The sequence below is a fragment of the Nocardiopsis sp. JB363 genome, from assembly GCF_900143625.1.
Classification (GTDB): domain Bacteria; phylum Actinomycetota; class Actinomycetes; order Streptosporangiales; family Streptosporangiaceae; genus Nocardiopsis.
This window is the reverse complement of sequence record NZ_FRFF01000064.1, coordinates 1-55781: the sequence shown is the minus strand read 5'-3', so window position 1 is coordinate 55781 and position 55781 is coordinate 1. Positions and strand designations below refer to the sequence as shown.

Below are 55781 nucleotides of genomic sequence, written 5' to 3'. Positions count from 1 at the left end.
AGGCCGGCCCCTGTCATGGCATCGTCGGCGCCGACCAGCGCGTGGACGGCGGCGGCCACGGGCAGCCAGGCCAGCGCGAGGATCACCAGCGTCCGGTCGCGGAACCGCAGTACCCCGACGAGGAGCAGCGCCACCAGGCCGTAGACGGCCAGGATGTCTCCGGGAAAGAGCAGGGCGGCGTGCGCCAGGCCGAAGACGATCAGCCAGAGGCCACGCCGGCGCAGCAGGCCGCGGGTCCGGCGCCATTCGTGTCCCCGTTCGCCGCGTCGGTGGTGGATCCGGGCGAGTCCGTATCCGAACAGTGCCGCGAACATGGGGTAACCGCGCAGGTCCACGAACATGATGGTGCCCGCGTCGGTGATCCGGTCCGCGATGGTGAGCGGGTTCTCGGGGCCACCGATGAGGAGGGTGAACAGGTGCGCGTGGGCGAGCGCGATGACCAGGAGCATGACGCCACGGGCCAGGTCGGGGGCCAGGGAACGGCGGTCGAGTGGCAGCGGGCGGTCCGTGGTGTCCGGGGCTGGTGGCCTGGACGTGGACGTGTGGGACATGGTGGGCTCCGGAAGGGCCGAGGGCCGTGGCCTGCACGGCTGGGTGGACGTTGTACGCACCCGCGGCCGACGGGTGTGTTCCTCGTGGGTGGTGCACCGTATGCGTACAAGGTAAACACGGATGTGCGCCGCTGTGAACCCTCATTTTTCAGCGTTATCGCAGGTTGATGTACTAGTGCACTAGGGGTGGAAGAGGTTTGTGGGCGTGGTTTGAAGGGGTGCTCCGGGGCATTTCTCGATCGCATGCGCACTAGTACACTCTGCGGTCCGAGCGAAGAGTGGCCGAAAGGGGCCGGCTGTGTCCACGACTTCAGGACGAGGGCTCCCGCCCTACGCGCGGGTCTTCGTCGACATCCGCGCGCGTATCGACTCGGGGGAGCTTCGGCCCGGCGACCGGGTTCCCTCCACGCGGGAGATCACCCGGGAGTGGGGGGTCGCCATGGCCACCGCCACCAAGGCGCTGACGGCGTTGCGCCGGGAAGGGCTGGTGGAGGCGGTACGCGGGGTCGGGACCGTCGTGCGGGGCGGACCCGACCCGGAACCGATGTCGCCCTCCGCGCCCGCTTCGGTTCCCGAACCGGTACCGGATCCGGAGTCGGAGTCGGAGTCGGATCCGGAGTCGGCGAGGCGTGAATCCGAACGGCGACGTGAGCGCCGCTCCCAGACCGAACCCGCCCTCACCCGCGAGGTCATCGTCCGGGCCGCGATCTCCGTCGCCGACGCCGAGGGCATCGAAGGGCTGTCCATGCGCAGGGTCTCCACGGAGCTGCGGGTGAGCACGATGGCCCTCTACCGCCACGTCGCGAGCAAGGGCGCGCTGATGACGGCGATGATCGACCGCGTCTACATCGACGCCGCGTTGCCCGAACCACCGCCCGCCGACTGGCGGGAGGCCCTCGAACTGGCCCTGGTCGGGGAGTGGAGGATCTACCGGCAGCACCCGTGGGCCATGCGGCTGACCATGATGGCCGGGGCGGTCGTCTCCCCGGGGCTGATGATGAACGCCGAGTGGATGCTGAAGGTGATCACCGGACAGGGACGCTCCGCCGACGAGGCACAGGACGTCCTCGCCTTCGTATCGGCCTATACCTCCGGTATGGCCCTCCAAGCCACGAGGGTGGCCTTGGAGGACCACGAGTTCGGGATGGACGCCGATCAGTGGTGGCGCTCCCGGGCCCCGGAGTTCCTGCGTCACGCCGCCGAGGGCCGTTTCCCCCTCATGTTCAGTGTCTCCGGTCCGCCCGACGTCGACGCGATCTTCGAGGTCGGCCTGAAACACCTGCTGGACGGACTCACGCCGTTGATCGAGGGCACCGGGTCGGGGCCGGGGATCAGGCCGGGGATTCGCTGAGCGGGAGTCCGCAGTCGGCGCGCATGTCCACCCACGTTCGGTGGGCCCGTTCGGCCTCCTCGTCCTCGTAGGGAACGGGCACACCTTCCTGGATCCGGGCGGGCGCCCAACCGGCCTCCAGGACATTGCCCTGGTCGAAGGTGAGGGTGAGCACCCCGGTCTCGGCGGTCGGGCCTTCGAAGTTGTAGAACACGAAGTTGCTCAGGCCGTAGTGCACGTAGGCGTCACCCTGGAACCCGCCCGGGGACAACACGTGCGCGTGCCCGCCGACCACGGCGGCGGCGCCGGCGTCGATGATCTCGTCGGCCAGTTCGGGGGCGTGCGGGAGCGGACAGTGCGCACCTTCCAGCCCCCAGTGCAGGAAGACGACGACGTTGTCGTGTTCGGCTGCGGCATCCGTGACCGCATCCAGCAACCGGTCCTTCATCTCGTACTTGGTGGTGGCCAGACCGGGCTCGTCCTCGCCCGCGGTCCACGCGGGGATGAGCTCTTCGTCCAGTACGTCCGTGGCGCCGAACAGGGCGACGCTCTGGCCGTTGACCTCGGCGACGTGCGGGGCGTAGGCCTCGTCGGCGTCGTGGCCGGCGCCCACGAGGGCGACAGGGGAGTCGTCACCGTTGTCCAGGGTGTCGAGGAGCCCGTCCTCGCCGTAGTCCATGCCGTGGTTGTTGGCGACGGTGGCCACGTCCACACCCGCCAGGTCCAGCGCCTCCAGGGCGGTCGCCGGGGCGCGGAAGACATAGTCCTTGTCGGGGACGGGTGTGCCGCCCTCGGTGACGGCGGTCTCCAAGTTGACCATGGCCAGGTCGGCGGCGGAGAGGCGTTCGGAGATCGGGTCGAGGGCGGTCGAGGGGTCGTCGAGCCGGGGCAGGAGCAGGCCCTCGAACATCACGTCGCCACCGAAGGCGATGGTGAAGGGCTCGGACGCCTCCTCGGTGGACGCCTGGGGTTCGTCGGTGCCTTCCCCGGGGGGTACGGCACCCTCGTCGGGCGAGGTGTTCTGGTCTGCCGAGGAACAGGCGGCGGTGAGGGCGAACGCCAGGGTCGCGGTGCCGACCGCGAGGACCCGGAGCTTGTGTGGACGCGGGTGTTCGAGGTTCATCGCATGCTCCAGTACGGGGGGATCTGTGGGCATGTCCGCTGAGATGAAGGACGTGCGCCCGCCGGATCCGGTTGGCCGACATGGCTGGATGGTGCTCGGTTCCCCGCTGTGGTGTTGGACGGGAATGACTTGTGAGAGGCCCATCACGAGTCAGCGTAGGTGCTCTGACCAGCGTTTCCAGTGATTTCCGGGAGGGGTTTTCAAGATTGCGCAGCACGGAGTCGGAAAATATGCGCTATTCGGGCATTAGGCATGTTGCCGACAATTGTTCATATCCGGGTTAAGGCGCCTTCCGGTGAGGGTCGAAGAGTGAATCCACTAAGTTGCTTAGTGTTTTTTCGGGGTATCCGGAAGAAAAGTTTTCGCCTCTGATCGATGGTTCCTGGCCGTGCTGAGTGCCGGTGAGCGGCTCATGATCAAGCCCTGAACAGCTACAATGACGAATTGTGATCGAATGCGCATGGAGGGTGATCGTGGATGGCGTGGGAAATTCTGGGAAAAGTCCTGCACTCCCCTCCGTTCTGATCTAGCGTTTCGGTCCGTTGGCGGTTGTCCACGGAACGAACTCCGAAAGGGCGTCACCGTCACCCCTGTACGAACAGATGGGCCATCCCGTCGTTCCATCGATCTGTGGTGGACGGGCCCGCTCATCGTGTGACCCTTCCGAGCGCCCACGACGCGGGTGTCGGTACCGGGTCGCACGAACCTCGCGCTCCGCTCGGCGCATCCCCTGGCAGTCTTTCGAAAGGTCCAGCCGCACTATGCGCAACACGCTCCGTTACTCCTTCGCCACCGCAATGACCGCCGGATTGGTTCTGGCGCCGATCGGTGCCGCCTTCGCCGACGCCCAGACCGACGGCTCGGGCGGGGTGGGCAGCGGAAACCAGGTGGTCGTCCCCGTCGACGTCGAGGCCGACCTGTGCGGCAACGCGCTCGCCATCCTGGGCATCTCCAAGGGCGAGTGCACCAAGGTGTCCGAGGTCCTCTACGAGAGCAGTGGCCACTCCGCCTCCACCGACGGTTCCGGTGGGATCGCCAGCGGCAACCAGATCGTGGTCCCGGTCGACGCGGCCTTGGACGTGTGCGGCAACTCCGCCGCCGTCGCCGGTGTCTCCGAGGCCGATTGCACCTCCGTCGTCGAGGTCCTGGAAGAGGAGGGCGCCCCGAGCACCAACGCCTCCACCGACGGTTCCGGTGGTGTGGCCAGCGGCAACCAGATCGTCCTGCCGGTCGACGCCGCCATCGACATCTGCGGCAACTCCGTCGCGGTCCTCGGCGCCTCCAGCGCCAGCTGCACCACCGTCATCAACATCATTCACGCCTCCCCGGACAACGAGGGCGCGTCCGAGGTCTCCACCGACGGTTCCGGTGGTGTGGCCAGCGGCAACCAGGTCGTCGTTCCCGTCGACGCCGCGGTCGAGATCTGCGGCAACGCCGTCTCCGTCCTGGGCATGGCCGAGGCCTCCTGCGTCGAGACGATCTCCGAGGACGAGCCGGAGACCCCTGAGGAGGAGCGCGAGGAGACCCCCGAGGAGCCCGAGGAAGAGCCGGAGACCCCGGAAGAGGAGCCCGAGAAGCCCGAGGAGACCCCGGAGGACCCGGAGAAGGAGCACGAGCGCGAGGAGCAGCCCTCCGACGACAAGCCCGCGCCCTCCGACCAGGCCGACGGCCCCGCGCTCGCCGTCACCGGTAGCGCGCTGAGCGGCCTGGTCGCCGCCGCCCTGGCCGCCGTCGGGGCCGGTGGCGCCGGTCTGTACTTCGCCCGCAAGCGCAAGGCTGCCGCCGCCACCGCCGACGAGGAGTAGGACACGTCCCGGGTAGGGATCCACGCTCACGGCCGCGCCGTGCCGCTCCCGACATGGGGGCGGTGCGGCGCGGCCGCCGTCGTCTCATAACCTCGAAGACGTGCTCAAAGTCCTGTTCTCCAGACGCATGCTGGCCTTTCACGCGCTCGTCCTGCTGGTCGTCCCGTCCTTCATCTGGTTGGGGTTCTGGCAGCTCGACCGTGCCGAGCAGCGTGCCGCGTCGGTCGACCTCCAACAGGGCAACGTGGCGGCCGAGCCCGTGCCGGTGGAGGAACTCGCCACCGTGGGCGGTGATGTCCCGCCCGAGGACCGATGGCGCACGGTCCAGGCGGAGGGGACCTGGGACACCGACCACCAGTTGCTGTTGCGCAACCGAGACGGCTCCCAAGGGGTGGGGTTCCACGTCCTCACCCCGCTGGTCACCGACGACGGGACCGCCCTGCTCGTCAACCGGGGGTGGATCGAACGCGGGGAGACCGCGAAGGACACCCCGGAGGTCCCCCCGGTGCCGGAGGGCACCATCGAGGTGACCGGGCGTCTGCAGTTCGGTGAGACGGAGGAGAACACCGGTCTGCGCGAACACGGTGGGCTGCCCGAGGGGCAGATCATGTTCGTCGACATCGAGCGGCTCTCCGACGAGCTGCCGTACCCGATCTACGGCGGCTACGCGGAGCTCATCGAGCAGGACCCGGTGCCCGACCCGGCACCCGAGCGCCTCGCCCTGCGCGAGGAGGACCAGGGCATGAGTGCCTCCTACGCCTTCCAGTGGTGGGTGTTCACCATCGTCGTGGTGGTCGGATGGATCATCCTCATCCGGCGGGAACTGCAGGATCCGCCCCAGGACGAGACCTCGGGCGAGACCTCAGGCGAGAGCCCGGGCCCGGGAGGGGCCGGGGGCGGGGACGAGGCCGCACCCGGTGATACGACCGGCGATGGGGCCGGGGGTGAGGCCGGAGACGAGGCCGGGGGCGCTTCCGCCGACCGGATCCAACAGACACAGAACTAGGAGCGGTGTGGACGACGACCTGAGCGGGGGCCCGGAGTACCCGGTGCCCGGCGGGGTGGACCGACGCGCCGTGGGCGCGAAGGAGAGTGCCCGGGCGGGGCGGTACTGGTGGGACGGGGCGGCCGACGCCTACCAGGCCGAACACGGGGAGTTCCTGCGCGACGCCGGGTTCATCTGGTCTCCGGAGGGGCTCGACGAGGCCGAGGCACGGCTGCTCGGTGACGTGACCGGTGCCCGCGTCCTGGAGATCGGCTGCGGGGCGGGCCAGTGCTCCCGGTGGCTGCGCGCCCAAGGCGTGGCGGAGGTGGTCGCCTTCGACCTGTCCTGGCGTCAGCTCCAGCATTCGCGGCGGATCGACGAGCAGACCGACCTGCGGGTGCCCACCGTGCAGGCCGACGCCCAGCGTCTACCGTTCGCCACCGACTCCTTCGACGTGGTCTTCTCCGCCTTCGGGGCCTTTCCGTTCGTGCCCGCTGCCGAGAGCGCGCTGGCCGAGGCCGCTCGGACGCTGCGCCCGGGCGGGCGGTTCGTGTTCTCGGTGACCCACCCGATCCGGTGGTGCTTTCCCGACGACCCCACCGAACAGGGGCTGACCGTCCAGCAGTCCTACTTCGACCGGCGTGCCTACGTGGAGGAGGACGGGGACGGTCGGGCCATCTACGCCGAACACCACCACACGATCGGCGACTGGGTGCGGGGCATCGCGTCGGCCGGGCTGGTCCTGCGCGACCTGATCGAACCCGAGTGGCCGCAGGACAACGACCAGGTGTGGGGAGGCTGGGGGCCGGTGCGCGGTCGTATCATTCCCGGCACCGCGGTGTTCAGCGCGGTCAAGCCGTAGAAGGAACGCCCCCTGGTGCGGGGGTCCCGGGCTGGTGAAAAACCCCTTGGGTTCGGATGGAGCGCGCTGTAGCTTCGGGCCGGACGAAGGGAGCAGTGGTGTCCGTACGCATGCGCGAGGTGTGGCGACAGACCCGGGAGGCCTACGAGGCCGGCCACTACGCGGTGGAAGGGCGGGTGGTGGACCTGACGGGTCCGCTCGCCGTGATGCGGGAGGGTACGCGGTTGCACCTGCCCGAGGAGAGCGCCGCGCTGCCGGTACCCGAGCCTCGGTTCGACACCCGTTACGAGGTGACCGGGGAGGACACCCTGGCTGCCGCGCGGCGGGTGGCCGGTGAGAGCGGTGGCCGGGTCACGGCGCTCAACTTCGCGTCGGCTCGTAACCCCGGTGGCGGGGTGGTCAACGGGGCGCGCGCCCAGGAGGAGAGCCTGGCGCGATCCAGCGCGCTGTACGACTCGCTGACCCGTTGTCCCGAGTACTACGAGCACCATCGCGGCGAGCGGAGCCTGCTGTACTCCGACCGGGTGATCTGGTCGCCGAGCGTGCCGGTCTACCGCGACGCCAAGGGCGGGTGGTTGTCCGAGGCGGTTCCGGTCGACTTCCTGACCTCGCCCGCGCCCAACCGGCGGATGGTGGACCGCAACCAGCCCGAGCGCGCCGACCTGGTGGTGGGTGCGCTGGAGACGCGGGCCCGTGCGGTCCTGGCCGTGGCGGCACATCATGGGGCCACCCGGTTGGTTCTGGGTGCCTGGGGTTGTGGGGTGTTCGGTAACGCTCCGGCCGTCGTGGCCGGTGCGTTCGGACGTCACCTGAAGGGGGAGTTCGCGGGGGTCTTCGACCAGGTGGTGTTCGCCGTGTTGGACCGTGATCCGGCGGTGCGGGCACCCTTCGAGGAGGTCTTCGGCGGATGAACGCCTGGAGTGGGACATGGGAAGGTGCCGGGCCGGCCGGGACGGTGATCCGCAACGCTCGGTCGGAGGACCACGGGCGGATTCTTCGGGTGTGTGACGCCTGGTGGGGCAAGCCGGTCACGCACATCCTGCCCCGGTTGTTCCTGGACCACTTCCACACCACCAGTCTCGTCGCGGAGGACGGGGGGAGTTTGGTGGGGTTCCTGGTGGGTTTCCCCTCGCAAGCGCGGCCGGAGGAGGCCTACGTGCACTTCGCGGGGGTCGCTCCGGAACAGCGTCGGAGCGGGTTGGCCCGGGAGCTGTACCGGTTGTTCATCGACACGGCCCTCGCGGAGGGCAGGGGAGTGGTGCGCGCGGTGACTTCGCCTTCGAACGAGCGGTCGATCGCCTTCCACCGGTCCGTGGGGTTCACCGTGACGGGCCCGCACGAGGGCTATGAGGGTCCCGGCACGGACCGGATGTGCTTCGAGCTGCGCCTGTGACGGAGTGCGGTGTCGGTTCAGGCCTGGTTCAAGTCCGCGGCGTAGGTTCCCGGGGCCCGGCTATCGCCCTTGTGTGAGGGTCATTCGTAGGGCAGCACGAACACGCCGCGTCCATGGACGGATTGTGCCCTGCCGTTGTCGGTGAGGTACTTCGTTGCTTTGGCCACGGTCCCTCGTGAGACGCCGAACTCTTGGGTGAGCTGCGTGAGTGAAGGGATCGCACGTCCGACCTGGTAGCGCCCTGTCTCGATCCGGGCGACCAGGATGGCCGCGAGTTGTAGCCACACAGGCGGCATGGCCAACACGTCGATTTCCGAATCGGGTCCGAACCCCTGTGGCAAGTCCATGCATCAATCATGGTAGGGCGAAGGTAACGAGGCCCTTCTGAGGGAGTGCGCAGGTACCCATGTACTACCCATGAACAGTCGTGTACAGTGAAGGCCCCGTCAACGACGGAACCCCCGCGAAGCGCGCCAACGCTTCCGGGGGCCATGGTCACCGCTTAGAAGGAGCGGCAACATGTCTTACCTTATCGCTCTGTTCGCTTGCCTGATGAGGCTGATCAGGCCCTCACAGGCCGTCCACGCCGACCCCTACGGACGCTGCGCGGGTGTTCTCGCCGAGCTGCGCCGCAACCGCGCTCGCCGCGTCCGCAGGTACGTGGCCTCGTCCGCGTCGGGGTGCTCTTCCCCGGTGATCCCGGCTCCTCGCGAGCCTGTCGACTCACTCCCCCGTCCCATGCCCTGGGTCGATCCCCTGATGGTGGATCCGCGCTATCCGCTCCCGCCGGCGAGCATGGTGCGCGGGTACTACGTCCACCACGTGCGGACACTGGCGGTCGCCACGGGGGTGGCGGCATGACGAACATCGAACCTTTGGACTGTGCGTCGCCGCGCTGTGGCCTGGGCCAGGGTCACGAGGGCTCGCACACGGAGCACACGGAACCGTTCGTGGTGAACGCCTGCGCCGCGCAGCTCCACCGACTGCTGGCCTCACCTGGGCTGCCGTGCGACGCGGTGGCCACCCTGAACAGCGCCGACAACGTGTTCACGACGCTGGATTCCCTGCTCCGTGCGGGTGCTCCGTTGCCGTCCCGCTGGTTCCTGAGCGGCCACGAGGGAGACATGGAGGCGGTCACCCGGGTGTACGACGCTCTGTCCGAAGCGCTCCGTGAGACCGGGGAGACCGGACCGGTGTTCACCGCGCTCCGTGAAGCCTGCCGTCATTGGAAGGCGCTGGAGGGTCTGCTTCGCGCAGGGTCTCCGCTACCCGAACCGTGGCGCCGTGCCTGACCTCGCCGCCCGCCCCCGCTCTTCGGAGCGGGGGCTTCGGGGGCTGGTCGGAGTGCATGGTGCTTGTGCGCGTATCATCCGTGCCAATCGACCGGGAGGAAGAAGCGTGCGGCTCAAACTCGATCTCCACGACATCTTCAACAAGGGGCGCAGTATCGACCAGGCCCTGAACGACATCATGGACGAGGCCGAGAGCAAGAAGGCCAAGACCGTGGAGATCATCCCGGGCAAGGGCTCGGGCCAGTTGAAGAAGCGCGTGCTGCGCTTCCTGGACCGCAAGGACGTCAAGGCCCGCTACCACCGGGTGGAGAAGGATTCGAAGAACTTCGGTCGCCTTTTCATCCACTTCAAACACTGATCCGAGGCGTGTTCCCTGCTTCGATGGTGCTTGCTGGACAAGGCGTAATACTCGTATGGCGGAGGTTCGAATCAGCACCAGCCTCGATCCGGATGAGGCGGAGTTCGCGAGCGTCGACGCGCTGATTGCTGAGGCCGAAGGGCGCGCCGAGCATCACGGACCTGTCGACGAGGTCGGCGATGACTCTCTGAACGTGGACGAGCGCCATGAAGTCGACGAGGCGATGAGTCTGGTCTACGGCACCGCGGAATCCCAAGTCCAGAGCCGGGGCGAGGTATGAGTGCCCGCGTACCCGTCTACGACACGGGGACGCTCCTCGCCTTGGCAGTGCGCAAGGCCAAGGTGGTTCAGACGGACCGGTAACCGTGTCCGGAGCGATGCCGTCGGCACAGTGGATATGCGAGGTGGGTTGTGTGGGAGTGAAGCAAGCGATCGTCGAGACCGGGCGACTGACATTGGTCCCCCTGAAGCGCCGGTACGCCGACGACGTGGTGGCGTTGTTCGCGGACCCGACGATCAGTGCCCACTTGGGCGCCGACCTCTCCGATCCGGACCTGGCCCGGACGATGGTGGACTACCGGCTCGCCTACGAGGGCCCACCGGAACTCGGTCATTGGGTGATGGTGAGGGAGAACCAGGTGGTCGGTCTGGCCCACCTACGCCCCTCGAAGGAACTGCCCGGCGACCTGCCGGAGATCGGCTGGTACCTGGACACGAGGTTCGGTGGGTCCGGGTTGGCCACCGAGGCGGCCCGGGCGCTGCTCCGGCACGGGCTCGACGAACTGGGGCTCGACTCGGTGTGGGCGCTGGTGCACGTGGACAACACTCCCAGCCTCCGACTGGCCGAACGCCTGGGCTTCCTCATGGTGGGCCGGGGCTTTCACTACGACGGACCCCACAGCGTCCACGTCGCCCTTCCCGGACACGCCTGAGGGGTCATCGATCTCGGTCTGCCAGGAACGCGTCCACTTCCTCGGTGTCGGGAGAAGTGGCGGGGCCCCTGCGGGTGACGGCCAAGGCCGCAGCGGCGTTGGCCCGGCGGGCGGCCGGGACCGCTTCCTCCCCCGTGGCCAGGGCCGCGACGAACACGCCCACGTGCGCGTCGCCCGCGCCGTTGGTGTCCACGGCCTCGACCTCGAACCCGGGAACGTGCACCGGAGTACTACCGGGCTCCGCGACCAGACAGCCCTCGGCGCCGGCGCGCAGCACCACCACGCCGTCGATGCGTTCGGACAACACTGTGGCCGCCTCCGTCCGGTCAGAGGTGCCGGTGAGCGTGGCGGCCTCGGCGGCACTGAGGCTGAGCACGTCCACCCGGGGCAGCACTCGATCCAAGGTCGCGTGGGGGATCATCCCCACCACCGGCGCGGGGTCCAGGACCAGACGCACGTCGGGGGCCAACCCACCGATCCAGGTCACCAGGTCCTCCGCTCGCTCGCCCGGCAACAGCGAGTACCCCACCGTGTAGACGAACTCGCCCGACCTCGGCCGCAGACCGTTCAGGTCGGACAGGGGCAGGTCCATCTCCGCGCCCAGGTGGGTGACGAAGGTGCGTTCGGCGCTCGGATCCACCATGACCACGCAGAAACCGGTGTCGGCCGCCGGCCGGGGTGGGTGCGCGACCTGCACACCCTCGTCGCGCAGGGCCGCCCGCACCAGGTCACCGTTGGGTCCGGTCCCGTGCGCGCCCGCGTACTCCACCTCGCATCCGGCGCGCGCGGCCGCGGAGACCACGTTGAACCCGCCCCCGGGCAGGGCCCGCGAGGAGCTCGCGAAGGAACCACCGCCGGGCTCGGGCACACCATCGACCTCCATCACGACGTCGATGATCACCGGTCCCACATGGAGGAGTCGTACGGGCACTGCCAGGTCCTCTCGTCGGCTCGTCCCCGGATCATCTCGCACGCGGTTGTCGAGTTTTTGCCGGGGCGGTCCCGCTCGGGCGGGCTCCTCCGTCCCAGACTCGATAGGGACGGCGCGACAGGAGGAGAACCCATGCTGACCACCGACTTCGTCAACGGATCGCCCCGATGGGTCGAACTGGGGTCCGATTCCCCAGAGGGCTCGGCCGACTTCTATTCGAGGGTGTTCGGTTGGGAGATCGTCTCGGGTGGGGCCAGACTCGGCGACTACCTCACCCTGAAGCTGGATGGGGCGTACACCGCAGGGATCGGGTCGCGCATCCTCGATGACGAGCCGCCGGCGTGGACGATCTACTTCCAGGTCGATGACATCGAGGAGAGTTCACGGCGAGTGCGGGAACTCGGCGGAACCCTCCAGGTGGAGCCCACCGAGGTGTTCGAGTTGGGTTCGGTGGCGCACGCGACCGACCCACAGGGCGGCTGGTTCGCGCTCTGGCAACCCGGCACCTTCGTCGGTATGGAGGTGGTCGACCGCCCGGGGGCGCTGTGCTGGGTGGAACTGTGGACGACCTCGGCACGGGACGCCAAGGACTTCTACCGTGGGTTGTTCGGGTGGGAGAGCTCCGAGGTCTCCTTCCCCGACGGGGGGACGTACACGGCGGTGCGGCCGAGCGGGACGGGCGAGGACCGTCACTTCGGCGGGCTGATGGAGATGCTCCCCGAACAACTGCCCCAGACCGAGGGCTCCGCCGACTGGCACCCAGTGTTCCAGGTCGCGGATTGCGACGCGCTGGCGTCGAGGGTGCGCGACGCGGGCGGTCGGGTGCACATGGGGCCGGACGACGTCCCGGGGGTGGGGAAGCTGGCGGTCTGCTCGGACCGGTTCTCCGCGGGGTTCGTGATCCTGGAGCCGCTGAACGAACATCTCTGATCCCGGGCCACCGACCTCGCGCCGCGGCGAGCCACGAAATGTCGGTATCCGAGAGCACACTGGGAAGTCGACACAGGAGGAGCCCTGATGATCACCACCGACTACGTACCCGGTTCTCCCTGTTGGGCCGAGGTGAGCAGCCCGGACGTCGAGGCGTCCGCCGAGTTCTACGGCGCGTTGTTCGGCTGGGAGGCGGAGTCGGCCGGGCCGGAGACCGGAGGCTACGTGAACTTCCGGTTGGACGGTGCGCTCGTGGGTGCGCTCAGTCCCCGGATGGCGGAGGAACAGCCGATCGCCTGGACTATCTACCTGTCCACCCCGGACCTGGACGCGACCGTGAACGCCGCCGAGATCCTGGGCGCGACGGTCCCCATCGCCCCCATCGACGTGATGGACCTGGGGCGGATGGCCTTGCTGAGGGACCCGCAGGGCGGTGCCGTCCCGCTCTGGCAGCCGAGGGGCTTCGCCGGCGCGGAGGCGGTCGACGTGCCGGGTTCGCTCATGTGGACCGAATTGTGGACACCCTCGGCGGTGGACGCCAAGGACTTCTACGGAGCCTTGCTCGGCTGGGAGTTCAACGACGTCCCGATAGGAGACGAGGTGTACTCCACCATCCGCCCGGCGGAGCAGGGCGAGGACCGTTACTTCGGCGGGCTCATGGGTGTGCGGGCCGAGGACCTGCCACAGACGAAGGGCGCCGCCGACTGGCACCCCGTCTTCCACGTCGCCGACTGCGACGCGGCGGCCACCCGAGTGCGCGAGGCCGGCGGCCTGGTCCAGATGGGGCCGGCCGACACCCCCGGTGTGGGGCGGCTCGCCATCTGCGCCGATCCCTTCTCCGCGGGGTTCGTCCTGCTCACCCCGTCGCCGGAGTGACCCCGAGGACCCGAACCGGAAAGCCCCTGTGAACGGGGAAACCGGGTGTTCGCAGAGCACCCGGTGTGAGCGGCGCGATCCGAGCGAGCGCGGAAGGCGGGTCGACCCATGAGCCGACCCGCCTCGCCGGCGCTACTGGCGGGAGACGGCCGAGGAGCCGTCGCGCAGCACGAACTTCTGGATCTTGCCGGTGGCGGTCTTGGGCAACTGCTCCACGAACTCCACCTGGGTGGGTGCCTTGAAGTGGGCGAGGTTCTCGCGGGCGAACGCGATGACCTCCTCCTCGGTGGTCGTGGACCCCTCCTGTAGCACCACGAAGGCGCGTGGAGTCTCGCCCCAGCGCTCGTGCGACACACCCACGATCGCGGCCTCCAGGACGTCCGGGTGGCGCAGCAGCACGCCTTCCACCTCCACCGAGGAGATGTTCTCTCCACCGGAGATGATCACGTCCTTGATCCGGTCTTGGATCTCCGTGTAGCCGTCGGGGTGGACGACGGAGGCGTCCCCGCTGCGGAACCAACCGTCGCCCATGGCCTTCTCGGTGGCCTCGGGGTCGTCGTAGTACCCCTTCATGACGACGTTGCCGCGCACGGTGATCTGGCCGACGGTCTTGCCGTCCCAGGGCACCTCGTCACCGTTCTCGTCCACCACGCGCAGTTCACCGGAGGTGATGAGCTCGACGCCCTGACGGGCCTTGAGGGTGCCGCGGTCGCGCACCGACAGTTCCTTGTGCTCCGGGCGCGGCTCGCAGACGGTGATGAACGGTGCGGTCTCGGTCAGCCCGTACACGTGGGTGATGGTCCAGCCGAAGTCCTCCTCCAACCGTTCGATGGTCTCCGAGGCGGGAGAGGCCCCGGCGGTGACCACGTGGACACCGGACGGGACGTCGCCACGGACCTTCTCGGGGGTGTTGGCGAGCATGATGAGGACGGTCGGCGCCGCGCACAGCCAACTCACCTCCTCGGTCCGGATCAGTTCGAACACATGTGCCGGGTCCATCACCGGCAGGCACACGTGCGTGCCGCCCGCGGCGGTCACCGTCCAGGTGTAGGTCCACCCGTTGGCGTGGAACATCGGGAGGGTCCACAGGTACTTCTGTCCCAGCTCGACGCGCAGGTGCAGCAGGGTGCCCACCGAGTTCATGTACGCGTTGCGGTGGGTGATCATCACGCCCTTGGGGCGTGCGGTGGTCCCCGACGTGTAGTTGATGGTGAGCAGGTCGGTCTCGGAGATCTCCGGGTGGTCGAAGTCCGGAGAGGCGGACGCGATGAGCGCCTCGTAGTCCTCCCAACCCTCGCGAGCGCCTTCGAGGGCGACGAAGCGCTCCACCCCGGGCATCCGATCGCGCACCGAGTCCACGGCGCCGAGCTGGTCGGAGTGCACGCACAGCACCTTGGCGCCGGAGTGGTTGACGATGTAGACGAAGTCCTCGGCGGTCAGCCGGAAGTTGACCGGAACGAGCACCGCGCCCAACTGTGGAACCGCGTAGAACGATTCGAGCTGGGCGTGGGTGTTGGGCGCGATGTAGGCGACGCGGTCGCCCTGGGTCACCCCCATGGCCTGGAGGGCCGAGGACCAGCGGTCACAGCGGTCGAAGAACTGTTCATAGGTCAGGCGCAGGTCCCGGTCGACCACCGCCTCGCGCTGTGGGTACAGCCTGCGGGCGCGACGGGCGAACTCCAGCGGCGTCAGTGTGAGTTCCAAGGTGCCCTCTCCTTCGGCTTCTACATGGTGCGGGTGTGGCTGGTGATGCCATTAGGGCAAGTGGTTCATATGGGGACGGTCAGAGATCGAACAGCCCGATGGCGTTGTCGTGCAGGACCCCGCGCAACCAGTCGGATCCCAGGTCGAGGTCGACCAAGGCCCGGAGCTGCTCGCGGTAGGCGTAGGGAATGTTCGGAAAGTCCGTACCCAGTAGGACGCGGTTCCCGACGTCGCGCAGTCGTGGAAGTTCCGCGCGGGGGAAGGGCGACAACCGTTCGATGTAGGGCGTGAACGCCATGGTGGTGTCCAGGTGCACCCGTTCGTACCGTTCGACCAGGTCCAGGAAGCCCGTGTACTCGGGTGCGCCGGCGTGGGCGACCACCGCGGTGAGCCGGGGATGGGCACGCAGGACCTCCGCGAAGGGGCCGGGGCCGGTGAAGTCGCCCGGCATCGGACCGGAACCGCAGTGGACGACCACCGGGATCCCGGCCTCGGCGAGGGTCCCCCACACGTCCGTGAGCAACGGGTCGCGCGGGTCGTAGGCGCCCACCTGTAGGTGCGCCTTGAACACCCGTGCCCCCGAGCCGATCGCCTCGGCCACGTAGTCCTTGGCGTCGGGTTCGGGATAGAAGGTGGCGCTGCGCAGACAGTCGGGGTTCTGTTCGGCGAAGGAGGCGGCCCAGGAGTTGAGCCAGCGGGCCATGTCCGGGCGGTGCGGGTAGGACAGCGCGGTGAAGTACCGGACCCCGAAGCCGCGCAGGAGGTCCAGGCGTTCGTCCTGGTCGAAGCGGTAGGTGATGGGCCAGACGCCGTCACCGAGGGCGTCGAAGTAGGACCACACCTTGGTCAGGACGTTGTCGGGCATGAAATGGGTGTGCACGTCCACGAGGCCGGGGAGCCCGAGATCCTGCCAGACCCGGCGGACCTCGGCGCTCTCGTCGGCCCCGGGGGCTGATGAGACTCCAGTCACATCACCCAGCTTATGGCCCGTCCGAACCGCACTCGGAGTCGGGGGCGGCGACCGGCTACCCGGCGGAGTACCCGGGGCGGCCCGGCCCCAGGGAGCCGGGCCGCCCCGGGCGCCGGGCCCGAACAGATCGTCCAGGGGAGGCCACTCGGCACCGGAGCCGGTTCGCTCGGACCTCGGCCCAGTGGATCCCGGGAGGCCCGTGTCCTCACAGGACCTTCATGCTCTCCTCGTGCGTCGATCCGCAGTACTGGATGAAACCCTCGCCACAGTGGTAGTCGTCGAAGTCCATGTTGGCGAGGGACAGGTTGATCTGGATCGTCGGGATCGCCTCCGGTGCGGCTCGGAAGGATCGGCCGGGGTCCTCGAACAGGTCCACCACCAATAGCGGATGCCGGGGGTCCAGCATGGTCGGCTCGTCCGCGACGATCAGGAACGAGTGGGAGTCGTGCGGCGACAGGCCCATGAGCTGCTCGAAGGACAGTCCGGTGTAGCCGGTGTCGTCCACGACGTGGACGTAGGCGTGGGCGGCGCCAGGGTCTTCCTTGGGCAGCTCGAATCCCTCGTCGTCGAAGACGGGAGCGCCCACGGCTCTCAGGACCGCGTTCCATGCCTCGTCGTCACCGTGATGGGTGCGTACGAGCAGCGGGTCCTCGCTGACGGGGAGGCGCGGCGGACGTCCCGTGAGGGGGCGGTAGCGAGGAGGGGAGGCCAGCAGGTCCAGGTCGGCGCCGAACACCTCGTCGGGTTCCTCGGGCAGGGCGGCCTTCCAATCGCCCAGGTAATGGAATTCGGCCTCGAACACCAGGTAGAGCATGGACGTCTGGCGGGCTCCGATCCGCAGCACGTGCTCGTGGGGGACGAAAGGGTGCTCCTGCGGTGTGTCCTGGTCCTCGGGAGAGGTGGTGAAGGCCAGGAGGGAGCGGTGGACGGGGTCGGCCATGGTGCGCTCGTCCGCCAGCAGCACCAGGTGCGGGAGCCAGGATCCGGCCTGCTCCAGGGCCGAATGGATTTCGGCGGTGGTGGCGTTCCGCCAGGCGGGGTCGTCCACCAGGAGCAGGTGCTTGTCATTCGGAGGGGGAACGGCCCCTTGGCCACCGTGTTCCGGCCGGGGGAGCGGTGGGTGCGGAAGCACACCGGGCAGGTCGGACAGGTACGAGAGCGTGTCCTGCCACGCGCCCTGGTCGTCGTAGGCGGTACGAACCACGAGGAAGACCGTGATCTCCTCCTCCCCCGTGGGGAAGGACGGAAGCAAGAGCTGGGAAGGGGGTCGCACGGGAGGCACCTTGCACGTAGTAAAAGGGGTGGAAAGGCCTGGATAGCACGGTGCGGTGACAAAGCTCGCTACGTGCGTTCGGGAGAACACGGTGGACCGGCCCGGTCTCCTGAAGACCACGTACCAGAGACATGCGATTCGAGAGCGGTACGAGGGTTCCCCACCCACCGGCCCCGGCACGGATGAGACCGTGTGGAGCGCTCGGGGCCGGGTGGGATCGCGTCGCGGAGCGGGTTCACAGGGCGAGCAACAGGACCCCGCCGACCACGACCACCGACGCGACGACGCGCAGCGGCCCGAATCGTTCGCGGAAGAAGATCAGACCGATGACGGCCGCGAAGACGATGCTGGTTTCCCGCAGCGCCGCGATGCCGGCGACCGCCCCCGACAGTTGCGCCCACAGCACCAGCCCGTACGCGCCCGCGCTCACCGCCCCGCCCAGCAGACCGATCTTCCACATGGGCCGCAGCTGTGACATCAGCCTTCCCCGCCGGGTGACCAGGGCGACCAGGAAGAACACCGGTCCCTGGAGGAGCATGATCCAGGCGATGTACCCGGTCGGGTTCTCGGTGAGGCGTACGCCGTAGGCGTCCACCACCGTGTAGGCGGCGATGGCCAACCCCGTGGCGAAGGCCGCCAGGAGTGCCGGCGCGTGCTCTCGGCGAGGCATACCGTTCGCGAACACCAGCACCATCAGTCCCGCGGAGACCACCAAGACTCCGGCGAACTCGTTCGGCGGCAGGGCCTCGCCGAACACCACCACGCCGATGAGGGCCACCACCCACGGGGCGGTGCCGCGCGCCAACGGGTACACCTGTCCGAAGTCCCCGGTCCGGTAGGACAGCATCAGCAGGCTCAGGTAGAGCACGTGCGCGACGAGTGACCCGAGCAGGACCGGCCAGGCCTCGACCGGTGGGAGCCCGGCCACGAACAGCAGCGGCAGGGTGGCGAGCATCCCGCCGAGCCCGATGAGGGCGAACCCGAGGAGTCGGTCGGTGAGGGCGTGCGCGATCGCGTTCCACGTGGCGTGGAGGAGCGCTGCCACCAGGACGGCGGCGAAAATGGGTGTGGTCATTGGACGTCTCGCGCAGGGTTCGAAGGACCCGGCAAGGCTAGCCCGGACCCCGAGGGTCGGGTTCGTCCACGGGTAGGGGTCACAGCGGCATCGGACTCGGGTCAGGAACCGTCGCGGGCGCCCGCGGGGGAAACGCTGTGGTTGCGCAGGTGCTCGTAGACGATCGACGCTCGCACGTCGGCGACCTCGGGGCGCTCGGTGAGCTTGTCCACCACGAAGGCGTACAGGCTGTTGTTGTCCGGAAGGGCGACGTGCACCAGGAAGTCCTCCTCGCCTGACGTCACGAAGACCGACAGCGTGTCCGGCAGGGCGCGGACCCAGTCGCGGAACGCCTCGATGTTGTGCCGCGACGGCTTGACCACGCTGACGGTGATGAGCGCCTGGACCGGACGACCGATCAGTTCCAGGTCCACGTCCAGTAGTGAGCCGCGAATCACACCCCTTTCTCGCAGTGCGCGGGTGCGATCGAGGGTCGTTGTGGGCGATGCGCCCACCGCCGCGGCCACGTCGCGGTTGGTTTTCCGTGCGTCCGACTGGAGTTCGGCCAGAATCGCCGTATCAAGTTCGTCAATATCAGCCATGCGCGGAGCTTACCCGTACTTAATACGGAATGTTGAGTCCAGGCCCGGCGTATGCGTAACATTTGAGCGAAAAGGTCGTATTTGGCTCGCCAGGGAGTGATCCTCCTCTGGACGGCAACGTCGCCCGCCGGTCGGCCACGCTCTGGTGCGATGACGCACCACCGCACAACAAAGGGATGTCCCGCCACCATGAGACCTTCCTCTGCCCTGGCCGTCACCGACCGATCGTCGGTACGCCCTGGAACACGGGGCCGCATCCTGGCCCTGGTCGCGATCGTCTGCGCGGCGCTCAACCTGCGCCTCGTCGTCACCTCACTGTCCCCGCTGTTGACCACGGTGGGCGAGGAACTCGGGTTCACCGCCACCGTCGTCGGTGTCTTCGGCACCCTGCCGTTGGTCGCCTTCGCGATCTTCGGCCTGATCACCCCCGCGATCATGCGTCGTCTGGGAGCCGAGGCCACGGCGACCCTGAGCATGCTGCTCACCGGAATCGGGCAGGTCCTGCGGGCCTTCGCCCCCGACACCGGCGCGCTGCTGGCGCTCACCGGCATCGCCCTCACCGGAGCGGCCCTCGGCAACGTCGTGCTGCCGCCCCTGATCAAGCAGTACTTCCCCGACCGTATCGCCGCGCTGAGCACCGTCCAGATGGTCGCCATCCACCTCGGCGCGCTCTTCCCACCGTTGGTGGCGGTCCCCTTGGCCGAGGTCGCCGGGTGGCGGGTCGCCCTGGGCGCCTGGTCCGGCATCGCCCTCGTCGCCGCCGTCCTGTGGGCCGTGCAGTGGCGCCGGGGCGGCCCCGTCGCCTCCTCCGCCGCCACGGTGGGAAGCGAGCTTCCCCTGGCCCGCCCCATCCGGCAGGTCGGCATGGCCTGGCGGATGGCCCTGCTCTTCGGCATGGTCACCTGGAACGTCTTCACGCTCTTCACCTGGCTGCCCGCTCTGCTGAGCGACGCCGGGCACGGCCCCGCCGCGGCCGGGAGCATGGTCTCCCTGATGGTCGGCACCAGCCTGCTGTTCGGGCTGGTCGCGCCCGCGGCCACCCTGCGCACCGCCAACACCTTCCCGGTGGTCGCCTTGGGGCTGTCCGGCTACGGGATCGGCTACCTGGGCGTGGCGTTGGCGCCGGAGTTCGCCGTGGTGTGGGTCCTCTTCCTCGGACTCGGCACCAGCCTGTTCGTGGTCACCATGACGATGATCAACGCCCGAAGCTCGACCGCGCGGGGCGCCGCCGCCCTGTCCGGGTTCGTGCAGGGCGCCGGAAGCGGTATCGCCCTGGGCGGCCCGCTGCTGTTCGGTCTGCTGGGCGAGCTCACCGGAGGCTGGACCGCCTCCTACGTCCTCGTCGCCGGAGGTTCGCTCGTGGTGGCGGCGGTCGTCGCCTACGTCGAACGCACCCCGTGGACCATCGAAGCGGCGGCGCGAGGGGGTCACCCCCGCCCGCACCGGTCGGAGTCCGTCCACGCCTGATCGGTCGGCGCGCCCGCCCGGACACTACGCTGTGGATCGGAAACGGCCATGGTGTGTGAGGGGGAGCGATGACCGCACCTGTGCGGCGGGCGCGGCTGCGGGCGGCCACCATGGCGGAGGCTCGGGAGGTGGCCCGCCGTCTGCTCGTGGAGCGTGGCACCGCCGCGGTCACGGTGAACGCCGTCGCCCGGGAGATGGGCATGAGCGGCCCCGCGCTCTATCGGTACTTCACCGGGCACGAGGAATTGGTCGAGGCGATCACCATCGACTTCTTCCGGGAGCTGACCGGGGTGATCATCGCGGCCCGCGACACCCGACCCGGCGAGGACACGAGCGTTCGTCTCCTGGCGATGTGCCGGGCGATGCGCGGGTGGGCGGTCGCGCATCCGGCCGAGTTCGAGTGGACCTTCGCCCGGCCGTCGCGGATCTCGCGCGACCCGCGTCGGGAGGAATCGCCCCGGTTCCAGGCCGGTGACGGGTTCGAGAAGGTCTTCCTCGGGGAGTTCGTCGACCTGTGGGAGGGGTCCGGGTTCCCGACACCAGGGCCCGGCCGGCTGGATCCCGCCCTTGGGAAGCAGTTGAGTGCCTACTCGGCGAGGATCGACGGGGTCCTTCCACCGGAGGCCGCACACGTGTTCCTGTCGACCTGGACCCGGCTCTACGGACTGTTGTGCATGGAGGTCCTGCACCAGTTGGACTTCGCCTACTCGGACGTGGGGCCGCTCTTCGAGGAGTGCCTGCGCGAGGTCTGTGATTCCTTGGGACTGGAGTACACACCTCCTTCCGGTTGATCGTTCGCGGCCCTCCGCAACCCTTGACAACCCGAGGTTCGCACCTATTGAGTTAGAGGCTCTAACTAAAGCAAGAGCCACTATCCAAGGAGTGAGTCATGGCGAACGAAGGAGTTCGGCGGAAGTCGGCCAACCCCCTGGTGAACCGCTTCGGGCAGTACCGATCCGAAGGGATCGTCACCGAGGTGGACATGGTCACGGCATCGCTGCGGCGGATCCGGATTCACTCGAAGGAGTTCACCGAACGCGCCTACGTCCCCGGACAGCACGTACGCGTCGAGATCATGGATCCCCTCTCCCTCCACGGAATCCTGCGGCCCGGAGAGACCCTGCGCACGTACACGGTCCGCGACCACGCGCCGGAACGGGCGGAGTTCGAACTGTGGGCCCACCTCTACGACGGGGACGGCATCGGCCTGACCTGGGCGCGTACCGTCGAGGTCGGATCCCCGGTGCGCCTGTGGGGGCCTCAGGGGCGGTCCGAGCCGTACCCCGAAGCGCCCTACCACCTGTTCGTCGGCGAAGAAACCGGAGCCTGCTCCTTCGCCCCGCTGCTGTCCGCGCTGGGCCCCGACGCCCGCACCTTCGGCGTGCTGGAGAGCGAATGCCCCGACGACGACGTCCCGATCGAGGGGCTGGGGCGAGTGATCCGTGTCCACCGTGAGGGCGCCTCCGCCGTGGATTCCGACCTCCTGGCCACGGCGGTCGCTGACCTGGATCTGCCCGAGGAACCCGGGCACGCCTACGTCGCCGGTGAGGCCCGCAGTGGGCAGAGGGTACGAACCCACCTGGTCGAGGAACGCGGATGGCCTCGGGAAGCGGTCCTGGTCAAGGCCTTCTGGACCCCGGGCAAGAAGGGTCTGCACCACTGAATTCGTTCCCGGTCGGCGGTCAGGGGCGAGAAAGGAAAACGGCGGTGGACGGCCACTCGAAAACGTCACGCCCATCCCAGGAGATGACCTGAGTCCCTTTCTTTCCAGGACGAAAGGCCCAGGGCGCACAGGCGCATGCACGTGCATAAACGGCCAATAGTGGCCACTTTCATGGATAATCGTCACATACAGCCTCAGAAGCTCGCCAACGCCTACAGCAGGCGCATAATGGCGACATGAGCATCCCACTCCCCGTACACCCTTATTTCGCGTACCCCGAATTCCCTCCCTGACGGTCCCCGCCCCGGAAGGGGACCACGGTTCAGCACGCCGGCGGTGGGTCGGGACACCCGGATCCCCGCGGGCACACCACGGGAAGTCGCATACCATGGCCATAGAACGGCCACAGCCGTACCTACCCCCGGAACGACCGGGGAACGGGGAGCCGGGGACCGCTCCGCTCCTCCGCAACCAGGATTTCCAAGCCCTGTGGGCCGGCCGTTTCTTCGCGGGGTTGGGGAAGGAGAGCGGTGAGGTCGCCTACCCCCTCCTGATCCTCCTGCTGGTCGGGTCCGCGTCCCAGGCGGGCATCATCGGCGCCGCGCAGGTCGCCACCACCATGATCACGGCCGTGGTCGGAGGAGTCCTCGCCGACCACGTCAACCGGCGCACCATCCTGCTCGTCTGCGACCTCGGTCGGCTGCTGCTCCTCGTCGGCTTCACCGCGATACTGCTCAACGGCGAGGCCGACGTGCCGCTCATCATCGGGGTGGCGGTCACCTCCGCCGCCCTCATGGGCATCTCCAACCCGGTGGCCATGGCGGCGATCAAACAGCTCGTCCCGCCCTCGCAGATCGCCAGTGCGTCGGCACAGAACCAGATCCGCTTCTTCAGCACCACCGCGCTCGGTGCGCCCCTCGCCGGCTCGCTGTTCGGCCTGGGCCGCGCCTTCCCGTTCCTCGCCGAGGCGATCTGCTACCTGCTGTCCACCGCGCTGCTCCTGCGCATCCGCCGACCCATGCAGGCCCCCCGGCGTGCCGAAGGGGAACCGTGGAGTCTGCGCGGCACCGTCACCGGGTTCGTCCTCCTGGCCCGGCACCCGATCCTGCGGCCGATGATGTGTTGGATCGTCGGGTTCAACATCGCCTTCACCCAGACGGGCGTGTTCCTCGCGATCATCGCCACCGCGAACGAACGCGGAGCCTCCGACCTGCTGGTCGGCGTGACCGTGTCGCTGGCCGGGATGGGCGGGCTGGCCGGAGCGTTGGTCGCCGGGCCGGTGGTGCGCGCCGTGTCCCCCTCACGGATCTTCCTCTTCGCCGCGTGGGCCGCGCCGGTCTGCGCGCTCGTCCTGGCGTTCACGCCCGGGGTGCTCCCGCTGGGGGTGATCGTGGCGTTCGTCTTCGCCGCGGTCCCCTGCGTCAACGCGGTCTTCTTCGGCTACGTGTCCGCCACGGTCCCCGACCGCTACCAGGGGCGGGCCCTGGGCGCGGTGACGTTCATGGCGCTGCTGTCCCAGCCGATCGGCATCGTCGGGGTAGGGGTCGTCTTCGACCTCGCCGGCCCGGTTCCGGTGTTCCTGATGATGGCGGTGGTGTCCGTGCCGGCGGCGTTGCTCACCCTCGGACCGACCCTGCGGGCCCTGCCTCGCCCGGAGGAGGTCGCCGTCCTTTGAGACCCCGCCCCCGTCGCTCCGAACGCGCGCCGATCTCCGTGGCCCCTCGGTCGTGTGGGGCCACGGAGCGCTTGGGGTCGTGGGCGCCGGTCAGCCGGTGACCGGCATGGCCATCACCGGGTCGGAGGTGGGCTGGTCGGACCCGCCCTCGGGTTCGACGGTGACGGCGACGCCGTCGGTCTCCCCGTCCTGTGGTGTGGCCAGGACCGGGAGGACGAAACCCTCCTCGGCGACGGCGAGCAGACCGGCCGAGTAGACCGACCCGTCCGGGCGGGTCAACCACAGCTGATAGTCCTCGTCGTGCAGGTCCTCCAGGCCGTGCGCGCTGAACACCAGGTCACCCAGGCTCTCGGAGTGCACCACCGTCACGCTCACGTCCTCCATGGGCTCGGCGCTGGTGGTGACGGCGTCCGGTGCGGCCAGCACTGCGGCGATCTGCTGTTCGTTGGTGCGCAGCTCGTCCACTTGGCCGCGTTGGTCGAGCACCACCGCTCCCAGGGCGATGATCGCCGCCAGACAGGCGGCCAACACCAGACCCAGCGTCCAGGGAAGTCCGCGGCGGCGGGGCTCGGGCAGGCGCTCGGGGGCGGGGGCGAGCTGGCGGGTCCTGGCGACCTCCTCCAGCACTTTCGCCCGAAGCTCCGCCGGCGGTGTCTCGGCGGCCGTGGCGGCCAACCGCGCGGAGGTCTCGGCGAAACCCCGCACCTCCTGTACACAGGAGTCGCAGTCGGCCAAGTGGTCCTCGAAGCGCACGCTCTCGCTCGGGGTGAGGGCGTTCAACGCGTAGGCGCCGGTCAGTGTGTGCAAGTCCGGGCTGAGCGACCTTCTCACCACTCCACCCCCAAACAGTCCCTGAGTCGAATGAGTCCGTCGCGCATCCTGGTCTTGATCGTGCCCAGGGGCGTCGACAACAGACGGGCCACATCACGGTAGGTGTAGCCGCCGTAGAAGGCGAGGCGCACCGACTGCTCCTGGACCTCGGTGAGGTTCTCCAGACATCGCCGGACACGTTCGCGTTCGAGTCGGTCCGTGGCCTTCTCGGCCACCTCGTCATAGGGGCGTTCGGTGTCGGCCGCCGCCGCTCGGGACTCCCGGTCGGTGGCCGCCTGTTCCGAACGCACCCGGTCCACCGCCCTGCGGTGCGCCAACGTCATCACCCAGGCCTGGGGGCTTCCCCGGCGCGGATCGTAACGACAGGCGCTGCGCCACACCTCGACCAGCACCTCCTGGGCGACTTCCTCCGACTGGGCGGGATCACGCAGGACGCGCCGGACCAGCCCGTACACGGTCGGACCGATCAGGTCGTACACCCTGTTGAACGCCTGCTCCTCGCCGCGCGCCACACGACGCAGTAGCTCCTCCAGCCCGGGAGGACCCTCTGGTGAGGCCTCCTGCGGTGCCGTCGCTGCCCTGTCCATCTACGGCCTTCCCGTGGGGGAAACGTGGTCGTGCGGTTCCGATGCGGTGCGTGGTCCCGGACGGCCCGTCCACGAAGTTCGGACCGCCCGGGGGCTCGGTTCACCCTCTCATCAGGAGGGCATCAGCACGGTGTCGACGATGTAGACGGTGGCGTTGGCGGTCTGCACGTTTCCGCACACCACCTGGGACTCGTCGTTCACGGTGAACTCCTCACCGGAGCCGCTGGTGGTCACGTCCTCGCCCTGCAGCGAGGTGAACGTGCCGTCCGCCAGGTCCTCGGGAGTGTGGGTGCCCTCGACGACGTGGTAGGTCAGCACCTCGGTCAGCTGCTCCTGGTCGGCCATCAGCGCGTCCAGGTCCTCCTGCGGGATCGCCTCGAAGGCGTCGTTGGCGGGAGCGAAGACGGTGATGTCCTCGGCGGAGTTCAGCGTGTCGACCAGGTCGGCCTCCTCCACGGCACTGACCAGGGTGGACAGGAGCGGGTTGCTGGAAGCCGCGGTGGCGACCGGTTCCTGGGCCATGCCCTCGAAGCTGCCGTCACCCTCTTCGGGCACGTCGGCGCAGCCCGGGCCGAAGTTCTCGCCCGCGGTCTCCATGCCCTCGTCGGTGCTCTCCTCCTCCATCCCGTCGGTGTTCTCGGTGGTCTCCTCGGCGTCGCCCATCTCCGGGTTCTCCTCGGACGCGCCGTCCATGTCGCCGCAGGCCGAAAGACCGAAGGCGAGCACGGCGGCGGCAGCGGTGGCGGTGAGCGCGTTCTTGCGGATCACGGTGTTCATCTCTTCTCCCTTTGTTCCCTCTGGTCACATCTGTGGGTGGTGACTATCTGCGGTTGTGTCGAACTGTTGTCGCGTGTGAGGTCTGTGGTGTTCAGCCGGCGGTGAAGCGGATCCGGTGCCACCCGGTGGCCCCGTCCGGGATCGGGTCGACCCGTTCGGCCGGTTGGGTGAAGCCGGTGGAGTCGGTGGCCCGTACCTCCACCGAGTGCATGCCGGGATCGACGTCGACCTCGGCCACCCACTGCACCCAGGTGTCGATGCCGGGGACGGTGGCCAGGTCCGCCTCCCACCAGTCGCCGTCGTCGACGCGTACTTCCACGGCGTCGATCCCGCGGTGCTGGGCCCAGGCCACCCCGGCCAGGACGACCTCGCCGGCGTCCACGCGACCCAGTGGAGAGGGCACGTCGATCCGGGACATGGTCTTGATCGGAGCGCGCACGCCCCACCCGCGCCGTGCCCAGTAGGCCTGGTCGTCCGCGAAACGGGTGAGCCTGATCTCGGTGACCCACTTGGTGGCGCTGACGAACCCGTACAGGCCGGGGACCACCATGCGCGCGGGGTAGCCGTTGACGTGGGGGAGCGGTTCGCCGCCCATCCCCACGGCGAGGAGGGCGTCGCGCCCGTCCATGACCACCTCGGTGGGGGTGCCGCAGGTCCAACCGTCGTGCGACGTACTGAGGATCTGATCGGCGTCGGCGTGGACCCCCGCTTCGCGCAGCAGGTCGGCGAGGGGGAACCCGAGCCAACGGGTGTTGCCGACCAGGTCTCCGCCGACCTGGTTGGACACACAGGTCAGGGTGGTGTCGGTCTCGACGAGTTCGCGGGACAGCAGTTCGTCCATGTCGATCTCGAAGGGCCGGTCCACCAGACCGTGCACGCGCAGGGTCCATCGCTCGGAGTCCAGGCGCGGGATGGTGAGCGCGGTGTCGATCCGGTAGAAGTCCCGGTTCGGGGTGGTGAAGGGCGCCAGCCCCGGAACGCCGAGGTCGACGCCGGCAGGCAGCGCCGGCAGGGGTTCGGCGGGCGCGGGAAGCGCCAGTGCGCTCCGCGATCCGGCGCCGCCGGTCAGAGAGGGAAGGAATCGCCCCAGGGCACCGGCGGATCCGGCGGCGGCGAGGACCCCGGCCGCGGTGAGCACGAAACCGCGTCTCCCCGGTCCTCGGTCCGGCCCCGGTGCGGGGGAAGTTCCACCCTCCGCCTCCGACGGTGCCTGAGGCTCCCCTTTCTCTCCCCCGGTTTCGAGGGCCGGGCGAGCGCTCCTCAGCAGGAGCCACAGCGCCACGGCGCCCGCCGCCCCGCCGACGACCACGGCCGAGGCCGCCCCCGGGTCGTCGGCGCGGCGGAGGATCACGGCGGCGAGCCCCACCACCGTGAACAGGAGCAGTCCCGCGTACCCGACGGCCGGGCGGCGCAGTGACACGACACCGAGCAACGCGCCGGCCAGGACGAGGACGACCACGACCCCGGTGATCAGTACGGCCTTGTCCGCCGTGCCGAAGAGCGAGATCGCCCACTCCATGAGGAACGAGGGGCTGTTGTCGACGAGCGCGTCGCCGACCGTGACCACCGGTGAGGTCGCACGTGTCAGACCGGCGACGAGTTCACCGAATCCGAGAGCCGCACCGACGACGAGCAGGCCGAGGCCCGCCCCGACCATGCGGTGCCGGGTGTCGCGTTGCGGGCGTCGTGTCCCGCGTTTCTTGGTGGTCACGTCGGGTATTCGGCGCCGAGGCGGGGTTGGATGGGTCGGTCGACGACTTTTTCGGGATTCTTTTTCGAACCGCCCGGATCCACCGCGAGCCCGTCGCCGTCGACGTGGGTTTCGCGGTCCGCCGAGTGGAGTGCCGGAACGCGACGTGGTCCGTCAGGACGGGATGAGGAGCATGCCCACCACGTGCACGGTGGCGTTGGCGGTGTGCACGTCGGCGCAGACCACCGGGGCGTAGCCCTCGACCGTGTACTCGCCTTCGCTCTCGGTGGTACCGACCCGGTCGCCGTTGAGGGTGTCGAAGGAACCGCCGTCCAGTTCCGCGCTGCCGAACTCGCCGAGAACGACGTGGTGACCGAGGAGGTGGGCCGGTCCGTCGGGGGCGTCCATCAGGTCCTGGATCTCTTCGGCGGGATACATGTCGAAGGCGTCGTCGGTGGGGGCGAACAGTGTCATGTCGTCCGCCGAGTCCAGGTCGGGTCCCAGCCCGGACCGATCCAGCAAGGTGGACAGGCGGCTCAGCAACGGATTGTCGGCGACGGCGACGGAGAGGGGCTGTCCGGCCATCGTCGAGAGGCTTCCGGGGCCCGTGTCGGGGAAGTCCGCGCAGCCGGGGCCGAAGGCCCTGACCGGTGCGGCGTCGATGTCGGCGCTGAGACCGTCCTCTTCGCTTTCGCCGTCCCCTCCGGAACAGGCGGCCAGGGAGAGGAGGAGTACGGCGCACCCGGCCGTGAGGGTGGTTCGGTGCATCTCTTCCGCCCCGACAGACGACTCGACATCACGAATTCATCACGTTACGTGTGAACCGCTTGCGCGGAGGGTCACGACGCGCCCACGCGCGAACGCGGAACGGGGTGCCGGCCGACGAACCCGAAGGCCTCGACGCAGAATCCGCCCATACGGGTCATCCCTGGCCAGGGCGGGTGCCGGAACTCTTCATGGTGCACCGTGGTCGGTTCGACCTCGTGAGTGCAGGAAGATGTTGCCGGTACGTCCTCTCAACGATCGGAGTTCCCCCACATGGCGCGGATGAAGCACCTCACCGCGGTCGCGCTCATGGTCTCGGGCAGCCTCCTCCTCAGTGGCTGCGCCCCCGTGTCCGACTGGTGGTCCGAAACCTTCGGAGACGCGTCCGGACCGCCCGAGGTCAGGGAGGATTTCCCCTACGTTCGCGAGGGACGCATCTTCCAGGACACCGGCCAGGACGCCGAAACGCGCTTCGCCATCACCGGCCTGGAGCGCACCGACGACTACACGGTCATGCACTACGAGGTCACCTACCTGGACGACTTCGCCGGGCCCAACCGCAACCTGAGCATGGCCCACACCCTGGTGGACCCCCTCACGGGACGCGTCTACCGCCAGTTCCTCGACGGCGAAGGCCTCAAGTACGGGTCGGAGAGCCCCAACGAGGACGGGCTCTACCCCGTGCACGACGGGGTCACCAACGAGTACACCCGCTACTTCCCCCGCATCCCCGACGAGGTGTCCCAGGTGACGTTCGTCGGCAGCGGGCTGGGTGCCATGACCGGCATCCCCATCCAGGACGTGGAGTCCGAGCGCGAGGACCCGGAGAACCCCATCGGGCCCGATCACCTGAGTCTGGACGACCCGCCCCCGCGGGGCGACAACCTCGACTTCGCCAACCGCCGGCCGGACGAGGACGCCCTCGCCGACGAGGGTTGGGTGCAGAGCTTCGTCGACTCCGAGATCGCCTCCACCACCCGGGACGGTGACCGCGAGATCATCTCGCTCCACTCGGACGTGATGTTCGAGTTCGACCGCTCGGACCTGACCGACGAAGCGGAGGACGTGGTCCGTCGCGCCGCCACCACCCTGGCGCAGAACGTCGACCCCGACGACCCCACCATCACCGTGGTCGGTCACACCGACGGCATCGGCGACGACGCCTACAACGACAACCTGTCGGTGGAGCGTGCCGAGAGCGTGCGGGACCTGCTCGCCGAGGAGCTCGGTACCGACTACCAGCTGGAGGTCGATGGGCGCGGCAAGCGCGAGCCCATCGCCCGCGAGGGTGGTTCCGACGACGAAGAGGCGCGCGCCCGTAACCGGCGCGTGGAGTTCTCCTACGTCTTCGACCCGACGGTGGAGGCCACCGAGGACGAGGAGTACGACGACGACGGCCTGGGCGTGGCCCAGCGCAACGTGACCTGGCCCGCCCCCTACAGCGACGACCCGGGATCCGTGGTCGCCGAGGGGGAGGAGAACGGGATCCGTTTGGAGATCTATCCGCTGCGCCGTGACGGTGCCTACGTCATCGGCACCGTGGCGATGACCAACACCACCGACGACCCGCTCGCCCCCGAGCTGGGCGGCAGCGAGGCGGTGGCCGGTGGCCCCGAGCAGTTCAACAAGGGCACCCTGGGCGGGTTCCAGCTGTTCGAGTCGGACGGCGGCCTGGTCCGCTACGTCGCGCAGATGGACTTCGGTGAGAACCGCTACAGCAGCTTCGCCGAGGAGGTGCACACGATCCAGCCCGGTAACACGCACGAGCTGGTCGCGGTGTTCCCCGCCCCGCCGGTGGACGTCGAGGAGCTGACGATGCGCGCCGGCCCCTTCGGTGAGTTCGAGGAGATCCCCGTCGAGTACTAGGGGTACGTGAACACGGAGGGGGCCCGACAAAGTGTCGGGCCCCTTTCTGTTCCCCGAGACCGCATCTCAGGGGGAGTCGGCGCCCCGTGAACGGTCGGGCAGGCCCGAGGCGATCCGGAGCCGGACGAACTCCTCGGTCAGCAGGAGGTCGCGGCCGGCGTCGAGTTCCTCTCGGCTCAGTCCGCCGACCCCCCGCGTGGGCCCGCCCTCGGCCTCCGAAACCACGACGCTAGTTGCGGATCTGGCCTGCGGCCTGCAGGACGACGCGCTCCAGATCGCCGCGCTCGACCTCGTCGTGGTAGGCGATGGCGGTGACGTAGAAGTCGCCGGGCAGCTCCAGGTACAGGTGGCGGCTGGCACCGTCCACGGTTCCCACGTACTCCAGGTCACCGCCGAGGTCGTCGGACTCCTCCGTGTGGTAGGTGTCCACGTCCACGTCGACGTCCACCTCCCAGTTCATCTCGGCCTCCGCACCGGGCACCTCGACGACGTCCGGATTGGCGCTCGGGTCGGCGCCGGAGGTGAACAGGAGGGTGAAGGACGGGGTGCCCGGCTCGGTGCTTCCGTCGCTGTAGGTGCAGGAGAGCTGTTCGGAGTCGTCGATCCCGTCGATCTCCCCGCTCTCCTCGGTGAGGACGGTGCCGGGGGCCAGATCGCCGACGATCTGGGCGGTGCCCGCGGTCTCGCACGACTCGGGAAGTCCGTAGGCCGAGGCGTCCTGCTCTTCGGACTCCTCGTCACCGGGACTGGGGCTCGCGCTCGCCTCCTCGTCCGGTGAGTCCGTGCCGTCGCCGCTGGAGAGGTTCATATCCAGGTCGAGGTCGACCACGTCACATCCGACGAGGACGAAACCGCCGATGACGACCGCGGCGACGGCCGTGCCCAGGCATGACAGGGGAGTGGACGGGATCAGGCGCATGGGTGGCTTTCGGTTCGGGGTGCGCCGGGCTCGTGGGAGGGGAGCCGGCGGGGGACACAGGGAAACCTAGCAACTCCGGGAGCCGCCGGGGCACGGACGGCGGGGCCGGTCCGAGGTACACCCCTCGGCCCGGCCCCGCTTCGCGTCACGATGTGGCCGAGCGTGACGCGATCGGCCGTGGTGCGGCGGGTCAGAGGTTGATCATGTGCCCGGCCAAGCCGTGCACGGCCTCCTTGACCGCTTCGCTCAGGGTCGGGTGGGCGTGGATGTTGCGGGCCACCTCGTGCACCGTCAGATCCCACTGCTGGGCCAGGGTCAGCTCCGGCAGCAGCTCGGTGACGTCCGGCCCCACCATGTGGGCGCCAAGGAACTCTCCGTACTCGCCATCGGAGACGATCTTGACGAAACCGCGGGTGTCGCCGAGCCCGTGCGCCTTGCCGTTGGCCATGAACGGGAACTTGGCGACCTGGACGTCGTAGCCCGCTTCCCTCGCCTGGGTCTCGCTGTAGCCGAAGCTCGCGATCTGCGGCTGGCAGTAGGTGGCACGCGGGATGAACCGGTAGTCGATCTCTTGCGTCTCGGCGCCCGCGATGGTCTCCGAGGCGACGATGCCCATGGCCTCCGCGGTGTGCGCCAGCATGAGCTTGGCGGTGACGTCACCGATCGCGTAGATGTGCGGCACGTTGGTGCGGCCCCGGGAGTCGATGCCGATCGCGCCCCGGTCGGTGAGCTCCACCCCGCTCTTGTCCAGGCCGTAGCCCTCGACATTGGGGGAGAAGCCGATCGCCTGGAGCAGCTTGTCGGCCTCCAAGGTCTGTTGCTTTCCGTCGGCGTCGGTGACCGTGACCCGCACGCCCGAATCGGATTCATCGACGTTCTCCACCTTGGTGGAGGTCAGGATCTTCACACCGAGCTTCTTGTAGGCGCGGGAGATTTCCCTGGAGACCTCTTCGTCCTCCGCCGGCACCATGCGGTCGAGGAATTCCACGATGGTGACGTCGACCCCGTAGTTGGCCATCACGAAGGCGAATTCGACGCCGATGGCGCCGGCACCCGCGATGATGATGCTCTCGGGCAGTTCCTCGGTGAGGATCTGCTCCTCGTAGGTGACGACGCGCTCGGAGAGGGAGGTGCCCGGGATGAGCTTGGTGGAGGAGCCGGCGGCGATGATCGCGTTGTCGAAGGTGACCGTCTCGGTCTCCCCGCTCGCGTTCCTCACCTCGACGGTGTGGTCGTCGACGAAGCTGCCGCGTCCGTTGAGCTCAGTGATCTTGTTCTTCTTCATGAGGAAGTGGACGCCCTTGACCCGGCCGTCCGCGACCTCACGGCTTCGGCTGAACGCCTTGCCGTAGTCGAATTCGACCTTGCCCTCCACCTTGATGCCGAAGGTGTCGGCGTCGTTGTGGAACAGGTGTGCGAGCTCCGCGTTGCGAAGGAGTGCCTTGGAAGGGATGCAGCCCACGTTGAGGCAGACCCCGCCCCAGTACTTCTCCTCGACGACCGCGGTCTTGAGGCCGAGTTGGGAGGCGCGGATCGCCGCGACGTAACCGCCGGGCCCGGCGCCGAGGACCACCAGATCGAAGTGTTGCTGTCCCATGACGGGATCTCCTTGAGTGTGTTTGTGACGCACCCAGTGCAGCCGGCTTGCCCGGGGTGTCGGATTGCCGGACGCCAGCCTAGCCGCGCTCACTCCACCTGTGCGCGACCGAATGTCGTCCATCTCTCACTTTGTGTCATCGCCACTGGTGGGGGTGGGTGTGGTGGTGCCGGAGTCGCTCACTTCGGTGGCGGTACCGGCTCCGGTGGGGGTGCTGGAACCGGCGGAGTCCCCGGACCCGATCCGGACGGTCTCGGCGTCGTATTCGGCCGCGGCCTGTTCCAGCGCCTCCTTCTTGCGGGCCTTCTGGTCACGGGTGGCGACCACCGTCGGATACAGCGCCATGCCGAAGATGATCGCGAGTGTGAGCCACAGGGCGTACTTGTCGACCAACAGGACGATGTCCACCCCGGACTGTCCGGAGATGAAACCGACGTAGGCGACGAACGCGGTGACCATGAGGGCGCCCAGGATGTCCAGGAAGAGGTAGGTGCGCAGTCGCATCCCATTGGCGCCGGCCATCACGTGGGGGATACCCGCGGGGATGCCCGGCAGGTAGCTCAGCGGGATGAGGATACGCATCACCCAGGGGTTCATCGTCTCCAGACGATCGGCGAACCGGCGCCCACGTTCACCCTGGACGAGGAAGTTGACGATGCCCCGGCCCCAGCGGCGACCCAACCACCAGAACACCCAGTCGATCTTGATCTTGCCGATCACCCCGGCCAGGACCACCAACCACAGGGAACCCTGCCCGAGGCTCGCGAAGGCCGAGGCGGCGCCGACCGCCGCGTGACTGCCGGTGATCAGGGCCAGTGCCAAGGGGTGGTCGGCGATGAACAGCGGACGCAACGGGAGTGTGAGCAGCATCAGCGCCGGAAGGATGAGGGCGACGGCGAGCAGCACCTTGTCCTGACGCTGCGCCTTGCCCTTCCACGGCTTCATGGCGCGGAGGGTTTCCTTGCCGAGCTCCTGCTCCCGTTCGCCCCAAGCCTGCTCGGCGGCCTTCAGGGCCTCCTCGCGCGTGGGGCGGGTGGTGTTCGGAGTCTCGTCGGGATCGGAGTCGGCGTCGTGCCGGGGAACGGGCGTCGTCGGCATCATGCCCCCAGGTTCCCGCGAGGTCCCACTCGCGCAGTAGTCGTAGGAGTCACCGGAGCGGTGTGAGGTGCGCGTGGATTCGGGATGACAAGTGTCATGCGCCCCCTGCCGCGCACATCCCCGGGGGTGGATGACCCCAAGGTCGGATGGCCCCGAGCCACGTGGGCCCCGAGTCGTGCGGGCCCCGAACCGTGCCGCTCCGACCCGTGCCGCTCCGAGAGGGGCGGGTCCGAACCGTACCGTCCCGCCGGAATGGTGCTCACGGACATCCGACGGGGACATCGTCAGCGGCGGGGCGGGTCCATGGGCCACTTCCAGTGTGGTGCCCAGGTGGCGGCGTTCGATACACCCGGCGGCATCGGTGGCAGCAGTCGGGCGCCGGGCGGGTCGTCCTTCCGCTCCGTCTCCTCGGAGGTGTCGTCCGAGGAAGGTGCGTCGAGGGTGTCGTCCCCGCGGGGCGAGTCCGGGTCGTCGCCCCAGGAGGGTGCGTCGAGGGGGTCGTTCCAGGACGGAGAGTCGAGGGCGTCGCCCCATCGGGCCGAGCCCGGGTCGTCGCTCCAGGAAGGTGAGTCGAGGGCGTCACCCCAGGACGGCGAGTCCAGGGCGTCTCGCGCACCGCCGAACGGGTCGGGGTCGCGGAAGGGACCCGGGTCCGGGATCGTGTGCGACTCCTCGTCGTTGAGTGGTGGTGAGGTACTGGCCCAAGGGGCCGGGACCGGGAACTCGTCGGCCTCGTCCTCCTCGAAACGCGCCGATGACATCGGTGCGGCGGAGGACGGGGGTGAGGCGGGGGAGGTGGACGAGGGGCCGATCGGATCATCGTCGAACGGGGACCCGCCACCGAAGAGGGAGTCGAAGTTCGGATCGAGGTCGTTGGAGATCAGCCCGGGGTCGGGCGTGTCGAGCTCCGGGTCCAGGGCCGAGAACGGGGCGGACAACGGATCCGAGTCCACCTCGGCGAAGTGCGCGGCCACACCGAAGTGACGCGGCGGTCGACGGTGCGTACCGGTGTCGTCGAGCTCGATCGGCGGGGCCTGGGGGTGGCGGACGCTCCCCGCCGGATGGAGCCGTGCCCACCAGGAGGCCGCCTCGTCCGCGTGCAGCTCGGCCAGGACGGTGAGCGCGCCGGGGATGTTCGGGTGGCGACGCCCGGCCCGCCAGGAGTGCATCAGCGACTGGGGCTCCAGGACGAGGACACGCTCGCCGTCCACCTCGGGGATGCCCCCGGGGTAGCCCTCGTTGCCCACCCAGGTGCCGTCACCGCCGACCAGGTCCCACTCACCGCGCACCACGTCGGCCAGCGGGTCCACCAGGCCGTCGAGGGAGGCGACCACCCAGCGAGGATCGGGACGGGTGCCGGGCAACCGCAGCCCCTCCTTGCCGATCAGCGCGTCGGCGAGCAGGGTGTGCAGTTGGAAGTTGTCGCTCACGCCGTCGAACCGGACCCGGAAACCTCGCCACGAGGCGCGGTCCAGGACGAGTACACGACTCACCTCGGCCATGCGTAGTAGCTCGGTGACCTCACTGAACTCGCTCAACCGGGTGGACAGGGCCTCCACGATCTGGCTCAGTCCGTCCAAGGCGCTGCGGTCCGCGCGCACGGCGGAACGCACACCGGAGTCGCTCAGCATGGCCTTGGCCGCGAGCCCGTACCGCTGGGCGGTCCACCAGCCGATGGTGGCGAGGGGGGCGTTGTCGCCGAGGACCTCCTCGACCCGCTTCTCGTCTTCGTCGCCGACCTGGGAGGGAGCGGGCAGCGTACCGCCGCCGGTCTTCTCCCAGGCGTGCATGAACGCCACGGCGGCCTGGCCGTAGCTTCCGACCTGTCGCAGTACCTCCAGACCGGACTGTCCGGCGGGAGTACCCGACTCGACCAGGGCACCGGCCAGGACGGAGAGGTCGGCCGCGACACCCGCGTAGGGTTCGCAGTCGCCCAGCACCGGGGCCAGGGCCTCGATGGCGATCTCGAGTTCCTGCTGGGGCACGCTGGAGGACAGCCGGAAGGCTTCCTGCACGGCCTCGGAGAAGTCGGGGGCCTGGCCGGCGGCGGTGTCGAGCACCCGTTGGAACGCGGCGCGGAACTCTTCAATCACCCCAGAATCCTGTCATACCCTCACGGACTTGTAGTGACCCGGATGCATGTGCACGAAACGGGTGCGCGGTGTGTGCGGTGCAGGTGGGGGATGCGGAGGGGACGGATGGTCGAAAGATCAGTCAGGGTCGTGGATTCGGACCTCTTGGCCGTTCTGGTCCGGGGAGAGGAAGGCGAGGAGCCGGCGGCCTTCGTCCATGATCTCTTCGGTCTCCGCACTCTTGAGGGGGCGAAAGGGGAACACGTCCAGGGACCGAGCGTGGGAGGGGAGACGGGCGGGGCGGTCGCGGTTCACCTTCCACGTGGCCGCCACCGAACCGTCCAGGAGCACCGTCGAGGGCGGCATCCCGTTGCGGACCGCGATGCGGCGCCGGGACTCGGCGGAGATCACCCGGGTGCGGTCGGCGTGGGCTCGGAGGATGTTGTCGAAGTCGTAGAGGAAGCGGGCGGGCGCGGGGGTGTCGGGGTGCAGGTCCGGGTGGAGTTCGGAGCCGGGACGAGGGGCGTGGGGCAGGTCGAACAGTTCCACGGGTTTGGTGGCCCGGCGGGCTTTCGCGGTGTTCTCGTCCTCCTCTGAGTGGAAGGACACCAACCGGTCGCGCAGGCTCTCCACCACCGATCTGAGGCGGGTCAACCCGGACCAGGCCTGGACGTCCTGGACGCTCGCCGGCCCGTAGGCGGCCAGGTAGCGCAGGACCAGGCGTTCCCGGTCGGGTTCGGCGTCCATGGGCAGCCCGGTCCAGGTGTCCGCCGGCGCCAGTGCCGGGGCGCCCGAGGCGCCCCACACCCCGCGGGGCGGGACCTGGACGACCGGTAGGAGGCAGCGCACCACGTAGGAGAGGTGCGGACCGGGAACGTCCGGCCAGTGCTCGGTCAGGTGCTCGCCCAACTGCTTGGGGGTGAGCGGGTGCTCCGCCAGGATCTTGCGGGCCATGTCGAGCACGGCGGAGCGGTCCATCCCGGCGGTCGCCTTGCCGTGGGTGCTGTGTTCGAGGTCCCTGGACATGACCTCAGCGGTGGTACCGCGCAACCACCGGGCTTCCTGCGGGGTCACGAGGTGGAGGGTGGAGCGCATCAGTGACATGCGCACCAGCGCGCCCTCGGTGAGCAACCGTCCCACCTCGTGCGGGTCGGGAGACCGCAGACGGTTCTGTAGGGCGACGTACCAGGTGTGAGGGGTCTGCGCCTGGAGCCCGCCCAAACGGGTGACCACCTCGACGGTCGGTAGGTCCACGCGTTCGAGTAGGAACTGGCGGGCCAGGGTGGCGCGGTTGAGCGCGCGGCGGCTGAGGACGGTGGCCATCGGGTGCACTCCGGGTTCCGTTGTGTGTCGGCACCCTACCCACCCCCACCGACGATCCGGGGGCTAATCCCACCGAAACAGGCCTAAAATGCGGCGCGAAGGTGTCGACGAGCCGCCTGGGGGCGACATGGTGGAGAAACGTACATGGGTTGAGCGGGCACGGGTCCGGTTGGAGAACGAGTACGTGCGGCTCACACCGGTCCAGGAGGGTGATCGGGACGGCTGGCGGGAACAGGCGCTGGACCCCGACATCTGGACGCACTTCGTCACCCGTGTCGACGACGAAGCGGGCTTCGAGCGCTTCTTCGACTCCTACCTGGCCGCGAGCGAGACGGGGAAGCGGACCACGTTCACCATCACGGACCTGGTCGGCGGCCGGATCGCGGGCAGCATGAGTTACGGCAACCTCTCGGAGCCTGACCTGCGCCTGGAGATCGGCAGCTCCTGGCTGGGGCGCGACTTCCGTGGCCGGGGCGTCAACCACTGGGCGAAGTACCTGCTGATGCGGCACGCCTTCGAGGCCATGGACGCCGAACGGGTGGAGTTCAAGACCGACGTGCTGAACGAACGTGCCCGCCGAGGGCTGCGTGCGATCGGTGCGACGGAGGAGGGCGTCCTGCGCAGTTACAACGTGATGCCGGGAGGCCGACGCCGGGACGCCGTGTACTACTCGGTGCTGCGCGCCGAGTGGCCGCTCGCGCGCACACGCCTGGAGGAAGGCCCCCGCCACCGCTGAACGAGGGTCGCGGGGCATCGGGACCCGCCGGACCGGCCCGGGGGTGTGGGGGACGCTCGGGGCGCCTGAGAAGGCCGAGACGCCCGGGACGCCCGGGACGGGTTTTCCACAGCCCCGGAATCCCGGCCGGCTCCGGGGGAGGAGAGCAAAGGTCGGGGCGCCCCGATGTACGAGGCGCCCCGAAGGACCGGATCCGACGCTACCCGCCGGTAGGCGTACGGTCGGCGGGTAGCGGGTGGTCGTCGTCGTTGGTCAGGCGTGCTGGTCCAGGAGCTGGGCGCAGCGGATCAGGCCCAGATGCGAGTAGGCCTGCGGGTGGTTGCCCAGAGCCCGCTCGGTGACCGGATCGAACTCCTCGGGGATCAACCCGGTCGGTCCGGCCGCCCCCACCAGGTGCTTGAACAACTCCTCCGCCTCGGCCCGACGACCCGTCAACAGGTAGGCCTCGATCAGCCAGGTCGTGCACAGATGGAAGCCGCCCTCACCACCGGGCAGACCATCGTCACGGTGATAGCGGTAGACGGTGGGGCCGCTGCGCAGCTCGGCCTCGATCGCGGTCACGGTGGCCTGGAACCGCTCATCGGTCGGATCGATCAACCCCGACAGGCCGATGTGCAACGAAGCCGCGTCCAGGTCGGTGCCCTCATAGGCGGTGGTGTAGGCCTGAGCGGTCTCGTTCCACCCCTGCTCCAGCACCTGGGTGGCGATGCTCTGCCGCAACCGCTCCCAGGTCGGGTCGGCCTGGCGCCCGTAGGTGTGGGCCAGGCGCAGGGCCCGGTCCAAGGTCACCCAGCACATCACCTTGGAGTACACGCGCTGGCGGGGCTCGTCGCGTTCCTCCCAGATGCCGTGGTCGGGTTCGTGCCAGCGCCGTGCCACCGCTTGGGCCATGGCCTGGATCAGGTCCCAGTCGCGGTCGGCCAGGGACCCACGGGCGGTGGACAGGTGGCAGATGAGTTCGACCACGGGTCCGAACACGTCGAGTTGGACTTGGTGGTCGGCGAGGTTGCCGATGCGTACCGGGCGGGAGCCGGCGTACCCGGACAGGGACTCGATGGTCTCCTCGGGGCCCAGTCCGGTGCCGCGCAGGCTGTAGAGGGGGCGCAGCAGTTCGGGGGAGGGCAGGGAGTCCACGACCCGGTGGAGCCAGTCCAGGAAGGCTTCGGCCTCGCTGGTGGAGCCCAGGGTGACCAGGGCCTGGACGGTCAGTGCGCCATCGCGCAGCCAGCAGTACCGGTAGTCCCAGTTACGGACCCCGCCGATCTCCTCGGGCAGGGAGGTGGTGGCGGCGGCCATGACCCCGCCGGTGGGTGTGCACAGCCCGCGCAGGGTCAACGCCGACCGCGCCGCCAAAGAACTCTCGGTGTTCGGAAGGTCCAGGGTGTCCAGCCAGTGCGACCAGTGGTGCGCGGCCTTCTCCTGGCGTTCGGGTTCGGTGCGGGTCTCGGCGGCGAGGGAGTCGGTGCCGCAGCGCAGTTCCAGGACCACGGACTGCTCGGAGCGGGGATGGACGGTGGCGCGGGCGACGTCGTCGGTGCCGTCGTGGTCCACGTGCCATTCCACGCCGGGAGAGCGCAGGACCATGGGGAAGTCGGCGCCCTCGATCCGCAGGCCCTCGGGTTCGACGGTGATGCGGATCGGGGCGCGACCGAAGTCGGGGCGGGGCGCGAACTCGACGACGGCGGGGGTGACACCGGCGATCACGCGGATCAGGTCGGTGCGGCCGGGTTCGGTGTCCTGGGCGAGGTAGTCGGTGACCTCCAGGCGCGACCAGCGGGTGCGCACGGTCATGGTGCCGGGCAGGTAGCGCTGGCCGAGGGGGAGACCGCCGTGGGCGGGGGTGATCGCGAAGACGCCCGCCTGGCGTCCACCGAGCACCTCGGCGAACAGGGCGTTGGAGTCGGGCTCGGGGTGACAGAACCACAGCAGGCGCGCGTCCGGTCCGACCAGGGCCACGGAAGACTGGTTGGAGAGCATGGACATGCGCTCGATGGGGGTGGGGCGTTCGCCGAACACCCAGGCGCGGCGCTCGTTGGCGAGCAGGCTCAGGAGCGTGGCGGCGGTGGGGGTGTCCGGGACGCTGTGCGAAGCGACGGTGGGTTCGGTGCCCACACGGACACCGGCGTCGGCTCCCGTGTTCAGGTTCGTGAACACCGGCTCCTCGCCGTCGCCGCCGCCGATGTAGAGGAGTGCGGTGGCGTCGACCTGTTCGCGGAGGACTTCGAGGGCGGCGGACTTGTCCGTGGGTGTGTCGACGGTGAGGTCGGTGTCGAACTCGGTGCCGTGAGCACCGACGAGGCGGACCTCGGCGGGCAGACGGGACAGCACGGCCAAGTCGCGCAGGGGCCGGGCGGAGACGACCGCGCACACGGTGCCGGGCAGGTCCGCGAGGTCCCGCAGGGCGCGGACGGCCTCGGGCAGGGGGCCGCGGTGGTCGGAGTCGACGGGGGCCAAGGCGCCGTCGTAGTCGCAGGCGACGAGGAGCCGCGAGGTGCGCGCCAGCGCGGAGACGCGTTGGCGGACGTCGAGAGGCATCGTCGCGAGAGTGGTGTCGATCGCCCTCGTGGACGTTGCTTCGACCGCTTGGGTGAGCGTCACGTTGCCTCCTCCACATGGTCCACTACATGACCTGGGAAAATAGGTGAAATGTAGGACTCCGCGCACATGCGATCGGTTCACACGGGATCGGTGTGGAAAACGTAGACGCAGGGATGGTGGCGCGGGATGAGCCTCGGGGGACTTTGAACAGACATCAGGAACTTTTAACGCGCAATGTGGCGAACCGGATGATGCCGGTCGTTCCGGAAAAGAACGTCTCCCCCAGAGGTCAACGCGAGACTACCCGCGTCGTGGGACTCCTGCGACCGGAGGGTTAAGTGATGCAGATCACGTGCCGGGAGGACCGGAAACCGTCACAAGGTTCCTCATCTTCGGCGCATGAAGGGGCCGGGTGGGTGGCGAGCCACCCACCCGGCCGGAGCGGGGGAGGAGTCGGCGCGGAAGACCCTTCTCCGGCCTGTGGAGGTGGCCCGTCCTACCAGGTCGGGGCGTCGAGGGTGTCAGACCCGACGGTCGTTCTCCGGTTTGCGAAGGTGATGCACCCACGCCGGCGGGACGTTCGCGAAGACCTTCTCCGAGCCGATCCCATAGCGATCGATCCAGTCCTGGACGACCCAACCGCTTCGGGCCTGACGCAGGTAGTCCTCGCGCTTGGCGATGACCGCCTTGACCTCTTTGGTGTAGAGGTACCCGTAGAACGAGAGCGTTCCGCCCGGGCGGAGCACCGTGAAGTAGTAGTCGAGGATGCCCTTCACCTGGTCGGCGGTGAAGTTGGCGAACGGCAACCCGGACACGATCACGTCGTAGGTCCGGTCGGTGCCCATGTCGTTCACCAGGCATGCGTGCACTGTGGCGGCGTCGGCGATCCCGGACAACTCCGGGTCGCTCACCAGTAGTTCCTCGACGTAGGCGGCGAACTCGGGGTTGGCCTCGACCAGGTCGAGGGTGTCGCCGGGGCGCATGGCCGCCGCGATCCCACGGCTGATGGCGCCGGTACCGGCGCCCGCCTCCAGGATGCGCAGCGACCCGTTGGGGTCGGAGCGGGTGCGGACGTGTTCGGCCATCTCGTGTGCGAGCGCGCCGCTGCTCGGCAGGATGGATCCGGTGGCGTGGAAGGTTCGCAGCGCCTGACCGAAGAACAGTCTGGCGTCACGCAGGCGTTCCTCTAGTCGGAGGGCGGAAAGTGGTCCGGCATGGCTCTGTGTCTCGGACATGGTTGAACGCTAACGCCTCGAAGAGTCCCGAGGACGTTCGCGTCGGTGTTTGTCCGGGAAACACCGGGTGGGTAGCGCCACCGTGGAAACGGGAACCGGTGGTGTGCCCCCGCTCGTTCCGCACCGCGCGTCCTACCCTGGGGGCATGAGCGCATCGGACAGTACATCCCCCGATCTCGACCACCCGAGGACGGCGTTGGTCACCGGTGCCTCCAGCGGAATCGGCGAGGAGTTCGCCCGTAGGCTCGCCCAGCGCGGCCACGCCCTCGTACTCGTCGCACGGCGCGAGGAGCTCCTGGAAGAGGTCGCGGTCGAGCTGCGTGCGAGCTATGGAACCTCCGTGGAGGTGCTCGTCGCGGACCTGGGCGACCCCGAGGGTCTCGCCACGGTCATCGAACGCCTCGCCGAGGACGGTACCGGTGTACTCGACCCCATCGACCTGCTCGTCAACAACGCCGGTCGCGGGGAGGGCGGCGTCTTCGCCGAACAGGAGCCCGCCGAGATCGACGCGATGCTCGACCTCAACGTTCGCGCCGTCCTCCACCTGACCCGGGCCGTGCTCCCCATCCAGATCGCCCGCCGGGCCGCCGGTGAGACCCGGAAGCTGGGTGTGGTGAACGTGGCGTCCATGGCCGGGGAGATCCCCGCCAACCCGGGGGGTTCGGTCTACGGGGCGGGTAAGAAGTTCGTCACGATGTGGAGCGAGAGCGTCGCCGCGGAGGTGCGCAAACAGGGTGTGCACGTCACCGTGGTGCTGCCGGGATTCGTGCGCACCGACATGACGCGGGAGGTCCAGGCGCAGGGGATGCCCCAGTTCGCGTTCGTCCACAAGGAGCACATCGTCCGCGACGCGCTCACCGCGTGGTCGGCGGGGCGTGCCGCGGTCATCCCCGGAGCGCAGTACAAGATGGCCGACGGGCTCCTGCGCCTGCTGCCGCGCCCCCTGGTGCGTGCCGTCGCCCGTCGACTGGCCTGACCCGCCCGTCGGCGTCCGCACCGGGATCTGGCGGGCCGGCCGCTCCCACATGCTGAGACTTCTGGTCCCCGGTTGGTCAGCGGTCGCCCGGAGCGCCTACCCTGGGAGAGCACTGTCGGTCGAGGAAAGAGACCATGAAGACCTTCGAAGAGCTGTTCGCCGAGCTGTCCGAGAAGGCACGTTCCCGCCCCGAGGGGTCCGGGACCGTCGCCCAACTCGACGCCGGCGTCCATGCCATCGGCAAGAAGGTCGTCGAGGAGGCAGCCGAGGTCTGGATGGCCGCCGAGTACGAATCGGACGAGCAGGCCGCCGAAGAGATCTCGCAGCTCCTCTACCACCTCCAGGTTCTGATGCTGGCCCGCGGCCTGCGACTCGAGGACGTCTACAAGCATCTCTAGGTCGGCCCGCCTCGCGCCCCTTTTCGGGCGCGAGCGTACGCCGGCCACCGGACGTCCCGTACACCTGAGAGCGACCAAGGAACCAAGACATGCCCGACATGCTCAGAATCGCCGTGCCCAACAAGGGCCAATTGTCCGACCCCGCCGTCCAGATGCTCACCGAGGCCGGTTACCGGCAGCGCAAGAGCAGCCGTGACCTGGTGTTGGTCGACCCGGAGAACAACACCGAGTTCTTCTTCCTGCGCCCCAAGGACATCGCCGTCTACGTCGGTGAGGGCATCCTGAAGGCCGGGATCACCGGCCGCGACATGCTTCTGGACTCCGGCGCCCCCGTCGACGAGGTCCTGCCCCTCGGTTTCGGCGGATCCACCTTCCGATTCGCCGCCCCGGGCGGCTCCGGGATGACCGTCGCCGACCTCAACGGCAAGCGCGTCGCCACGTCCTTCGACGGCCTACTGGCCTCCTACTTGGGCGAGCAGGGCGTGGACGCGCGCGTCATCCACCTCGATGGGGCCGTGGAGAGCTCCGTCCAGCTGGGTGTGGCCGACGCGGTGGCCGACGTGGTCTCCACCGGCACCACGTTGCGCAACGCCGGCATGGAGACCTTCGGCGACCCCATCCTGGTCTCGGAGGCCGTCGTCATCCGGCCCACGAACGCTCCGGAGGACCCGCAGATCGACCAGTTGCTGCGGCGGCTGCGCGGTGTGCTGGTCGCCCGCGACTACGTGATGATGGACTACGACGTGCACGCCGAGCACCTGGAGGGCGCGGTCGCGCTCACACCGGGCATGGAGGGGCCGACGGTCTCCCCGCTGCACCGTGAGGGCTGGGTCGCGGTGCGATCGATGGTTCGGCGCGATGAGGCCCAACGCATCATGGACGACCTGTGGCAGCTGGGCGCTCGCGCCATCCTGGTCACCGACATCTACGCCTGCCGCCTGTAGAAGCCGCCCCGTCCGATCTCACCCCGCCTCGAACCGCCGCTGTCACGCGTGCGGTTCGGGGCGGGGCTTTTCGTTCCTCTCTTCGGGTCCGGCATCCTGGGAGCGCCATCGAAGAGAAACGAGGACCATCGAAGATGCCCGCCCCCCTGCGTCCGGTCGCCTTGGCCGCCGTTCCCCTCCTGTTCGTGGTCACCACCGGATGCGTTCCGCCCGGACTCGACGAGGCTTTGGTACCCGACGAGGGCCAAGAGCTGCTCAACGTCCTGGTGTGTACACGGACGTACCTGGACCCGTTGTGCGAGGGGCGTGAAAACGGGTTCGACAACGAGTGGGAGGAGATCGAGACCTTCCTGAACGAATCACCCGAGGTCGTGTCGTACCTCTTCGTCACTCAGGAGGACGCCTATCGGCAGTTCCTCGAAACGTCGGAGGAGGGCCCGCCCGAGGGGTTGCAGCCGGATGACCTCCCGCCCCGGTACGACGTGAGGGTCGAAGACGGTAACCGACGTGGGGCGGTCGCTTCGGCGATGGCGGAGATGTGCGGGGTGGTGGAGGTCCACTACGTCGAGGTCGGAGAGGACACGCGCACCGACTTCCCCGGAACCGGGGAGGGGTGCTGACCGCCGGCGGGGCGTGACTGGAGGGCCGCCCAGATCAGTGGGACCTGCAGGGGCACACGACCCCAGGCGATGAGCCGGTTGTCGGCCGGCCCGCGCAGTCGACCCGAACCCGAGTCCAGGGCCATTTGGATGTTCGCGGGCCACACGGCCAGCAACAGCGCGGCACTGGCCTGGCCGGCCCATTTCCGCCGGGTGAGCAACCCGAGCCCGCAGGCGAGTTCGGCCACTCCGCTGCCGTACACCAACTCCCGCCGGGCCGGGAGCCCCCGGGGCATGATCGCCTCGAACGGCTTGGGCGAGACCAGGTGCAACACCCCCGAGGTGACGAACGCGGCCCCCAGAGCGCGCGGGGCGATCCCGCGCAGCTTCTCGATACAGGTCATGGGACTTTCCTCTCGTGACGCGCCACCCCTAACCTACTCGCCGGTAGGTTCGGGGTGGAAGAGGAACAGCCTCACGAGGGCAGGAAACGCTCCCAGAACACGTTCTCCTCGGCGACACCGCCCTCGACCGCGGCCTCCAGGACCGAGTCGATCAACGGCGGCGGCCCGCACACGTACAGGTCGGGGAGCACGTCCTCGGACTTCAGGCCCGATCGCACGAGGTCGGCCGGGGTTCCGGCCGACCCCCGCCACGTGTCGCTCGGACGCCACACGCAGACCTCGAACTCGAAGCCCGGAAGGCCACCGACCGCGGAGATCGCCGGGGCCTCGGCGGCCAGCTCACGTATCTCCGACAGCCCGAAGACCTCCTCTTCCTCGTTGACCCCGAGGATCAACCGGACCGGATGCGGTTCCTGCCACTCGACCATGTGCCGGGCCATCGACAGCATCGGCGCGAGACCGGTCCCGCCGGCGACGAGCCAGCGCGGCCGCAGCCCCGTCTCGTTCAGCCCGAAGGCGCCCAGGGGGCCGCGAACGATGAGCTTCGATCCGGGGCGGGCCTCGTTCCGGAGGTGACCGGAGAACGCGCCCTCGGGCCGCAACCGGACGAAGAACTCCATCAGCCCTTCCCAGTTGCCGGTGTTGGCCAGTGAGTACGCCCGCTTGGCGTCCGCGCGTCCCGGCGGCTGGAGTTCCACGAACCGGCCGGGCTCGAACTGGCAGTCGAGCCCTTCGTCGGAGTCGGTGTCGAGCCGCACTTCGAGGCGGACGGTGTCCTTGGCCACCTCCTCCAACACGGTGATCGTGGCCTCCCGCACCGGGATCTCACCGCGCAGCACACGTGAACCGTCATAGGGCAGGTCCGCCGAGACCGGCCCCCGGGGGAAGGTGCGGCACAGCAGCACGCCCCTGTGCTCGTCCCGGTCCTCCTCCGACAGTGCCTGAGGGCTGTGGGAGCCCAACTCGTATTCGCCGTCCGTCACGTTGGCGTGGCAGGACCCGCAGGTGCCCTGCTTGCACGAGGCGGGCAGGGTGGCGCCCGCCGCCGCGGCGGCCTCCAGCACGTTCTGCTCGGGTGGACAGCAGAACTCCAGGTCCTCCCCGTCGGAGGTCGACAGTGTGACCGGGTGGCACCCGCCACCACCGCACCCGCAGGGACCGGAGTCGGCCTCCGGCGAGCCCGGGACCGTCTCGGTCATGCCCCCACCTCGCGCAACGCCGCGGCCACGTCGGCCACCGGATCGTCGATCGTCCGCAGCCCGAACCGGTCGATGAACTCGCCGACGAGGTCGGGTGTGAGGTAGGCGGGGAGCGTGGGGCCGAGGTTGATGCCGTGGAAGCCGAGCGCCAGCAGCGTGAGCAGGACCGCCACCGCCTTCTGCTCGGTCCAGGACAGCACCAGGGTCAGGGGCAGGTCGTTGATCCCGCATTCGAACGCGTCGGCCAGCGCCATGGCGATCTTGATCGCGGAATAGGCGTCGTTGCACTGCCCCGCGTCCAACAGCCGGGGGATCCCCTCGATGTCACCGAAGTCGTGCCGGTTGAAGCGGTACTTGGCGCAGCCCAGGGTGAGGATGATCGAGTCGTCCGGCGCCCCGAGCGCGAACTCCGTGTAGTAGCTGCGTCCCGGCGTGGGCCCGTCGCATCCGCTGATCAGGAAGAAGTGCCGGATGGCACCCCGCTTGACGGCGTCGGTCACCTGGTTGGAGATGGCGAGCACCGCGTCGCGCCCGAAGCCCACCATGATGGGCTTCTCCTCCGGGTCGGTCTCCTTGTATCCGGGAAGCGCCTTCGCCGCGCGGATCACCTGACGGAAGTCACCGTTGGCGACGTGCCGTACCCCGGGCCAGCCCACGGGGCCCGTGGTGAAGATCCGGCGCCGGTAGGAGGCGTGCGGTTCGATGATGCAGTTCGACGTCATCAGGATCGCGCCGGGGAACCGGGCGAACTCCTCCTGCTGGTCCTGCCACGCACCACCGTAGTTGCCGACTAGGTGGGGGTAGGCCTTGAGCAGCGGGTATCCGTGGGCGGGGAGCATCTCGCCGTGGGTGTAGACCTCGACCCCGGTGTCCTTGGTCTGTTCCAGCAGATCGGCCAGGTCCCGCATGTCGTGCCCGCTGACCAGGAGCACCTTGCCCTCCACCGGTGTCGTCCGCACGGCGGTGGGCTGTTGGGCCCCGAAGGTGCCGGTGTTGGCCCCGTCGAGTACCTCCATGACGGAGAAGTTCAGGTGTCCCAGGTCGAGGGCCTTTTCGATCAGCTCCTCGATGTCGGTGGGGTCGGTCGCCAGGTAGTCCAAGGCCGCCTCGACCCCGCCGAAGACCTCCGCGCTCTGGCCCCCCAACACGTGTGCGTGGTGGGCGTAGGCGCAGATCCCCTTGAGCGTGTAGAGGTGCAGCGAACGCATCCCGATGACGTCGGGGCCGACGACGTCGAGACCGGCGTCGACGCGGACGTCGGCCGACTGGCGCAGCAGCCCCTCCATGTCCGGCGCCGGCTGCCAACGGGCGGGGCCGGCCGGCTCCTCGGGGGCGATCCCTCGGGCTCGCGCGGCCTCCTCGTACCCGGTCTTCGCCCGGTCCCGGACCGCCGCGGCCTCCTGTAGGAGGGTGACGAAACGGGTCTGGCTGAAGTTCACGTTGGTGAGCGTGTTGAAGACCGAGAAGAGGATGAAGCCCGCGGCCTCGTCGTCGGGCGCGCCCAGCGCCCGTGCTCTGGTCGCGTACTGGGCGATGCCCTTGACCGCGTGGACCAGGAGGTCCTGTAGGTCCGAGGTGGGGGCGTCCTTGCCGCAGTTGCCGACGGGTCCCCCGCAGCCGATGACGGCGCCGGTCCTGTCGGTCTGCTCGCACTGGAAGCAGAACATGCGTGGTCCTTTCGCGGACTCGTCGTCTCCGTGGGCTCCGGCTGTGGTCGGAGCCGCGGGGCGAACGTAGACCCGCGCCGGGTCCCGTTTCCTTGATCCCGGTCAATCGGCGACCGAGTGTGATCCGGATCCCACGGTCGGCCCTCACCGCTCCAGAAGGGCGGTCAGCCGGGGGACGTCGTGCAGGACGATGCGGTTTCCCGCCACACCGATCAGACCGTCGGCGGACAGGTCGTGCAGTACCCGGGAGAACGTCTCCGGAGCGATGTTGAGCCGGGAGGCGAGCACCTGTTTGCGGGTGGGGAGGCGCACCACATTCCCGGTCGCGTCGTCGCCCTCGGCCTCCTGCAACAGCAGCCCCACGACCCGCTGCGTGCCCGACATCAAGGAGTAGGACTTGACGTCCTGAAGCAACCGGTGGAGACGCCCCGCCATGTTCGCCAGGATCCGGCGGGCGAAGGCCGGGTCCCGGTCGAGCAGACCGAACACCGCGGTGCCGGACACGACCAACAACTCCGTGGCGGCCAGTGCGGTCGCGGTGGCGGGGGCGTCGCGTCCCTCGAAGAGGATGGCCGCGCCGAAACTCTCACCCTCCCGGATGATCTCGACCACCTTGCGGGCTCCGTCGGCGGTCGACACGGTCAGCTGCATCTGCCCGCGCAGGACCATGAAGAACCCGCGGGTCGGGCTCCCCTGGTGGAAGGCGGCCTCGTCCCGGTCCAGCGATACGAACCGACAACCCCTGGAGAGGGCGTCGAGTTGCCCCGGGGCGAGCCCTTGGAAGAGCGGTGTCCGTGACAGCAGGTCCGACACCGACGTGGTCGTGAGCATGGGGGTATCTCCTGCTCGGGGCGGGCCGGAACCGGGAGCGGGCGCCCGCACCCGGTTTCTCGGGTGGCCGTGCGTCCCCAGTGTCCTTCGGTCCCCCGGCCCTCGTCTGCCGACGATGGTCTCCGTTCGCCCGCCGAAGGGCGCATATCCAGAGTCACCGCGCCCTTTCCGCGCGGGGCGGGCACAATGGGGCCATGAACCAGCGAACGGGATACCTCGCGCCCGAGGAGGAATCGGTCACCCTGGCCCGCGTGACCGGGGAGACCGGCGGCGAGTTGGTGCTGCGCCGTGTGGGCGCGCACTACGAGATCTACTCCAACGGTCTTTTCCTCATGGACACCCGGGACGGCACCTCGGAGCGGGAGATGGTCCGCGAGAGCCTGGAGGCCCTGCCGAAGGGGCGTTCGCACGCGCGTGTGCTGATCGGTGGGTTGGGCGTGGGTTTCTCCGCCCGGGAAGCCCTCGACCATCCGCAGGTCTCTCGTGTGGACGTCGTGGAGCTGGAGCCCCAGGTGATCGCCTGGCACGACGACGAGCTCGGTGAGGCCGCCGACTTCGTCCACCACGACCCGCGCTGCCGGGTGTACAACGAGGACATCGTCGCCTGGCTGGCCAAGGCCGCGGCGAAGCCGAAACCCGCCCGCTACGACGTCATCTGTCTGGACACCGACAACGGGCCCGACTGGACCGTGGTGGAGAACAACAACCGCCTGTACGAGGCGGCCGGCCTGGAACAGCTCACCCGGTTGCTGGCCCCCGGAGGGGTGCTCTCGTTCTGGAGCGCCAACGACGTCGAGAGCTTCGAGAAGTTGCTGCGCGCCCACTTCGAGGAGGTGGAGGTCGTGGAGGTCACGGTCGCCCGGGGCATCCCGGACACCGTCTACCTCGCCTCGAAGCCGTTGTCGGAGCAGCCCCTCTAGCCCGCTGGGGCAGGGCCCGTCGCCGCGGTCGGTCGGCGCGGTGACGTGCCCCCACCCGGATCAGCCCTTGTTCTGGGACATGTAACGGGCGAACTCCTCCAGGGAGATGCGCTGGTCGCCGTCGGAGTCCATCGCTCGCACCACCTCGGCGGCCTGCTCCTCAGTGGTCTCGTCGCCGAGGTTGCGCATCAGGGTGGCCAGTTCCTGGGCGGAGATGAGGCCGTCGCCGTCGACGTCCACAAGGGCGAACGTGGCGGCGTACTCGGTGGTCTCGGGCATCGGGGGTCACACTCCGGGTCGTCTCGGGATGAGGGTTCGGGCAAGGTTACCGCCGCCCGACCGGGCCGGGAAAGCCCGCGGGGCCGCGCTCCGAAAGGAACACGGCCCCGCGGGAAGGGGTGCGGATCAGGTGGTGTTGGTGGCGGCCTTGGAACCGATCCACCGGGCGATCACGGTGAAGAGCAGCACCAGCGCGAACAGGCACAGTGCGGCGCCCCAGGCGCGGTCGATACCGGCCTCGAAGGGTTGGGCGGCGCCCTTGAAGAGCTGGAGGGGCACCGAACCCTGCGGGTCGCCCTGGAAGCTGGTGACGATGAGGCCGGAACCGAACGCGGTCAGCATCAGGGGCGCGGTCTCACCGATGCCTCGGGCGATCGCCAGCATCGAACCCGTGGTCAGACCCGGCGCCGCGGTCGGCAGCACCGTGTGCACGATCGTCTGCCACTTGCGCGCGCCCAGACCGTAGCTGGCGTTGCGCATCTCGTTCGGGACCAGCCGCAGCATCTCCTCAGCGGACCTGGTCACGATGGGCAGCATCATCACGGCGATGGCCACGGCGCCCACGAAGGTACCGAAGCCCAAGCCGCCCCAGCCGATCACCAACAGGCCGTAGACGAACAGACCCACGAAGATCGACGGGATACCGGTCATCACGTCGGTGAAGAAGCGGATCGCCGAGGTCATCCGGTTGGGCCCGTACTCGACGATGTACACGGCGGTGGCGATGCCGAACGGGAGCGACATCAGGATGGCCAGCGCCATGATGTACAAGGTTCCGAAGAACCCGGCCGCGTAACCGCCGCCATCGCGTCGGGGCGGGGGCTCGGTCTGGAGGAAGAAGTCCAGGTTCACCACGCCGATGCCGCGACGGGTCACCTCGAAGATGATCAGCACCAGGGGGATCATCGCGAGGATCATCGCGCCGGTCAGGGCCACGGTGGCGCTGCGGTCCTTGAACCGGCGGAACCCGGAACCCGGGGGGCGTTGGCTCAGCGGAACGTGCTTGCGCGGGGGAGTCGAGGTCATGGTGCTCATACGGCGGCGTCTCCCGTCATGCGCCCCAGGCGCCAGACGATGACGCGGGCGAGGATGTTGACGATCATCGTGACCAGGAACAGGGCGACACCGATGGCCATCAGTGCGGTCCTGGCCTCGGGTCCGGCCTCACCGAAGGTGGCGGCGATGTGCGAGGCCATGCTGCTACCGGTGCTGAACAGGCTCGAACCCCAGGACTGGGAGCCACCGATGAGCATCAGGACCGCGATGGTCTCACCCAACGCGCGGCCCAGACCCAGCATGGCGGCGGCCACGATTCCGGAGAAGCTGGCCGGCAGCACCACCTTGCGCAGAACCTCCCACCGGGTGGAACCCAGGGCGTAGGCGGCCATGCGCTGGTCGATCGGGTGTACCACGATGACCTCGCGGATGATGGCGGTCATGATCGGCAGGATCATGATGGCCAGGACGATCCCGGCGGGCAGGTAACCGACGCCGCGGATCGGGCCCTCGAAGAGGAAGAACCACCCGAACGTGTTCCCGAGGAACTCGAAGAACGGGCGGAGCACGTTCGGCAGGAACCAGTGCAGGCCCCACAGGCCGAAGATGACGCTGGGCACCGCGGCCAGCAGCTCCACCGTGTAGGAGAGCGGCTTGGCGAGACGGCGCGGCGCGAGGTGCGTGATGTAGAAGGCGACCATGATCGCCAGCGGCAGTGCGATGACGATGGCGATGGTCGCGGTGACCAGGGTGCCGTAGATGAACGGCCAGGCACCGTAGGTGCCGGTGATCTCGGTCCGGGAGCTACCGGAGGTCCAGTCCTCGCCGGTGAGGAAGCCGAAGAAGCCTTCCTTGGCGAAGACGGGCCAGGCTTCGGTGGTGGTGCGGATCACCATCAGGGCCAGGATGACCAGCACGATCGTTCCGCAGGCCGCGACGACCCACTTGAAGATCGGGTCGGCCATGCGCCCCTTGCCTGAGCGGAGGGAACTGCGCCGGGGTTCCTCCGGGGCCGGGGCCTCGGGGGCCTGAGTGGACATTGTGCTTCTCCTTGATGGCTTTCGTGGGAGTCGGAGAGCGGTTCACCCCTGTTCTGCGTGCCCCGGGGTGTGAGGGGCGGGGCGCCGAACCCGTGTTCCGCGCCCCGTCATGCGAGGGAGGCGGTGGGGCCGGGAATCCGAGTCCCGGCCCCACCTGAGGGGTTACTCCTGGTCGGAGCCCTCTTCGGCCTCGGCGTCTTCCTCGGTGCCGGCCTCGGCGTCGTCACCTTCGGCGGAGTCGTCCTCGGCGCCCTCTTCGGTGTCACCCTCGCCGCCGCCGTTCTCGGAGTTGGTCTTCTCCAGTTCGGCGATGACGCGGTCGGTCAGCTCGTCACCGAGCGGCGCGTAGCCCAGCTCGCCGGCGACGCTCTGGGCACCCTCGTCGGTCAGGGCCCAGGTCCAGAAGTCGATGATGGCGTCGGCGGTGGCGTCCTCGTAACCGCAGGTGTAGGTGAAGATCCAGTTGGTACCGGCGATCGGGTAGCCCTCGCCACCGATGTCGTCGATGGCGAACTGGAAGTTGTCCGGAACGTCGGCCTCTTCGGAGGCGGCGATGGTGGCGTCGAGGGTCGGCTCGATCGGGTTGCCGTCCTCGTTGACGATGGTGGCGACGGACAGGCCCGCCTCCTGGGCGAAGGACTGGTTCAAGTAGCCCATGCCGCCCGGGTTCTGGCTGATGCCCTGGGCCACGCCGTCGTTCTGCTGGCCACCGACCAGGCCGGACGCCCAGTCGAGCTCCTTGCCCTCGCCGTATTCGTCGGCCCACGACTCGACCTCGGTGGAGAGGTAGTGCGTGAAGACCGCGGTGGTGCCGGAGCTGTCGGAGCGGTGGACCGGAACGATCTCGTCGCTGGGCAGGTCCATGTCCGGGTTGAGCTCGGCGATGGCCGGGTCGTCGAACGTGGTGATCTCGGTGGAGTAGATGTCGGCGATGGTCTGCGCGTCCAGCACCAGACCATCCAGCTCCGGGTTGTCGAAGGCGATGACCACGGAGCCGAACACGACCGGGAACTGGACCGCTTCGCAGCCGCGACTCTCGGCGGCCACGGCCAGGTCCTCTTCACCGAGGTACTCCTCGGAGGAACCGAAGTCGACGGTCTCCTCCAGGAACTGCTCGATACCCGCGCCGGAGCCGACGCTCTGGTAGTTGATGTCCACGCCCGGCTGGACGTCGTTGCTGTAGCTGTAGATCCAGTCCTGGAAGAGAGGGTCCGGGAAGCTGGCTCCGGCGCCGGTCAGCGAAGCGCTGAGCTCGGCGTCGGTGCTGGCAGCACTGCCACTTTCCTCTTCACCACTGCTGCACGCCGCCGCGAGCAGGGGGATGGCCGCCAGAACGGCGAGCTTGGAACGCCCGTTGCGCATGTCGTAGTTCTCCTCGTTGAATCACCGCTGTCGGGGCTGACGTAAAACGACACTAGGCGCGCAGAAAGACCCAGTGTCATCGGATGAGAAGACGTTCGATAGAAGGCGGGTGAATGACGGATGAACGAAAGTAACCGATTGATAACGGGAGCTGTGTTCGTTGGTTTCCGTCATATCGCGTGTTCGCCGAGTGACGTTCCGGTTCGCCCACTTGAGCTGCGGAAACCAGGGCAGGGGGCTGAGGAGTGGGAGCGTTCGCCCATGGTTCGGATGACCTGTCCGATCCCACCGTGTTCACCTGAACGTGTGTCGGAGAAATGTCCGAGAGAACATGGGAGAACGGCCTCTCCGGCCGGTGCCGGAGGGCCTGTTTCGTGGAATGCGGAAGGTTTCTTCTTCGGCCTATCCGCCATTTCCCGTATCGAGTCGATAACCGATCCCGCGCACCGTGTGGATGAAACGGGGTCTGGCCTCGGAGTCGCCGAGCTTGTGCCGCAGTCGCCGGATGTGCACGGCGATCGTGTTGTTCACCGGAGGCAGGGGCTTGTGCCATACCTCGGTCCACAGCTCCTCGCGACTGACCACGCGACCGCTGTTGCGCAGCAGGAAGTCCATGATCCCGAACTCCCGTAGGGCCAGGTTGACCGGCTGCCCGTCCACGAACAGTCGGTGGCCCAACGCATCCAGCTCCAGGTCGCCCGAACGAAGCGCCGACGACGAGGCGGTGTTCTCCGGCAGGCCTTCCGACCCCGGTAGCGAACCGCGCAGCAGGGCCGATAGTTCCGGGATCCGGTAGGGCCGGCTCACACACGCCGTCGCCCCCGCGGACAGGGCCCGGACCGCCCGCTGTGAGTCACCCGGACCCACTCCGATGAGGATGGGGATGTCCGTGGCGCGTCGGGTCACCCGCACCAGGGTCTCCAGGTCGACCTCCGACGGGTCCGCGCTGGTCAACAGAGTGTCCGGACGCAACAGCCCCACCCTCAGCAGGGCCTCGGCACCGTCCACGCACACCGTGATGTCCACGTCGTGTCCGCTCAGCGACAGCACCAGCTGGTGCGACTGCTCGGATTCGGGCTCCACCAGCAGAACCCTCAGCGGACCCTCCGCCCGTCCCGTGCGGACCTCGTCGTCCGGGGCACCCGAAGGAGGTGGAACCGGGGAGGAGGAGGTGAGCGCGGTCATGGGCGGGGTCCACTTCGTCGAGGGGGTGGTCGGGTGGCGCGCGATAGCCCTACCCGAAGCGGCCCGAGATGTAGTCCTCGGTGCGCTGGTCGGACGGCTTGCTGAAGATCGTCCCGGTCTCGTCGAACTCCACGAGGCTGCCGTAACGGTCGCCCACGTCGTCCACGCCCGCGGTGAAGAACGCGGTGCGGTCCGAAACACGGGCCGCCTGCTGCATGTTGTGGGTGACGATGACGATCGTGTACTCGGCCGCCAGCTCGTACATCAGGTCTTCGATCTTGAGCGTGGCGATCGGGTCCAGAGCCGAGCAGGGCTCGTCCATGAGGATGACCTCGGGGTTCACCGCGATGGTGCGGGCGATGCACAGACGCTGCTGCTGACCACCGGACAGCGCGAAGGCGCTCTCCTTGAGCTTGTCCTTGACCTCGTCCCACAGGGCGGCCTTGGTGAGGGTCTCCTCGACCAGGTCGTCCATGTTGCCGCGCATCCCGTTGATCCGGGGACCGTAGGCGACGTTGTCGTAGATGGACTTGGGGAACGGGTTGGGCTTCTGGAAGACCATGCCGATACGGCGGCGGACCTCGATCGGGTCCACGTCGGAGGCGTACAGGTCCTCACCGTGGTAGGTCACCTTGCCCTCGACCCGGGCGCCCGGGATGAGGTCGTTCATGCGGTTCAGGGTGCGCAGAACCGTGCTCTTGCCGCAGCCGGACGGGCCGATCATCGCGGTGATCTGGCGCGGACCCACCTTCAGGTTCACGTCGCGTACGGCCTTGTTGGACCCGTAGTAGATCGACAGGTCGGCGATGTCGAAGACGGGGGCGCCCAGGTCGGGAACCTCACGGTTGTACCGGACGGTGTCGGGGGCGACCCCGCGGCCGGACTCGGTTCCGCGAGGGGACGCGGTGTTGCTGACAGACATGTGGCCACTTCCGGTTCGGACGGGGCTTGTGCGGTGGTCTCACCCTGGGGTGACACCCGCGGAGCGCGGTCGATACCCATCGAAACGGGTGTGCGTGAAGCGAAGGTGAACGAACCTCGTGGCCAAGATGAACGTGGGAGGTGGAGTGCGAAGCACCCGGTGACCTTCCGGTGTCCTCACTGTTGAGGAGGGGAACGTCGTCGGAGGCCGGGTGACGGTCGGACCGGGGCGGGATCGGGGGGATCAGGG

56 protein-coding genes (1 of these 56 running past the window's edge) are annotated in these 55781 nt (G+C 68.8%); 24 read left to right on the top strand and 32 right to left on the bottom strand.

The window, feature by feature from the left end; translation table 11 throughout:
• A protein-coding gene (locus BQ8420_RS09935; protein WP_087097606.1) for a DUF418 domain-containing protein crosses the window boundary here: on the bottom strand, positions 1-551 show its beginning. 622 nt of this gene lie to the left of the window's left edge; only the first 551 of its 1173 coding nucleotides appear in the window; it begins with the start codon at positions 549-551; its stop codon lies off the left edge, out of view.
• 298 nt (positions 552-849) lie between these two features.
• Here BQ8420_RS09935 and BQ8420_RS09930 point away from each other — a divergent pair, with 298 nt between their 5' ends.
• Positions 850-1902 carry a GntR family transcriptional regulator gene (locus tag BQ8420_RS09930; RefSeq protein WP_087097604.1) on the top strand — a complete coding sequence of 351 codons (1053 nt, stop codon included), beginning with the start codon at positions 850-852 and terminating at the stop codon, positions 1900-1902.
• Here BQ8420_RS09930 and BQ8420_RS09925 read toward each other — a convergent pair.
• Positions 1883-3004 (bottom strand): CapA family protein, encoded by a 1122-nt coding sequence (locus tag BQ8420_RS09925; RefSeq protein WP_087097602.1) that lies wholly within the window; start codon positions 3002-3004, stop codon positions 1883-1885. The genes BQ8420_RS09930 and BQ8420_RS09925 overlap by 20 nt on opposite strands.
• A gap of 761 nt (positions 3005-3765) precedes the next feature.
• On the opposite strand from BQ8420_RS09925, the gene BQ8420_RS09920 reads away from it, so the two are divergent.
• The 5 genes from BQ8420_RS09920 to BQ8420_RS09900 all read left to right on the top strand — a co-directional run bounded on the left by BQ8420_RS09920 (position 3766) and on the right by BQ8420_RS09900 (position 8049).
• A complete protein-coding gene (locus tag BQ8420_RS09920) occupies positions 3766-4809 on the top strand; it encodes a chaplin (protein ID WP_087097600.1) in 1044 nt (347 codons plus the stop codon).
• Between the two features lie 100 nt (positions 4810-4909).
• The gene (locus BQ8420_RS09915; RefSeq protein ID WP_235006033.1) at positions 4910-5815 is read left to right on the top strand and encodes an SURF1 family protein; all 906 of its coding nucleotides are present in this window, start codon (positions 4910-4912) and stop codon (positions 5813-5815) included.
• Between the two features lie 7 nt (positions 5816-5822).
• On the top strand, positions 5823-6656 hold the full coding sequence (locus BQ8420_RS09910; RefSeq protein ID WP_087097598.1) for a class I SAM-dependent methyltransferase: 834 nt from the start codon (positions 5823-5825) through the stop codon (positions 6654-6656).
• Between the two features lie 98 nt (positions 6657-6754).
• Positions 6755-7567, top strand: a complete 813-nt coding sequence (locus BQ8420_RS09905; protein ID WP_087097644.1) for a TIGR02452 family protein — start codon at positions 6755-6757, stop codon at positions 7565-7567.
• Entirely contained in the window at positions 7564-8049 is a 486-nt protein-coding gene (locus tag BQ8420_RS09900) for a GNAT family N-acetyltransferase (protein WP_087097596.1), read from the top strand. The genes BQ8420_RS09905 and BQ8420_RS09900 overlap by 4 nt, the downstream gene beginning before the upstream one ends.
• 80 nt (positions 8050-8129) lie before the next feature.
• Here BQ8420_RS09900 and BQ8420_RS09895 read toward each other — a convergent pair whose 3' ends face one another.
• On the bottom strand, positions 8130-8396 hold the full coding sequence (locus tag BQ8420_RS09895) for a GntR family transcriptional regulator (protein WP_087097594.1): 267 nt from the start codon (positions 8394-8396) through the stop codon (positions 8130-8132).
• Positions 8397-8568: 172 nt separating this feature from the next.
• Here BQ8420_RS09895 and BQ8420_RS09890 point away from each other — a divergent pair, with 172 nt between their 5' ends.
• The 5 genes from BQ8420_RS09890 (at position 8569) to BQ8420_RS09870 (ending at position 10631) form a co-directional block, all read left to right on the top strand.
• Positions 8569-8910, top strand: a complete 342-nt coding sequence (locus BQ8420_RS09890) for a hypothetical protein (protein ID WP_087097592.1) — start codon at positions 8569-8571, stop codon at positions 8908-8910.
• Complete coding sequence (locus tag BQ8420_RS09885; protein WP_235006032.1) at positions 8907-9341, top strand: hypothetical protein; 435 nt, start codon at positions 8907-8909, stop codon at positions 9339-9341. Before BQ8420_RS09890 ends, BQ8420_RS09885 begins: the two co-directional genes overlap by 4 nt.
• A 106-nt stretch (positions 9342-9447) precedes the next feature.
• Entirely contained in the window at positions 9448-9699 is a 252-nt protein-coding gene (locus BQ8420_RS09880) for a Smr/MutS family protein (RefSeq protein WP_067607473.1), read from the top strand.
• A gap of 55 nt (positions 9700-9754) precedes the next feature.
• Positions 9755-9979, top strand: a complete 225-nt coding sequence (locus tag BQ8420_RS09875) for a hypothetical protein (RefSeq protein WP_087097590.1) — start codon at positions 9755-9757, stop codon at positions 9977-9979.
• A 133-nt stretch (positions 9980-10112) separates the two neighbouring features.
• Positions 10113-10631 (top strand): GNAT family N-acetyltransferase, encoded by a 519-nt coding sequence (locus tag BQ8420_RS09870; protein WP_235006030.1) that lies wholly within the window; start codon positions 10113-10115, stop codon positions 10629-10631.
• 4 nt (positions 10632-10635) lie between these two features.
• Here BQ8420_RS09870 and BQ8420_RS09865 read toward each other — a convergent pair whose 3' ends face one another.
• Positions 10636-11562, bottom strand: a complete 927-nt coding sequence (locus BQ8420_RS09865; protein ID WP_087097588.1) for a PfkB family carbohydrate kinase — start codon at positions 11560-11562, stop codon at positions 10636-10638.
• A 132-nt stretch (positions 11563-11694) separates the two neighbouring features.
• On the opposite strand from BQ8420_RS09865, the gene BQ8420_RS09860 reads away from it, so the two are divergent.
• Positions 11695-12492 (top strand): VOC family protein, encoded by a 798-nt coding sequence (locus tag BQ8420_RS09860; protein ID WP_087097586.1) that lies wholly within the window; start codon positions 11695-11697, stop codon positions 12490-12492.
• A gap of 87 nt (positions 12493-12579) precedes the next feature.
• The gene (locus tag BQ8420_RS09855) at positions 12580-13368 is read left to right on the top strand and encodes a VOC family protein (protein WP_087097585.1); all 789 of its coding nucleotides are present in this window, start codon (positions 12580-12582) and stop codon (positions 13366-13368) included.
• A gap of 132 nt (positions 13369-13500) precedes the next feature.
• Here the strand turns inward: BQ8420_RS09855 and BQ8420_RS09850 are convergent, their stop codons facing one another.
• The 5 genes from BQ8420_RS09850 to BQ8420_RS09830 form a co-directional block, all read right to left on the bottom strand.
• The gene (locus BQ8420_RS09850) at positions 13501-15072 is read right to left on the bottom strand and encodes a long-chain-fatty-acid--CoA ligase (protein ID WP_087097583.1); all 1572 of its coding nucleotides are present in this window, start codon (positions 15070-15072) and stop codon (positions 13501-13503) included.
• Between the two features lie 79 nt (positions 15073-15151).
• Positions 15152-16042: an amidohydrolase family protein gene (locus BQ8420_RS09845; protein ID WP_087097581.1), complete on the bottom strand. Its 891-nt coding sequence runs from the start codon at positions 16040-16042 to the stop codon at positions 15152-15154.
• Positions 16043-16247: 205 nt separating this feature from the next.
• Positions 16248-17315, bottom strand: a complete 1068-nt coding sequence (locus BQ8420_RS09840; protein WP_143847180.1) for a DUF6924 domain-containing protein — start codon at positions 17313-17315, stop codon at positions 16248-16250.
• 235 nt (positions 17316-17550) lie between these two features.
• On the bottom strand, positions 17551-18390 hold the full coding sequence (locus BQ8420_RS09835; protein WP_087097577.1) for a DMT family transporter: 840 nt from the start codon (positions 18388-18390) through the stop codon (positions 17551-17553).
• A gap of 101 nt (positions 18391-18491) precedes the next feature.
• Positions 18492-18971 (bottom strand): Lrp/AsnC family transcriptional regulator, encoded by a 480-nt coding sequence (locus BQ8420_RS09830; RefSeq protein WP_087097575.1) that lies wholly within the window; start codon positions 18969-18971, stop codon positions 18492-18494.
• A 189-nt stretch (positions 18972-19160) separates the two neighbouring features.
• On the opposite strand from BQ8420_RS09830, the gene BQ8420_RS09825 reads away from it, so the two are divergent.
• The 4 genes from BQ8420_RS09825 (at position 19161) to BQ8420_RS09810 (ending at position 23776) form a co-directional block, all read left to right on the top strand.
• A complete protein-coding gene (locus BQ8420_RS09825; RefSeq protein ID WP_087097573.1) occupies positions 19161-20438 on the top strand; it encodes a CynX/NimT family MFS transporter in 1278 nt (425 codons plus the stop codon).
• A 68-nt stretch (positions 20439-20506) separates the two neighbouring features.
• The gene (locus tag BQ8420_RS09820) at positions 20507-21229 is read left to right on the top strand and encodes a TetR/AcrR family transcriptional regulator (RefSeq protein WP_087097571.1); all 723 of its coding nucleotides are present in this window, start codon (positions 20507-20509) and stop codon (positions 21227-21229) included.
• 98 nt (positions 21230-21327) lie between these two features.
• The gene (locus BQ8420_RS09815; protein WP_087097569.1) at positions 21328-22101 is read left to right on the top strand and encodes a siderophore-interacting protein; all 774 of its coding nucleotides are present in this window, start codon (positions 21328-21330) and stop codon (positions 22099-22101) included.
• A 388-nt stretch (positions 22102-22489) separates the two neighbouring features.
• On the top strand, positions 22490-23776 hold the full coding sequence (locus BQ8420_RS09810) for an MFS transporter (protein ID WP_087097567.1): 1287 nt from the start codon (positions 22490-22492) through the stop codon (positions 23774-23776).
• A 90-nt stretch (positions 23777-23866) separates the two neighbouring features.
• Here the strand turns inward: BQ8420_RS09810 and BQ8420_RS09805 are convergent, their stop codons facing one another.
• From BQ8420_RS09805 to BQ8420_RS09785, 5 genes are all read right to left on the bottom strand, one after another.
• On the bottom strand, positions 23867-24607 hold the full coding sequence (locus BQ8420_RS09805) for an anti-sigma factor domain-containing protein (protein ID WP_087097565.1): 741 nt from the start codon (positions 24605-24607) through the stop codon (positions 23867-23869).
• The gene (locus BQ8420_RS09800) at positions 24604-25194 is read right to left on the bottom strand and encodes a sigma-70 family RNA polymerase sigma factor (RefSeq protein ID WP_087097563.1); all 591 of its coding nucleotides are present in this window, start codon (positions 25192-25194) and stop codon (positions 24604-24606) included. Before BQ8420_RS09800 ends, BQ8420_RS09805 begins: the two co-directional genes overlap by 4 nt.
• A gap of 111 nt (positions 25195-25305) precedes the next feature.
• Complete coding sequence (locus BQ8420_RS09795) at positions 25306-25971, bottom strand: fasciclin domain-containing protein (protein WP_200815875.1); 666 nt, start codon at positions 25969-25971, stop codon at positions 25306-25308.
• 91 nt (positions 25972-26062) lie between these two features.
• Positions 26063-27628 carry a molybdopterin-dependent oxidoreductase gene (locus BQ8420_RS09790; protein WP_369825495.1) on the bottom strand — a complete coding sequence of 522 codons (1566 nt, stop codon included), beginning with the start codon at positions 27626-27628 and terminating at the stop codon, positions 26063-26065.
• Between the two features lie 207 nt (positions 27629-27835).
• Positions 27836-28429: a fasciclin domain-containing protein gene (locus tag BQ8420_RS09785; protein ID WP_087097559.1), complete on the bottom strand. Its 594-nt coding sequence runs from the start codon at positions 28427-28429 to the stop codon at positions 27836-27838.
• A 270-nt stretch (positions 28430-28699) separates the two neighbouring features.
• Here BQ8420_RS09785 and BQ8420_RS09780 point away from each other — a divergent pair, with 270 nt between their 5' ends.
• Complete coding sequence (locus BQ8420_RS09780) at positions 28700-30292, top strand: OmpA family protein (protein WP_087097557.1); 1593 nt, start codon at positions 28700-28702, stop codon at positions 30290-30292.
• 66 nt (positions 30293-30358) lie between these two features.
• Here BQ8420_RS09780 and BQ8420_RS32285 read toward each other — a convergent pair whose 3' ends face one another.
• The 6 genes from BQ8420_RS32285 to BQ8420_RS09755 all read right to left on the bottom strand — a co-directional run bounded on the left by BQ8420_RS32285 (position 30359) and on the right by BQ8420_RS09755 (position 37301).
• The gene (locus BQ8420_RS32285) at positions 30359-30517 is read right to left on the bottom strand and encodes a hypothetical protein (RefSeq protein WP_200815874.1); all 159 of its coding nucleotides are present in this window, start codon (positions 30515-30517) and stop codon (positions 30359-30361) included.
• A 4-nt stretch (positions 30518-30521) separates the two neighbouring features.
• Positions 30522-31211, bottom strand: a complete 690-nt coding sequence (locus BQ8420_RS09775) for a hypothetical protein (protein WP_087097555.1) — start codon at positions 31209-31211, stop codon at positions 30522-30524.
• A 190-nt stretch (positions 31212-31401) separates the two neighbouring features.
• Positions 31402-32808 (bottom strand): dihydrolipoyl dehydrogenase, encoded by a 1407-nt coding sequence (gene lpdA, locus BQ8420_RS09770; protein ID WP_087097553.1) that lies wholly within the window; start codon positions 32806-32808, stop codon positions 31402-31404.
• Between the two features lie 126 nt (positions 32809-32934).
• Positions 32935-33909, bottom strand: a complete 975-nt coding sequence (locus BQ8420_RS09765; protein ID WP_087097551.1) for a DedA family protein — start codon at positions 33907-33909, stop codon at positions 32935-32937.
• A 281-nt stretch (positions 33910-34190) separates the two neighbouring features.
• On the bottom strand, positions 34191-35999 hold the full coding sequence (locus BQ8420_RS09760; protein ID WP_087097549.1) for a hypothetical protein: 1809 nt from the start codon (positions 35997-35999) through the stop codon (positions 34191-34193).
• A gap of 117 nt (positions 36000-36116) precedes the next feature.
• Complete coding sequence (locus BQ8420_RS09755) at positions 36117-37301, bottom strand: winged helix DNA-binding domain-containing protein (protein ID WP_087097635.1); 1185 nt, start codon at positions 37299-37301, stop codon at positions 36117-36119.
• A 127-nt stretch (positions 37302-37428) separates the two neighbouring features.
• Here BQ8420_RS09755 and BQ8420_RS09750 point away from each other — a divergent pair, with 127 nt between their 5' ends.
• Entirely contained in the window at positions 37429-38037 is a 609-nt protein-coding gene (locus tag BQ8420_RS09750; RefSeq protein WP_087097634.1) for a GNAT family N-acetyltransferase, read from the top strand.
• A 252-nt stretch (positions 38038-38289) separates the two neighbouring features.
• Here BQ8420_RS09750 and BQ8420_RS09745 read toward each other — a convergent pair whose 3' ends face one another.
• Together BQ8420_RS09745 and BQ8420_RS09740 are read right to left on the bottom strand one after the other, a co-directional pair.
• Positions 38290-40635: a trehalase-like domain-containing protein gene (locus BQ8420_RS09745; protein ID WP_200815873.1), complete on the bottom strand. Its 2346-nt coding sequence runs from the start codon at positions 40633-40635 to the stop codon at positions 38290-38292.
• 461 nt (positions 40636-41096) lie between these two features.
• Positions 41097-41810, bottom strand: a complete 714-nt coding sequence (locus BQ8420_RS09740) for a class I SAM-dependent methyltransferase (RefSeq protein WP_087097547.1) — start codon at positions 41808-41810, stop codon at positions 41097-41099.
• A 145-nt stretch (positions 41811-41955) separates the two neighbouring features.
• Between BQ8420_RS09740 and BQ8420_RS09735 the strand changes: the two genes are divergently transcribed.
• From BQ8420_RS09735 to BQ8420_RS09720, 4 genes are all read left to right on the top strand, one after another.
• On the top strand, positions 41956-42786 hold the full coding sequence (locus BQ8420_RS09735) for an SDR family oxidoreductase (RefSeq protein WP_200815872.1): 831 nt from the start codon (positions 41956-41958) through the stop codon (positions 42784-42786).
• 134 nt (positions 42787-42920) lie between these two features.
• Positions 42921-43184 (top strand): phosphoribosyl-ATP diphosphatase, encoded by a 264-nt coding sequence (locus tag BQ8420_RS09730; RefSeq protein ID WP_014913038.1) that lies wholly within the window; start codon positions 42921-42923, stop codon positions 43182-43184.
• An 89-nt stretch (positions 43185-43273) separates the two neighbouring features.
• Positions 43274-44128 (top strand): ATP phosphoribosyltransferase, encoded by an 855-nt coding sequence (hisG, locus tag BQ8420_RS09725; protein WP_087097543.1) that lies wholly within the window; start codon positions 43274-43276, stop codon positions 44126-44128.
• A 134-nt stretch (positions 44129-44262) separates the two neighbouring features.
• Positions 44263-44748, top strand: a complete 486-nt coding sequence (locus BQ8420_RS09720; RefSeq protein WP_087097540.1) for a permease-like cell division protein FtsX — start codon at positions 44263-44265, stop codon at positions 44746-44748.
• On the opposite strand, the gene BQ8420_RS09715 is transcribed toward BQ8420_RS09720, so the two are convergent.
• The 4 genes from BQ8420_RS09715 to BQ8420_RS09700 all read right to left on the bottom strand — a co-directional run bounded on the left by BQ8420_RS09715 (position 44688) and on the right by BQ8420_RS09700 (position 48828).
• Entirely contained in the window at positions 44688-45131 is a 444-nt protein-coding gene (locus tag BQ8420_RS09715) for a DoxX family protein (protein WP_235006028.1), read from the bottom strand. The two genes, BQ8420_RS09720 and BQ8420_RS09715, sit on opposite strands and share 61 nt — an antisense overlap.
• Positions 45132-45202: 71 nt before the next feature.
• Positions 45203-46330, bottom strand: coding sequence for a 2Fe-2S iron-sulfur cluster binding domain-containing protein (locus BQ8420_RS09710; protein ID WP_087097538.1), 1128 nt, complete (start codon positions 46328-46330; stop codon positions 45203-45205).
• Positions 46327-47997 carry a hydroxylamine reductase gene (hcp, locus tag BQ8420_RS09705; protein WP_087097536.1) on the bottom strand — a complete coding sequence of 557 codons (1671 nt, stop codon included), beginning with the start codon at positions 47995-47997 and terminating at the stop codon, positions 46327-46329. Before hcp ends, BQ8420_RS09710 begins: the two co-directional genes overlap by 4 nt.
• A gap of 144 nt (positions 47998-48141) precedes the next feature.
• Entirely contained in the window at positions 48142-48828 is a 687-nt protein-coding gene (locus BQ8420_RS09700) for a Crp/Fnr family transcriptional regulator (protein ID WP_087097534.1), read from the bottom strand.
• Between the two features lie 194 nt (positions 48829-49022).
• Here BQ8420_RS09700 and BQ8420_RS09695 point away from each other — a divergent pair, with 194 nt between their 5' ends.
• A complete protein-coding gene (locus BQ8420_RS09695) occupies positions 49023-49748 on the top strand; it encodes a spermidine synthase (RefSeq protein WP_087097532.1) in 726 nt (241 codons plus the stop codon).
• Between the two features lie 60 nt (positions 49749-49808).
• On the opposite strand, the gene BQ8420_RS09690 is transcribed toward BQ8420_RS09695, so the two are convergent.
• From BQ8420_RS09690 to pstB, 6 genes are all read right to left on the bottom strand, one after another.
• Complete coding sequence (locus BQ8420_RS09690; protein WP_087097530.1) at positions 49809-50027, bottom strand: EF-hand domain-containing protein; 219 nt, start codon at positions 50025-50027, stop codon at positions 49809-49811.
• Positions 50028-50153: 126 nt separating this feature from the next.
• Entirely contained in the window at positions 50154-51062 is a 909-nt protein-coding gene (gene pstA, locus BQ8420_RS09685; protein WP_087097528.1) for a phosphate ABC transporter permease PstA, read from the bottom strand.
• A complete protein-coding gene (gene pstC / locus BQ8420_RS09680) occupies positions 51059-52063 on the bottom strand; it encodes a phosphate ABC transporter permease subunit PstC (RefSeq protein WP_087097526.1) in 1005 nt (334 codons plus the stop codon). The genes pstA and pstC overlap by 4 nt, the downstream gene beginning before the upstream one ends.
• 162 nt (positions 52064-52225) lie before the next feature.
• Positions 52226-53425 (bottom strand): phosphate ABC transporter substrate-binding protein PstS, encoded by a 1200-nt coding sequence (gene pstS, locus BQ8420_RS09675; protein ID WP_087097524.1) that lies wholly within the window; start codon positions 53423-53425, stop codon positions 52226-52228.
• A 402-nt stretch (positions 53426-53827) separates the two neighbouring features.
• On the bottom strand, positions 53828-54610 hold the full coding sequence (locus BQ8420_RS09670) for a response regulator transcription factor (protein WP_087097522.1): 783 nt from the start codon (positions 54608-54610) through the stop codon (positions 53828-53830).
• Between the two features lie 49 nt (positions 54611-54659).
• Positions 54660-55532: a phosphate ABC transporter ATP-binding protein PstB gene (gene pstB / locus BQ8420_RS09665; protein WP_087097520.1), complete on the bottom strand. Its 873-nt coding sequence runs from the start codon at positions 55530-55532 to the stop codon at positions 54660-54662.
• Between the last annotated feature and the right edge of the window lie 249 nt (positions 55533-55781).

Coding starts and splice junctions, on each gene's coding strand:
- BQ8420_RS09925 (WP_087097602.1), bottom strand. CDS start 3,004: ATGAACCTCGAACACCCGCGTCCACACAAGCTCCGGGTCCTCGCGGTC.
- BQ8420_RS09920 (WP_087097600.1), top strand. CDS start 3,766: ATGCGCAACACGCTCCGTTACTCCTTCGCCACCGCAATGACCGCCGGA.
- BQ8420_RS09900 (WP_087097596.1), top strand. CDS start 7,564: ATGAACGCCTGGAGTGGGACATGGGAAGGTGCCGGGCCGGCCGGGACG.
- BQ8420_RS09895 (WP_087097594.1), bottom strand. CDS start 8,396: ATGGACTTGCCACAGGGGTTCGGACCCGATTCGGAAATCGACGTGTTG.
- BQ8420_RS09890 (WP_087097592.1), top strand. CDS start 8,569: ATGTCTTACCTTATCGCTCTGTTCGCTTGCCTGATGAGGCTGATCAGG.
- BQ8420_RS09885 (WP_235006032.1), top strand. CDS start 8,907: ATGACGAACATCGAACCTTTGGACTGTGCGTCGCCGCGCTGTGGCCTG.
- BQ8420_RS09875 (WP_087097590.1), top strand. CDS start 9,755: ATGGCGGAGGTTCGAATCAGCACCAGCCTCGATCCGGATGAGGCGGAG.
- BQ8420_RS09860 (WP_087097586.1), top strand. CDS start 11,695: ATGCTGACCACCGACTTCGTCAACGGATCGCCCCGATGGGTCGAACTG.
- BQ8420_RS09855 (WP_087097585.1), top strand. CDS start 12,580: ATGATCACCACCGACTACGTACCCGGTTCTCCCTGTTGGGCCGAGGTG.
- BQ8420_RS09835 (WP_087097577.1), bottom strand. CDS start 18,390: ATGACCACACCCATTTTCGCCGCCGTCCTGGTGGCAGCGCTCCTCCAC.
- BQ8420_RS09830 (WP_087097575.1), bottom strand. CDS start 18,971: ATGGCTGATATTGACGAACTTGATACGGCGATTCTGGCCGAACTCCAG.
- BQ8420_RS09825 (WP_087097573.1), top strand. CDS start 19,161: ATGAGACCTTCCTCTGCCCTGGCCGTCACCGACCGATCGTCGGTACGC.
- BQ8420_RS09820 (WP_087097571.1), top strand. CDS start 20,507: ATGACCGCACCTGTGCGGCGGGCGCGGCTGCGGGCGGCCACCATGGCG.
- BQ8420_RS09815 (WP_087097569.1), top strand. CDS start 21,328: ATGGCGAACGAAGGAGTTCGGCGGAAGTCGGCCAACCCCCTGGTGAAC.
- BQ8420_RS09810 (WP_087097567.1), top strand. CDS start 22,490: ATGGCCATAGAACGGCCACAGCCGTACCTACCCCCGGAACGACCGGGG.
- BQ8420_RS09800 (WP_087097563.1), bottom strand. CDS start 25,194: ATGGACAGGGCAGCGACGGCACCGCAGGAGGCCTCACCAGAGGGTCCT.
- BQ8420_RS09795 (WP_200815875.1), bottom strand. CDS start 25,971: ATGAACACCGTGATCCGCAAGAACGCGCTCACCGCCACCGCTGCCGCC.
- BQ8420_RS09790 (WP_369825495.1), bottom strand. CDS start 27,628: ATGGTCGGGGCGGGCCTCGGCCTGCTCGTCGTCGGTGCGGCTCTCGGA.
- BQ8420_RS09785 (WP_087097559.1), bottom strand. CDS start 28,429: ATGCACCGAACCACCCTCACGGCCGGGTGCGCCGTACTCCTCCTCTCC.
- BQ8420_RS09780 (WP_087097557.1), top strand. CDS start 28,700: ATGGCGCGGATGAAGCACCTCACCGCGGTCGCGCTCATGGTCTCGGGC.
- BQ8420_RS09775 (WP_087097555.1), bottom strand. CDS start 31,211: ATGCGCCTGATCCCGTCCACTCCCCTGTCATGCCTGGGCACGGCCGTC.
- lpdA (WP_087097553.1), bottom strand. CDS start 32,808: ATGGGACAGCAACACTTCGATCTGGTGGTCCTCGGCGCCGGGCCCGGC.
- BQ8420_RS09765 (WP_087097551.1), bottom strand. CDS start 33,909: ATGATGCCGACGACGCCCGTTCCCCGGCACGACGCCGACTCCGATCCC.
- BQ8420_RS09755 (WP_087097635.1), bottom strand. CDS start 37,301: ATGGCCACCGTCCTCAGCCGCCGCGCGCTCAACCGCGCCACCCTGGCC.
- BQ8420_RS09750 (WP_087097634.1), top strand. CDS start 37,429: ATGGTGGAGAAACGTACATGGGTTGAGCGGGCACGGGTCCGGTTGGAG.
- BQ8420_RS09740 (WP_087097547.1), bottom strand. CDS start 41,810: ATGTCCGAGACACAGAGCCATGCCGGACCACTTTCCGCCCTCCGACTA.
- BQ8420_RS09735 (WP_200815872.1), top strand. CDS start 41,956: ATGAGCGCATCGGACAGTACATCCCCCGATCTCGACCACCCGAGGACG.
- BQ8420_RS09730 (WP_014913038.1), top strand. CDS start 42,921: ATGAAGACCTTCGAAGAGCTGTTCGCCGAGCTGTCCGAGAAGGCACGT.
- hisG (WP_087097543.1), top strand. CDS start 43,274: ATGCCCGACATGCTCAGAATCGCCGTGCCCAACAAGGGCCAATTGTCC.
- BQ8420_RS09720 (WP_087097540.1), top strand. CDS start 44,263: ATGCCCGCCCCCCTGCGTCCGGTCGCCTTGGCCGCCGTTCCCCTCCTG.
- BQ8420_RS09715 (WP_235006028.1), bottom strand. CDS start 45,131: ATGACCTGTATCGAGAAGCTGCGCGGGATCGCCCCGCGCGCTCTGGGG.
- BQ8420_RS09710 (WP_087097538.1), bottom strand. CDS start 46,330: ATGACCGAGACGGTCCCGGGCTCGCCGGAGGCCGACTCCGGTCCCTGC.
- hcp (WP_087097536.1), bottom strand. CDS start 47,997: ATGTTCTGCTTCCAGTGCGAGCAGACCGACAGGACCGGCGCCGTCATC.
- BQ8420_RS09700 (WP_087097534.1), bottom strand. CDS start 48,828: ATGCTCACGACCACGTCGGTGTCGGACCTGCTGTCACGGACACCGCTC.
- BQ8420_RS09695 (WP_087097532.1), top strand. CDS start 49,023: ATGAACCAGCGAACGGGATACCTCGCGCCCGAGGAGGAATCGGTCACC.
- BQ8420_RS09690 (WP_087097530.1), bottom strand. CDS start 50,027: ATGCCCGAGACCACCGAGTACGCCGCCACGTTCGCCCTTGTGGACGTC.
- pstA (WP_087097528.1), bottom strand. CDS start 51,062: ATGAGCACCATGACCTCGACTCCCCCGCGCAAGCACGTTCCGCTGAGC.
- pstC (WP_087097526.1), bottom strand. CDS start 52,063: ATGTCCACTCAGGCCCCCGAGGCCCCGGCCCCGGAGGAACCCCGGCGC.
- pstS (WP_087097524.1), bottom strand. CDS start 53,425: ATGCGCAACGGGCGTTCCAAGCTCGCCGTTCTGGCGGCCATCCCCCTG.
- BQ8420_RS09670 (WP_087097522.1), bottom strand. CDS start 54,610: ATGACCGCGCTCACCTCCTCCTCCCCGGTTCCACCTCCTTCGGGTGCC.
- pstB (WP_087097520.1), bottom strand. CDS start 55,532: ATGTCTGTCAGCAACACCGCGTCCCCTCGCGGAACCGAGTCCGGCCGC.